The 40,599-nt window shown below is 73.3% G+C and carries 42 protein-coding genes, 1 pseudogene and 1 riboswitch; of the genes and pseudogenes, 19 read left to right on the plus strand and 24 right to left on the minus strand.

The genetic code is table 11. The annotated features are described in order from the left end of the window. On the minus strand, window positions 1–355 hold a 355-nt coding region (locus TR48_RS19375; protein WP_042369209.1), incomplete at its 3' end, for an SAV_6107 family HEPN domain-containing protein. 113 nt (window positions 356–468) lie between these two features. Next, window positions 469–774, minus strand: a complete 306-nt coding sequence (locus TR48_RS19380) for a DUF6504 family protein (RefSeq protein ID WP_042369211.1) — start codon at window positions 772–774, stop codon at window positions 469–471. A 187-nt stretch (window positions 775–961) separates the two neighbouring features. Here TR48_RS19380 and TR48_RS19385 point away from each other — a divergent pair, with 187 nt between their 5' ends. After that, a complete protein-coding gene (locus tag TR48_RS19385) occupies window positions 962–2,527 on the plus strand; it encodes a hypothetical protein (RefSeq protein ID WP_042369014.1) in 1,566 nt (521 codons plus the stop codon). Window positions 2,528–2,579: 52 nt separating this feature from the next. On the opposite strand, the gene TR48_RS19390 is transcribed toward TR48_RS19385, so the two are convergent. Both TR48_RS19390 and yczE read right to left on the minus strand, forming a co-directional pair. Beyond that, window positions 2,580–3,272, minus strand: coding sequence for a class I SAM-dependent methyltransferase (locus tag TR48_RS19390; protein WP_042369016.1), 693 nt, complete (start codon window positions 3,270–3,272; stop codon window positions 2,580–2,582). Next, a complete protein-coding gene (gene yczE / locus TR48_RS19395; protein WP_063771017.1) occupies window positions 3,175–3,849 on the minus strand; it encodes a membrane protein YczE in 675 nt (224 codons plus the stop codon). Before yczE ends, TR48_RS19390 begins: the two co-directional genes overlap by 98 nt. Before the next feature lie 126 nt (window positions 3,850–3,975). Between yczE and yczR the strand changes: the two genes are divergently transcribed. Both yczR and TR48_RS19405 read left to right on the plus strand, forming a co-directional pair. Then, complete coding sequence (gene yczR, locus TR48_RS19400; protein WP_042369019.1) at window positions 3,976–5,457, plus strand: MocR-like transcription factor YczR; 1,482 nt, start codon at window positions 3,976–3,978, stop codon at window positions 5,455–5,457. A gap of 434 nt (window positions 5,458–5,891) precedes the next feature. Beyond that, on the plus strand, window positions 5,892–6,497 hold the full coding sequence (locus TR48_RS19405; RefSeq protein WP_042369022.1) for a DUF4126 domain-containing protein: 606 nt from the start codon (window positions 5,892–5,894) through the stop codon (window positions 6,495–6,497). A gap of 15 nt (window positions 6,498–6,512) precedes the next feature. Here TR48_RS19405 and TR48_RS19410 read toward each other — a convergent pair whose 3' ends face one another. Next, window positions 6,513–8,009: an MFS transporter gene (locus TR48_RS19410; RefSeq protein WP_084729567.1), complete on the minus strand. Its 1,497-nt coding sequence runs from the start codon at window positions 8,007–8,009 to the stop codon at window positions 6,513–6,515. A 125-nt stretch (window positions 8,010–8,134) separates the two neighbouring features. On the opposite strand from TR48_RS19410, the gene TR48_RS19415 reads away from it, so the two are divergent. Next, a complete protein-coding gene (locus tag TR48_RS19415; RefSeq protein WP_042369026.1) occupies window positions 8,135–8,707 on the plus strand; it encodes a TetR/AcrR family transcriptional regulator in 573 nt (190 codons plus the stop codon). Here TR48_RS19415 and TR48_RS19420 read toward each other — a convergent pair. Next, complete coding sequence (locus TR48_RS19420; RefSeq protein ID WP_042369028.1) at window positions 8,694–8,912, minus strand: hypothetical protein; 219 nt, start codon at window positions 8,910–8,912, stop codon at window positions 8,694–8,696. The genes TR48_RS19415 and TR48_RS19420 overlap by 14 nt on opposite strands. A 56-nt stretch (window positions 8,913–8,968) precedes the next feature. Between TR48_RS19420 and TR48_RS19425 the strand changes: the two genes are divergently transcribed. Beyond that, window positions 8,969–10,393: a phytoene desaturase family protein gene (locus TR48_RS19425; RefSeq protein WP_042369030.1), complete on the plus strand. Its 1,425-nt coding sequence runs from the start codon at window positions 8,969–8,971 to the stop codon at window positions 10,391–10,393. Window positions 10,394–10,412: 19 nt separating this feature from the next. On the opposite strand, the gene TR48_RS39005 is transcribed toward TR48_RS19425, so the two are convergent. Beyond that, window positions 10,413–11,222, minus strand: a complete 810-nt coding sequence (locus TR48_RS39005) for a hypothetical protein (protein WP_152628051.1) — start codon at window positions 11,220–11,222, stop codon at window positions 10,413–10,415. A gap of 57 nt (window positions 11,223–11,279) precedes the next feature. Then, entirely contained in the window at window positions 11,280–12,197 is a 918-nt protein-coding gene (gene metF, locus TR48_RS19435) for a methylenetetrahydrofolate reductase [NAD(P)H] (protein WP_042369031.1), read from the minus strand. 168 nt (window positions 12,198–12,365) lie between these two features. Here metF and TR48_RS19440 point away from each other — a divergent pair, with 168 nt between their 5' ends. Then, on the plus strand, window positions 12,366–13,496 hold the full coding sequence (locus tag TR48_RS19440; RefSeq protein ID WP_042369033.1) for a polyprenyl synthetase family protein: 1,131 nt from the start codon (window positions 12,366–12,368) through the stop codon (window positions 13,494–13,496). An 85-nt stretch (window positions 13,497–13,581) separates the two neighbouring features. On the opposite strand, the gene thiE is transcribed toward TR48_RS19440, so the two are convergent. From thiE to TR48_RS19465, 5 genes are all read right to left on the minus strand, one after another. After that, entirely contained in the window at window positions 13,582–14,229 is a 648-nt protein-coding gene (thiE, locus tag TR48_RS19445; protein ID WP_042369036.1) for a thiamine phosphate synthase, read from the minus strand. After that, a complete protein-coding gene (locus TR48_RS19450) occupies window positions 14,226–14,591 on the minus strand; it encodes an Rv2175c family DNA-binding protein (RefSeq protein ID WP_042369038.1) in 366 nt (121 codons plus the stop codon). Before TR48_RS19450 ends, thiE begins: the two co-directional genes overlap by 4 nt. 80 nt (window positions 14,592–14,671) lie before the next feature. Then, window positions 14,672–15,070 carry a RidA family protein gene (locus tag TR48_RS19455; RefSeq protein WP_042369047.1) on the minus strand — a complete coding sequence of 133 codons (399 nt, stop codon included), beginning with the start codon at window positions 15,068–15,070 and terminating at the stop codon, window positions 14,672–14,674. Next, window positions 15,067–15,831: an SDR family NAD(P)-dependent oxidoreductase gene (locus TR48_RS19460; RefSeq protein ID WP_042369048.1), complete on the minus strand. Its 765-nt coding sequence runs from the start codon at window positions 15,829–15,831 to the stop codon at window positions 15,067–15,069. Before TR48_RS19460 ends, TR48_RS19455 begins: the two co-directional genes overlap by 4 nt. Then, window positions 15,828–17,015, minus strand: a complete 1,188-nt coding sequence (locus TR48_RS19465) for an acyl-CoA dehydrogenase family protein (protein ID WP_042369050.1) — start codon at window positions 17,013–17,015, stop codon at window positions 15,828–15,830. The genes TR48_RS19460 and TR48_RS19465 overlap by 4 nt, the downstream gene beginning before the upstream one ends. Before the next feature lie 153 nt (window positions 17,016–17,168). Between TR48_RS19465 and TR48_RS19470 the strand changes: the two genes are divergently transcribed. Both TR48_RS19470 and TR48_RS19475 read left to right on the plus strand, forming a co-directional pair. Continuing rightward, on the plus strand, window positions 17,169–18,785 hold the full coding sequence (locus tag TR48_RS19470; protein ID WP_042369052.1) for an AMP-binding protein: 1,617 nt from the start codon (window positions 17,169–17,171) through the stop codon (window positions 18,783–18,785). 23 nt (window positions 18,786–18,808) lie between these two features. Beyond that, the gene (locus tag TR48_RS19475) at window positions 18,809–19,657 is read left to right on the plus strand and encodes a PaaX family transcriptional regulator (RefSeq protein ID WP_042369054.1); all 849 of its coding nucleotides are present in this window, start codon (window positions 18,809–18,811) and stop codon (window positions 19,655–19,657) included. Window positions 19,658–19,844: 187 nt separating this feature from the next. On the opposite strand, the gene TR48_RS19480 is transcribed toward TR48_RS19475, so the two are convergent. Next, a complete protein-coding gene (locus TR48_RS19480) occupies window positions 19,845–22,097 on the minus strand; it encodes a bifunctional salicylyl-CoA 5-hydroxylase/oxidoreductase (protein WP_042369056.1) in 2,253 nt (750 codons plus the stop codon). Window positions 22,098–22,201: 104 nt separating this feature from the next. Next, window positions 22,202–23,032 carry an enoyl-CoA hydratase family protein gene (locus tag TR48_RS19485; RefSeq protein ID WP_042369058.1) on the minus strand — a complete coding sequence of 277 codons (831 nt, stop codon included), beginning with the start codon at window positions 23,030–23,032 and terminating at the stop codon, window positions 22,202–22,204. Between the two features lie 129 nt (window positions 23,033–23,161). Between TR48_RS19485 and TR48_RS19490 the strand changes: the two genes are divergently transcribed. Then, on the plus strand, window positions 23,162–23,347 hold the full coding sequence (locus TR48_RS19490; RefSeq protein WP_042369059.1) for a hypothetical protein: 186 nt from the start codon (window positions 23,162–23,164) through the stop codon (window positions 23,345–23,347). A 107-nt stretch (window positions 23,348–23,454) separates the two neighbouring features. On the opposite strand, the gene TR48_RS19495 is transcribed toward TR48_RS19490, so the two are convergent. Beyond that, complete coding sequence (locus TR48_RS19495) at window positions 23,455–24,636, minus strand: NAD(P)/FAD-dependent oxidoreductase (protein ID WP_236652226.1); 1,182 nt, start codon at window positions 24,634–24,636, stop codon at window positions 23,455–23,457. A 40-nt stretch (window positions 24,637–24,676) separates the two neighbouring features. Further along, window positions 24,677–24,788, plus strand: a riboswitch (TPP riboswitch). Between TR48_RS19495 and thiO the strand changes: the two genes are divergently transcribed. The 5 genes from thiO (at window position 24,782) to TR48_RS19520 (ending at window position 29,695) form a co-directional block, all read left to right on the plus strand. Then, window positions 24,782–25,978, plus strand: a complete 1,197-nt coding sequence (gene thiO / locus TR48_RS19500; RefSeq protein WP_042369063.1) for a glycine oxidase ThiO — start codon at window positions 24,782–24,784, stop codon at window positions 25,976–25,978. Its footprint overlaps the riboswitch before it by 7 nt. Beyond that, window positions 25,975–26,193: a sulfur carrier protein ThiS gene (gene thiS, locus TR48_RS19505; RefSeq protein ID WP_042369065.1), complete on the plus strand. Its 219-nt coding sequence runs from the start codon at window positions 25,975–25,977 to the stop codon at window positions 26,191–26,193. The genes thiO and thiS overlap by 4 nt, the downstream gene beginning before the upstream one ends. 5 nt (window positions 26,194–26,198) lie before the next feature. After that, complete coding sequence (locus TR48_RS19510; RefSeq protein WP_042369067.1) at window positions 26,199–26,993, plus strand: thiazole synthase; 795 nt, start codon at window positions 26,199–26,201, stop codon at window positions 26,991–26,993. Window positions 26,994–27,134: 141 nt separating this feature from the next. Continuing rightward, window positions 27,135–29,093, plus strand: a complete 1,959-nt coding sequence (pknB, locus tag TR48_RS19515) for a Stk1 family PASTA domain-containing Ser/Thr kinase (RefSeq protein WP_042369069.1) — start codon at window positions 27,135–27,137, stop codon at window positions 29,091–29,093. Beyond that, window positions 29,093–29,695, plus strand: a complete 603-nt coding sequence (locus tag TR48_RS19520; protein ID WP_042369070.1) for a GNAT family N-acetyltransferase — start codon at window positions 29,093–29,095, stop codon at window positions 29,693–29,695. Before pknB ends, TR48_RS19520 begins: the two co-directional genes overlap by 1 nt. Here TR48_RS19520 and TR48_RS19525 read toward each other — a convergent pair. Together TR48_RS19525 and TR48_RS19530 are read right to left on the minus strand one after the other, a co-directional pair. Beyond that, window positions 29,665–30,216 (minus strand): GNAT family N-acetyltransferase, encoded by a 552-nt coding sequence (locus tag TR48_RS19525; protein ID WP_042369072.1) that lies wholly within the window; start codon window positions 30,214–30,216, stop codon window positions 29,665–29,667. The two genes, TR48_RS19520 and TR48_RS19525, sit on opposite strands and share 31 nt — an antisense overlap. Before the next feature lie 71 nt (window positions 30,217–30,287). After that, window positions 30,288–30,923 carry a sulfite oxidase-like oxidoreductase gene (locus TR48_RS19530; RefSeq protein ID WP_042369074.1) on the minus strand — a complete coding sequence of 212 codons (636 nt, stop codon included), beginning with the start codon at window positions 30,921–30,923 and terminating at the stop codon, window positions 30,288–30,290. Window positions 30,924–31,056: 133 nt separating this feature from the next. Here TR48_RS19530 and bfr point away from each other — a divergent pair, with 133 nt between their 5' ends. Then, a complete protein-coding gene (bfr, locus tag TR48_RS19535) occupies window positions 31,057–31,536 on the plus strand; it encodes a bacterioferritin (protein WP_042369075.1) in 480 nt (159 codons plus the stop codon). A gap of 4 nt (window positions 31,537–31,540) precedes the next feature. Here the strand turns inward: bfr and TR48_RS19540 are convergent, their stop codons facing one another. Both TR48_RS19540 and TR48_RS19545 read right to left on the minus strand, forming a co-directional pair. Continuing rightward, window positions 31,541–31,786, minus strand: coding sequence for a (2Fe-2S)-binding protein (locus TR48_RS19540; RefSeq protein WP_042369078.1), 246 nt, complete (start codon window positions 31,784–31,786; stop codon window positions 31,541–31,543). Window positions 31,787–31,913: 127 nt separating this feature from the next. Beyond that, the gene (locus TR48_RS19545) at window positions 31,914–33,257 is read right to left on the minus strand and encodes a class II 3-deoxy-7-phosphoheptulonate synthase (protein WP_042369080.1); all 1,344 of its coding nucleotides are present in this window, start codon (window positions 33,255–33,257) and stop codon (window positions 31,914–31,916) included. 282 nt (window positions 33,258–33,539) lie between these two features. Between TR48_RS19545 and TR48_RS19550 the strand changes: the two genes are divergently transcribed. Beyond that, on the plus strand, window positions 33,540–35,477 hold the full coding sequence (locus tag TR48_RS19550) for an anthranilate synthase family protein (protein WP_042369082.1): 1,938 nt from the start codon (window positions 33,540–33,542) through the stop codon (window positions 35,475–35,477). Between the two features lie 12 nt (window positions 35,478–35,489). Here TR48_RS19550 and TR48_RS19555 read toward each other — a convergent pair whose 3' ends face one another. Then, on the minus strand, window positions 35,490–35,963 hold the full coding sequence (locus TR48_RS19555) for a MarR family winged helix-turn-helix transcriptional regulator (protein ID WP_042369084.1): 474 nt from the start codon (window positions 35,961–35,963) through the stop codon (window positions 35,490–35,492). 111 nt (window positions 35,964–36,074) lie between these two features. Here TR48_RS19555 and TR48_RS19560 point away from each other — a divergent pair, with 111 nt between their 5' ends. Then, entirely contained in the window at window positions 36,075–36,587 is a 513-nt protein-coding gene (locus TR48_RS19560) for a YceI family protein (RefSeq protein WP_042369086.1), read from the plus strand. A gap of 13 nt (window positions 36,588–36,600) precedes the next feature. On the opposite strand, the gene TR48_RS19565 is transcribed toward TR48_RS19560, so the two are convergent. From TR48_RS19565 to TR48_RS19575, 3 genes are all read right to left on the minus strand, one after another. After that, window positions 36,601–37,275, minus strand: coding sequence for a response regulator (locus tag TR48_RS19565; protein WP_042369088.1), 675 nt, complete (start codon window positions 37,273–37,275; stop codon window positions 36,601–36,603). 61 nt (window positions 37,276–37,336) lie between these two features. After that, window positions 37,337–38,590, minus strand: coding sequence for a MacS family sensor histidine kinase (gene macS, locus TR48_RS19570; protein ID WP_042369090.1), 1,254 nt, complete (start codon window positions 38,588–38,590; stop codon window positions 37,337–37,339). 8 nt (window positions 38,591–38,598) lie between these two features. Continuing rightward, window positions 38,599–39,366, minus strand: coding sequence for a lysophospholipid acyltransferase family protein (locus tag TR48_RS19575; protein ID WP_042369092.1), 768 nt, complete (start codon window positions 39,364–39,366; stop codon window positions 38,599–38,601). 191 nt (window positions 39,367–39,557) lie between these two features. Between TR48_RS19575 and TR48_RS19580 the strand changes: the two genes are divergently transcribed. After that, window positions 39,558–40,319 carry an alpha/beta hydrolase gene (locus TR48_RS19580; protein ID WP_042369094.1) on the plus strand — a complete coding sequence of 254 codons (762 nt, stop codon included), beginning with the start codon at window positions 39,558–39,560 and terminating at the stop codon, window positions 40,317–40,319. A 5-nt stretch (window positions 40,320–40,324) separates the two neighbouring features. Further along, window positions 40,325–40,599: pseudogene (locus tag TR48_RS43385) on the plus strand (hypothetical protein); the annotation flags it as partial.

The following is a 40,599-nucleotide window of genomic DNA, read 5'->3' on the forward strand; positions in this document are numbered from 1 at the left end:
GGGGGCTGGCGCCGGGGCGATCCCCCGCCTCGGCCGCCGCCCGCTTGGGCGCTCCGGCCGCGTAGTAGACCGCCCACTCCGCGAGCTCGGGGGCGACCTCGGGCAGGACCTCCCAGGCGCTGCGGATCCGCTTGCGCCCCCGCGCGCTCTGCTCCGGCCGCCCGCGCAGCGCGAGCACCGCGGCGGAGGCGCGCAGCGCCGCCAGATGAGCGGCCGCGTACCGCTCCAGCGGGCCCTCCAGCTCGCGCGCCTCGGCCAACCCGCGCTGCGCCTGCGCCAGCAGGTCCACCGCGGCGGGCGGCGCCCCGGCGCGCCGCAGCACCGGGTGGACGTCCCCCGCCGGGCGGTAGGGCATGCCCGATCCGCCCACGGCACTCGGCAGCGGCAGCTGCAACACCTGGGCCTGCGGCTTGTCTGTGGTCTCCCTCATGACGTACGCCCTCCCGTTCCGATCACCGGTCACCGAAGTCAGTCAGTCGTTCGAGTGAGGGTCCAGCGGTCGGCGCCGCGGTCGAAGGTGAGGTCGTAGACGCCGGGGGCGAAGCAGCGGCCGGGGCTGGCCTCGACCCGCCACACCTCCCGCTCCGTCCGGTCCAGCGCCTGCCCGGCGATCCGCGTCGCGTGGGCGGAGCGGACCTCCTCCCACCAGGCGCCGCTCTCCTTCCAGTGCCCGAGCACCTCGCGCACCGCGTACACCTTGTCGTGCCAGAGGAAGTGGGTGGGCAAGCCCGTGCCGCCACGCACCTCGATCAGGTCCGCACGCCTCCTGCTCATCGCGTCCTCCTCCTTGCGACCTCGTTCGAACTTTCGTTCGAACATCTCCAGAGTAACCCGACCGGCCCCTCGTTCGCCATGCTCCTCGGCACCACTGACAATCGGCCCCGTCGCCGGCTTCGGCGCCTGCTAGGATCGGCCGCCCTCCGAACGGAGGGCGTGTCGAATCAGGGGGGTCGAACACTCCGTGCGCCGTCTCAGCAGAACACTCGTCGCCGCGGCCGTCGTCGCGCCGCTCACCGCCACCGCGCTGAGCAGCCCCGCGTCCGCCGCCGGCAGCTCCCTCACCGTGACCACCATCGGGCGCGAGGGCGCCAAGGTGGCCGCCACCGGCCAGCTGGAGAACCTGTCCACCTGGCAGACGTTCACCTTCACCAGCGGCCGGGCCGTGTCCCTGCCCGCCGGCCGCTATGCCGTGGTCGTCGACATCTGGAACCAGAAGGACCAGACCGACACCCTCGGCGCCCGGATCGTCACCGTCTCCGGCGCCGCGAGCACGGTGATCGACGCGCGCGCCGGCCACCCGCTCGCCGTCTCCCTCGACCACCCGCCCGCCGGCTCCTGGCACCGCGACGACGCCCGTCTCTGCGTGGCCGACTCGCCGGCGACCGCCGAGGCGGTGAACGACGCGGGCAAGGTCTACGTGATCCCCACCGCCTCATCCTCGCTGCAGTTCGCCTACGACTCGCAGTGGAGCCCGCAGCAGATGGGGCCGGGCGGGACGGCGGCGGGTGACGTCTACGCCGTCAGCGGCATGACGACCGGGGTCCCGGCCGGCCCGACCTACCGCTACCAGCGCTCGACGCTGGCGAACATCGCCGTCCAGGGCCGGAAGGGCCCGAACGGCTCCGACACCGCGATGTTCATGCTCCAGCCCCAGAGCACCACCACCGACTGCCAGACCGACCTGGCCGGCCCGACCGTCTACGAGACCACCCCGTACTCGGTCACCGCGCACGTCAACGCCGCGAACTGGGGCGTGCGTTCGGACGAGTCCGCGGCCGCGGGGGACATCGGCTCCTTCGAGAGCAAGCGGCGGGTGGCTGCGGGCGGCTCCTACGTGCAGATCTTCGACCGGGCCACCTGGGGTCCGATCGGCAGCCAGCCCTCGACCTGGTACGGCCGGCTCGACTTCGGGCCGCAGATGTTCGCCGACCCGTCCACCCCGGGCGAGGAGGCCGCCGCCAAGTACAGCGGCTCCCTGTACAAGGGCGGCACGCTGGTCTCAGCCCACAGCTGGACCGACATGGGCCCGAACCCGGGCAGCTGGGAGCCGCACGTCGGCTCGGCCGGCTGGTACACGCTGAACCTCACCGCCCAGCGCTACTACCCCGGTTACACCTTCCCGGCCGGCATGCTCTCCACCGCGTCCACGGTGAGCGAGCACTACTACATCAACCCGGCCGCCAACGCCTACGCCCCGGCGTACCTGACGACCTTCGTCCCGGCCGGTCTGAACATGCGCGACCAGGCGGCACCGAGCAGCAGCACAGACGTCGCCCTCTGGCTCGACCACCAGGGCGGCGACCAGAGCATCGCCGACCACCGCGGCACCGTCCGCTCGGTGCAGGCGTGGGCCTCCTCCGACGGCGGGGTCACCTGGCACGCCGTCCAGGTCCGGCATGTCGGCGGCAACTGGACCGCCGTCGTACCCGACCCCGCCTCCGGCGCGGTCTCGCTGCGCTCCACGGTGACCGACACCGACGGCAGCAGCGCGACCACCACGGTCTACCGCGCCTACGGGATTGGCTGACCTGCTCCCGTCACTCGGGGAGGGCCGCACTCACGGCTCTCCCCGCAGCGCGTCACGACGGCAGCGCCCTGGCCCAGACGTGGTCCGGGGTGAGGTAGGCGTCGAGCTCCAGACCAGCCTCCGCGAGGGCGCGTTCGAATGCGGCGTCCGGGAGGTGGCGGGTGCGGAAGAACTGGGTCCACTGCGCGTCCGGGAACCAGTAGTCGACCCGGTTGGCGCGCAGGCCCGGCTCGATCTCCTCGGAGGAGGTGATCGCCATCCGGCCGACGCCGTCGCGCATCCCCTGCTCGCGCGGGACCCTGTCGTAGAAGCCCTCCCCCTCGCGCTGGACCAGCACCACCCCGTCCGCGGCGACGTGCCGCCGGCAGGTGCCCAGCAGGCCGGCGCGGACGCCCAGGTCGCCGGTGTTGACCAGGAAGGAGCCGAGCAGCACCACGTCGAAGCGCTCGTCGAGCTCCAGTTCCTCGATCGAGGAGAGCACCGTCCGCGCGCCGCGCACGCGCTCCAGCATCTCCGGGCTCTCGTCCACGGCGGTGACCGCGAAGCCGCGCTCCACCAGCGGATGCGTCACCCGGCCGACGCCGCAGCCCAGTTCGAGGATGCTCGCACCAGGCCGCGGCGCCGCCGCGGCGACGACGTCCGGCTCGTCACCCACCGGCAGTCTCGTGTACAGCTCCACCGCGCACCCGTCCGGCGTGATCGCGCCCGGTCCCGTCCCGCTGTGCCCCACTCGCGTCGTTCGCATGAGGAACAGTCAACATCGGCAGGAAGAACTGCACCAGGGGGCCGATCGCCAGCGCGTACGCGACCGTCCCGACGCCGACCTGACCGCCCATCAGCCAGCCGACCACCAGCACGGTGAGCTCGATCATCGTGCGGATCAGGCGCAGCGAACCGCCGGTGCGGCGGGCGAAGCCGGTCATCAGCCCGTCGCGCGGGCCGGGGCCGAAGCGGGCGCCGATGTAGAGGCCGCCCGCGAGGCCGTTGAGCACGATGCCGCCGGCCAGCATCGCCGCCCGCGCGGGCAAGCCGTGCAGGGCGGGCAGCAGCGACAGACCCGCGTCGACCGTGAGGCCGATGACGAAGACGTTGCTGATCGTGCCGAGCCCCGGCCTCTGCCGCAGCGGGATCCACAGCAGCAGCACCGCCGCACCGATGATCATCGAGACGGTGCCGTAGGAGAGCGGGAGGTGCCGGTCCAGCCCCTGGTTGAGCACGTCCCACGGGGCGAGGCCGAGCGAGGCCCGGAGCATCATCGCCATGCTGAGACCGTAGAGCGCGAGTCCCAGATAGAGCTGGACGAGACGGCGTGCGAGGACCACGGTGGCCCCTTCCTCCCTGAGCGTTGCCGGCCGGCGGCTCTTGCCATGCGGCGATCTTTGGCCTCACTCTGGAGGAGATTGGACTGCTCTTCCATAGCCAATTCGCGAGAAGTGGACTGACAGAGGATGCCACCCTCCCCCCGTGCCGCCGTCGGCGTCGCCCAGCTCGACCGCGCCCTCGGCGACTGGCAGCGCTCCGGCGCGGGCCCCGCCTACCGCACGCTCGCGGGCGGGCTGCGCACCCTCGTGCTGGACGGCCGGGTGCCGGTGGAGACGCGGCTGCCCGCCGAGCGGGAGCTGTCCGCGGCACTCGGCGTCAGCCGGACCACGGTGGCCGCCGCCTACGAGCTGCTGCGCACCGAGGGCTTCCTCTCCAGCCGCCGCGGCGCGGGCAGTTGGACGGCGCTGCCGACCGGGCGGGCGATGCCCGTGGCCGGGATCTCGCCGCACGCGGCGGCCTCCGGCGACGTGATCGACCTCGGCATCGCGGCCATGTCGGCCCCCGAACCGTGGCTGAGCCGGGCGATGGCCGCCGCCGTCGCCGAGCTGCCCGCCTGGACCTCGACCCACGGCGACTTCCCGGCCGGGCTCACCGTGCTGCGGCAGGCCGTCGCCGACCGCTACACCGCGCGCGGCCTGCCGACCGGCCCCGAACAGATCATGATCACCACCGGCGCGTCCGGCGCGTTCTCCCTGGTGATGCGTCAGGCCCTGGGGCCCGCCGAGCGGGCGGCCGTCGAGTCCCCGAGCTTCGCCAACGCGCTGCAGGCCCTGCGCTACGCGGGCGGCCGGGCCGTGCCGGTGCCGCTGCTGGACGACGGCTGGGACCTGGAGGCCTGGGCACGGACCCTGCGCGACGCCGCGCCGCGCCTGGCCTACCTGATCCCCGACTTCCACAACCCCACCGGCCTGCTCATGTCCGAGGACGAGCGCCGAGCCCTGGTCGCCGCCGCCCGCTCCACGGGCACGCTGCTCGTCAGCGACGAGACCACCGTCGACCTGTGCCTGGACCCGGAGCTGGCCGCGCGCATGCCGCGCCCGCTCGCCGCCTTCGACCACGGCGGCACGGTGGTCACCCTGGGTTCGGCGGGCAAGACCTTCTGGGGCGGCCTGCGGATCGGCTGGATCCGGGCCACCCCGGAGCTGATCCGCCGCCTGGCCGGGGACCGGGCCAGCCTCGACGTCTCCTCGCCGGTGCTCGAACAGCTGGCGGTCCGTCATCTGCTCGCCCCCGAGACGCTGCCGGAGGTCCTCGCCCACCAGCGCGACCGCGTCCGCACCCAGCGCGACGCGCTGGTGGAGGCGGTCCGGGAGCTCCTGCCCGGGTGGACTTTCCGAATCCCGCAGGGCGGCCTCTCACTGTGGGTGCGCACCGCGGCCGGCGTCTCCGGCAGCGCGCTGGCCACCACGGCGGAGCGCCACGGCGTCTGGGTCGGCTCCGGGCCGCGCTTCGGCGTCGACGGGGTCCTGGAGCGCTTCGTTCGGCTCCCGTTCGCGCAACCGCCGGAGGTCACCCGCGAGGCGGTCCGCCGGCTGGCCGCCGCGGCGGCGTCGTTGACCGGCGCCCCGCCGGTGCCGACCCCGGCGCCCGAGGTCACCCTGCTCTGAACCCGACCGCCCCCGAGCGGAAGCGGGGCGGACGGCCGGAGGGCGGAAAGCGGAGCGGCGCCCGCCCACCGGCGAGCCCCCACTCGCCGGCGTGCGAACGCCGCTCCTTCCCCCGTTACCCTCCCCTTGCTCCCCCGGGCCCCGTACTCCCCCGTACGTGCTCCCCACAGGTCCGGCACCTGCTCCGCCGCCCCGTGTCGGCGGTGCAGTGCCGGCCCCCGAGTGGGCCGGCGCCTTGCCGCGCCGTCCCTCCCGGTGCCCACTACTTTGCCGTCGTCGCAGGTCGGGAACCATCCGCCCGGGTACTCAACCCGTTCGGACCAGCAACTGAGTACGCGTACCTAGGGATCTTGGGACAATCTCCCTCGGCCCGCTGCGCGCCCGCGCGTAGGCTGTGGTCCGCTCGACGACACAACACACCCGGGGGATTCCACGTGAGCCTGCTTCCGCTCGTCTTCACCAGCGGCTGGGCCAGCGGCGTCAACGCCTACGCGGTCGTACTGCTGATGGGCCTGCTGGGCCGCTACGACGCAGTCGCCGCCGTGCCGCCGGCGCTGGAGCGGACCGACGTGCTGATCGTCGCCGGGGTGCTCTTCGTGATCGAGGCCGTCGCCGACAAGATCCCCTATGTGGACTCGCTGTGGGACCTCGTCCACACCGTGATCCGCCCGATCGCGGGCGCCGTCGTCGCCGCGCTGCTGGCCGGCCACGCCCACAGCTCGCTGCCGACGCTGGCCGCCGCCGCGATCGGCGGCGGCACCGCGCTGGTCAGCCACCTGATCAAGGCGAGCCTGCGCATGGGCGTGAACACCTCCCCCGAGCCGTTCAGCAACATCGTGATCAGCCTCGTCGAGGACCTCGGCGTCGCGGGCCTGGTCACGCTGGCGCTCTTCCACCCCGTACCCGCTGCGATCACCGCCGGGTGCCTGCTGGTGGGCGGCGTGGCGCTGGTGCTGTTCACGCTCTCCCGCATCCGCCGTTTCTGGCAGCGCCGCAAGGAGCGCCGCGCCGCCCGCGTCCTGCGCACCGCCCAGGCCTGAGACGGGCCCAAGGACCTACGCGCGGGCCGTCGGACGCTCGGGGCGCGGGGGCCGGACGAACAGGGCGAGCACCAGGAAGGCTCCGGCCGCCAGACCCAGCGAGCAGGTCATCGCCGACGAGACGCCGTGCGCGAGGGTCGCGTGCAGGCCCGCCGCGCCGGGCAGCCGGGAGGGGTGGCTGGTGGCGTGCGTGAACGCGGTGATCCCGACGGCCGTCCCGAGCGAACCGCCCGCCTGCTGCATCGTCTGCAGCGTGCCGGAGGCCGCGCCGGACTCCTCCGGCCGCACGGAGCTGAGGATCGTCAGGCTGAGCGGCACCATGGTGAACCCGGCGCCGAGCCCGAAGAGCAGCAGCGAGGGCATCACGCCGCTCAGGTACGCGGTGTGCGCGTTGACCCGGGTCAGCAGCGCCATGCCGCTGATCAGCAGCACCGGCGCGGTCACCAGGAAGGGACGCGTCCCCCACCTGGGCACCAGGCGCGGGGCCAGCCGGGCTCCGACGAAGATCGGCACGGCCAGCGGCAGGAAGCCGAAGCCCGCCTTCATCGGCGACATGCCGAGCCCGGTCTGCAGGTACTGCGTGACGAAGAAGAACATCCCGAACATCGCGGCCGCGAGCAGCGCCATCGCCGCGTAGCCGCCGGCGCGCACCTTGTCCCTCAGCAGCGACAGCGGCAGCAGCGGCTGCGCGACGCGCCGCTCGACCAGCACGAAGACCGTCAGCAGGACCGCGGCGGCGGCGAAGCAGACCAGGGTCACCGTGTCGGACCAGCCGACCGTCGCGGCCCGGATGAAGCCGTAGACGAGCGAGACCATGCCGCCGGTCGCGGTCGCCGCGCCGACCAGGTCCAGCCGCCCGGGGCGCCGCTCCGGCTCCTCGACGACGCGCGGCGCGAGCACCGTGACGAGCACGCCGAACGGCACGTTGATGAACATGACCCAGCGCCAGGAGAGCCAGGAGGTCAGCAGTCCGCCGACGATGAGGCCGACGGTGGCCCCGCTGGCCGACATCGCGGAGAAGAGCCCGATCGCGCGGGCCCGCTCGACCGGGTCGCGGAAGGTGCTGACGATCAGCGCGAGTGTGCTGGGCGCGGCGACGGCCGCGCCGACGCCCTGTGCGACGCGGGCGACGAGCAGCTCGGTGGGGTTCGTCGCCAGGCCCCCGGCCAGCGAGGCGAGGGTGAACAGCGCGATGCCCCAGGCCAGCAGGCGACGCCGCCCGAAGATGTCGCCCGCCCGCCCGCCGAGCAGCAGCAGGCCGCCGAAGGTCAGCGAGTAGATGTTCATGACCCAGCTGAGCCCGGCCGAGGAGAAGCCGAGCGCGTGCTGTATGCCCGGCAGCGCGATGGTGACGACGGTCGCGTCGAGGATCACCATCAGCTGGCAGGCCAGGATCACCGCGAGCGCGAGCTGGCGGCGTCGGGGGTTCGGTGGTGGAGCGCCACCTGGTGTGTGGGACGCCGGTGTCTCGAGCCGGTGTGGAGCAGAGGAGGTGAGAGTGTTCTCGGACATGGCTCCGCCCTGGAGTGCATGGAGAATGGATGAGAAGATAGGCAGGGAACGCAAACGGAGATATCCTCCGGTTCCAGGGACAACAATACGGAGACTGTCTCCGCTTAGCAAGGGGATATGGCGTCATGACGGCCGAGACGCAGGGACGGCCCATGCGGGCCGACGCGCGCCGCAACTACGAGAAGCTCGTCGCCGTCGCGACCGAGTCCTTTCTCGCCCACGGCCCCGACGCCTCCCTGGACGACATCGCCAAGCGCGCGGGCGTCGGCCCCGGAACCCTCTACCGGCACTTTCCCAACCGTGAGGCGCTGCTCGACGCGGTCTGCGTGCGCTGGGCCGACTCCGTCGCCGCCGACGCGGCCCCCCTGCTGGAGGCGGCGGACCCGACCGCGGCGCTGAACGACTGGCTGGTGCGTCTCGTCGACCACGTCAGCGCGTTCAAGGGCCTCGCCTCGGCGCTGCTGCTCAGCACCGACCGCAAGCACGACACCGCCTGGGTGCTGCACCACACCTCGGAGGAGCTGGTCGAGCGCGCCAAGGCGGCCGGCGGCATCCGCGCCGACGTCACCACCTCCGAGCTGATGCAGCTGACCAGCGGCATCAGCTACGCCTGCGGTCACTCCAAGCAGGCGGGCAAGCCCACCAGCACGCCGGAGCGGCTGATCGGGCTGATCATGGACGGTGTCAGGACCCGCTGACGTCCTCGTCGCCGGGCATTGGCATGCCCGGCGCGGCCGACGTGCCCGGCCGACGCGACAGCGCGGCGACGGCGGCGGCCAGCGCGAGCGTCGCCTCCACCTGAGCGACCTGGACGTGGTACTCACGGTTGCCGCTCAGGCTGGAGGTCCGCGACTCCGCCAGGGCCCGGAACGCCAACTGCTCGTGGTGCTCGAAGTCCGCCATGCGCCGATCATAAGGCCGCACGGAGAGCGTCCCACCAGCGCCTACGATGGGTGCCCATGGCAAGGATCGTGGTCATCGGCGCAGGAATGGGCGGGCTCGCCGCCGCGGCACGGCTGGCGACGGTCGGCCACAAGGTGACCCTCTGCGAGGCCGCGCCGACCCACGGCGGGATGCTCGGACGCCACGAGCGCGACGGCTTCCGCTTCGACACCGGCCCGACGCTGCTCACCCTCCCGGCCGTCTACCGCGACCTGATGCTGAAGACCGGTCGCACCCGGCTGGAGGACGAGGTGGAGCTGCGCCCGGTCGACCCGGGCAGCGAGCACCTGCTGCCGGACGGAACCCGCCTGGCCCTCGCCAACGCCTCCCTCGCCCGCGTGGCGGCCGCCCTGGACGCGGCCCTCGGCACGGGGGCGGGCGAGCGCTGGACCGCGATGCTGGAGCGCGGCCGGGGCGTCTGGGAGGCCACCCGCCGCCCGCTGCTCGAGGAGCCGCTCCCCGACGACCCGTCAGCCCTGCACCGCGACCCGTACGTTCCCGCCCGGCGCGGGCTCCTCGCCCGTCCGCCGCGCACCCTCGCCGACGTCGGCCGCCGCGAGCTGCGCGACGCGCGCCTGACCGCCCTGCTGGACGAGTACGCGCTGCGCTTCGGCCTCGACCCCGAACGTGCGCCCGCCTCGCTGACCTCGCTGCCCTATATGGAGCAGAGCTTCGGCGTCTGGTACGTCACCGGCGGCCTGCGCGCCCTCGCCGACGCGGTGCTGCGCCGCTGCGAGGCCCGCCGCGTCGACCTCCGCTTCGGCACGCGCGTGGAGCAGGTCCTGGGCGAGGACCGGGTGACCGGCGTGCGGCTCGCGGACGGGAGCGTCCTCGACGCCGACGTCGTCGTCGACGACCGCGCCCCCGCCTCGGTCGCGGGCGCCCCCGGGCGGTTCACCCTGCTGCTCGCGCTGCGCGGCGCCCGCCCGCGGAGCGCCGCGCACCGGACCGTCGTGCACGCGCCCGACCGCGCCGAGGAGCTCGAAGCCCTCTTCGGCCCCGCCCCGGGCGTGTGCGCGCGCCCGACCCTGCAACTGCTCCGCCCCGACGACGCGACCCTCGCCCCGGCCGGGCACGAGGCGGCGGTCGTCACGGTCACCGTGCCGCCGCAGGGGCCCGTCGACTGGACCGACGCCGCCCTGACGGCCGCCCACGCCGACGCCGTGCTGGCCCATGTCACCCGGGCGGTTCCGGAGTTGGGCGAGCGGGTGCTGTGGACCCAGGCCCGCACCCCCGCCGACACGGCCGCCGAGACCGGCGCGCCCGGCGGCTCCGTGCCGCCGCCCTCGCTCGCGGGCGCGGGCGGCGCGTTCCTCGCCCCGCCCAACGCGGGTGCGCCGATTGGCCTGTTCCGCGTCGGCGGCGGCGCCCACCCGGGCGGCGGGCTGGCCCGCGTCGGGATGTCGGCGGCGGTCTCCGCCCAACTGGTCGGGACCCCGTAGCGCTCCGACGCTGCGGCGGTCAGCCCTGCGGGGCGTGGTACTGCGGGTCCTGCGTGTAGTACGGCGTCTGCCCGTAGTCGTAGCCCTCGTAGTACTGGGCGTACTCGGAGCCGTACTGGGCCTGAGGAGGCTGGGCCTGGGCCTGGGGCTCGGCCTGGGGCTGCTGCTCGTAGGACTCGTAGGCGGCGTACTGCTGCTGGTACTGCGGGTACTCCTGGTACTGCTGCTGCGCGTAGGACTCCTGGTACTGCCCCTGTGCGTAGGACTCCTGGTAGGGCACCTGCTGCTCGGCGGTGTAGCCGTAGTACGCCGCCTCCTGCTGCCGCCCTTCCGTCGACGGGTAGTAGACGCTGTCGGCCGCGGCGTACTCGTCGGCCTGGAAGACCGCCGCCGCCTCCGCGGCCTCGACCGACGGATCGAGCTGGGGATCGAGCTGCGGATCGAGAACGGGCTCCACCGTCGGCTCCACCGGCGCGGGCTCCGCCGCCGGTCCCGACCTGCCCCGGCGCGAGCGGCCCTTGGGCTCGGGGGCGGACGGCTCGCCGCCGAAGAGCCTTCCGACCAGCGGCACGCTCTCCGGGGCCATCAGGGACCAGTACGTCGCACCGTCGGAACGCTTCACCGCCCGGGTGGCCAGCGCCTGACCCGCGCCGAAGGCGACCACGCCCAGGCCGATCAGCGGCAGCGACCGCTGCGCCACTCCGGCGACCAGCACCAGGAACCCCACCAGCGCAAGCCCGCGCCAGTGCAGCGGCGCACGGCGCTGCAGCAGCAACTCACCGAGCAGCCACAGGGCGACCACCGCGAACGCGGCGTACAGGAGCGTCACCTCGGGCACCACCTCTCGAACGGTGGAGCACACCGTACCGGGTGGAAGTGACCGCTTTCAGCTCTGCGGGGTAAGACCGAGGTTCTGGTAGATCTCCGTCGTCACCGTGGAGAAGTTCATCGTCATGAAGTGCAGCCCCGGCGTGCCCTCGTCGAGCAGGCGGCGGCACATCTCGGTCGCGTACTCGATGCCGATCGCGCGCACCGCCGCCGCGTCGTCCTCGTGGGCGAGCATCCGCTCGCGCAGCTGCGGCGGGAACCAGGCCGTGGACAGCGTCGGGATGCGGTGCAGCGAGCGGACGCTGGTCACCGGCATGATCTCCGGGATGATCGGCACCTCGCACCCCGCCTCCGCGACGCGGTCGCGGAAGCGCAGGTAGAAGTCGACGTCGAAGAACATCTGGGTGATCGCGTAGTCCGCGCCCGCCCTGATCTTGTGCACGAAGTGCCGGATGTCCTCGTCCCAGTCCGTGGACCGCGGGTGCCGCTCCGGGAAGGCCGCGACGCCGACGCAGAAGTCCCCGGACTCCTTGATCAGCTCGACCAGCTCCGAGGCGTAGTCCACGCCGTGCTCGTGCCGCACCCACTCGCCCAGCGGGTCGCCCGGCGGGTCGCCGCGCAGGGCCAGCACGTTGCGCACGCCCTGGTCGGCGTAGCAGCCGAGGATGTTGCGCAGCTCGGCCACGGTGTGGTCCACCGCCGTCAGGTGCGCGACGGGTGTGAGAGTCGTCTCGGAGGCGATCCGGCCGGTGATGTTGATCGTCCGGCCCCGGGTCGAGCCGCCGGCGCCGTAGGTGACGCAGACGAACGTCGGCGACAGCGCCTCCAGCCGCCGGATCGCCTTCCACAGCCCGGCCTCGGCCTCGGGCGAGCGCGGCGGCATGAACTCGAAGGAGTACGACTTGGCCCCGGACGCAAGGAGGTCCCGGATCGATACGGCACGGTCCGGGCGGGTGCTGGGAGTTCCGAGAGCCATAGCCGAAGGTTATCCGCGATCCGGACGGTCGATGAAACACCTGTCCGCTCCTTGGGACGCGTCGCTGAGACCAGCCGGGTCACCGCGTGGCCTCGCGGGGCCGCCCCGTCCTCGGGCGTCCCACCCGTCGCGTTACGCTGTTGGTCCCCGTACCAGTCGGAGTCACCGGTGTCGCTCGCTCAGTCCGCCCCCGCGCCCGTCGTCGGCAACCCCGTCGACGCGGAGTGGTTGCGCCAGCGGGTCGACGCCGCCCTCGACACCTTCCTGACGGGCCAGGAGCGCACGCTGCTGGCGATCTCGCCCCAGCTCGCCCCGCTGTGCGGCACGGTACGGGACTTCCTGCTCAGTGGACCGACAGGCGGCAAGAGGCTGCGGGCGGCGTTCTGCTACTGGGGTTGGCGCGGGGCAGGCGGGGCGGCCGAGGAGCGCGGGGCGGTGGCCGCGGCGGCGGCGCTGGAACTGCTCCAGGCCAGCGCGCTCGTCCACGACGACCTGATGGACCGCAGCGACACCCGCCGGGGCCTGCCCTCCGTCCACCGCCGCTTCGAGTCGCTGCACCGCCGCGCGGGCTGGCGCGGCGACGCCGCGCAGTTCGGGGGCGCGAGCGCGGTCCTGGTCGGCGACCTGCTGCTGGTGTGGTGCGACTCGCTCTTCGCCGAGTCCGGCCTGCCGCGCGAGGCCGTCCGGCGCGCCAAGCCGCTGCTGGACCTGATGCGCACCGAGGTGATGGCGGGTCAGTACCTCGACATGCTGGAGCCCGCGGTCAACTGGCCCGCGGGCGACGCCGGCGCGGTGGACCGCGCGCGGACGGTGATCGAGTACAAGTCCGCGAAGTACACCGTGCAACGACCGCTCCAGCTCGGCGGTCTGCTCGCGGACGCCTCGGCGGACCTGACCGAGGCCTACGGCGCCTTCGGCCTGCCGCTCGGGGAGGCCTTCCAGCTCCGCGACGACCTGCTCGGCGTCTACGGCGACCCCGCCGTCACCGGCAAGCCGGCCGGGGACGACCTGCGCGAGGGCAAGCGGACCCTGCTGCTCGCCGAGACCCTCGCATCCTGCTCGACCGCCGACGCCCGCCTGCTGGACGACATGCTCGGCTCCCCCGAGCTCGACGCGGACGGCGTCGAGCGGCTGCGCAGCGTGATCACACGCAGCGGCGCGCCCCGGCGGATCGAGGAGCGCATCGCGGCGCTGCGCGAGGAGGCTCTCGCCGTCCTCGCGGCGGCCCCGATCCGCGAGCAGGTGGCTCGTGAGACCCTGACCCGTCTCGCCGACGCGGCGACCGCGCGACGCCACTGACGGCCGACGCGCGGCACGGAACCGCGCGTCCGTGCGGCTCCGTGCCCTCAACCGCGTCTCAGTCGCCTGAGTCGCGACAGCCGCGTCAGTCGCGTTCGCGGACCCTGCGCGCCAGCGACTGCGCCGCCGCGAACGGGTCCTTCGCCTGCGTCAGCGCGCGGACGACGACGACGCGCCGCGCGCCGGCGTCCAGCACCGTGTCCAAGTTCGACTCGTCGATGCCGCCGATCGCGAACCACGGCCGGTCCGTCGTCTGCTTCGCCGCGTACTCCACCAGCCCCAGGCCCGGGGCGTGGCGTCCCGGCTTCGTCGGGGTGGGCCAGACGGGGCCGGTGCAGAAGTAGTCGACGCCGGGCTCGGTCAGGGCCGCGTCCACCTCCGCCTCGGCGTGACAGCTGCGGCCGATGACCACGTCGTCGCCGAGGATGGCGCGGGCGACCGGCACGGGCAGGTCGTCCTGGCCGAGGTGGAGCACGTCGGGGCGGGCGCCGTAGGCGACGTCCGCGCGGTCGTTGACCGACAGCAGGCGGCCGTGGCGGCGGCACGCGTCGGCGAAGACCTCGAGCGCGTCGAGCTCCTGCTTCGCCTCCAGGCCCTTGTCGCGGAGCTGGACGATGTCGACGCCGCCGGCCAGGACCGCGTCGAGGAACTCGGCGAGGTCGCCCTGCTCGCGACGGGCGTCGGTGCAGAGGTAGAGCCGGGCGGCCGCGAGAGCGCTGCGCGCGCCGCTCACAGGGCCATCGCCTGGGCGCGGCGCTTGACCTCCGTGCCGCGGTTCTCGTTCAGGGCCTGGGCGGGGGTGCCGGGGAGGCTCGGGTCATCGGTGAAGAGCCACGCCAGGGCCTCCTCCTTGGTGAACCCGGAGTCCTTGAGGACGGTCAGGGTGCCGACGACGCCCTTGACGGGCCCGTCCGGGCCGACGAAGGCGGTGGGGACCATCAGGACCTTGTTCTCGCCGCGGCGCACGGCCAGCAGCGGACCGTCGGTGACCATGTTGCGGACCTTGGTGACCTCGACACCCCACTTCTCGGCGATGTCGGGGAGGTACATCCAGTCCGGAATCAGGGCGTCGATCTTGGGATCAATCTCACTCACGTCAACAGACTGCCACTTCCGAGGGCGGATGCGCACACCGTGTCACTGCTCCGGCTCACCCGCCCGGCGCTCCGTCACGCTCAGTCGAGCACGGCGATGCCCTCCAGCTCGACCAGCGCCGGCTCGTCCCAGAGCCGTACCACGCCGATCAGGGCCATCGCCGGATAGTCGCGCCCCGCCCGGGCGCGCCAGACCCGGCCGATGTCGGCCGCGTGGGCGCGGTAGTCCTCCGGGTCGGTGGCGTAGACGGTGAGCCTGGCCAGCTGCGCGGGCGCGCCGCCCGCCGCGGCCAGCGCCTCCAGCAGGTTGCCCAGCGCCCGGTCGAACTGCTCGACGATGTCCGCGCCGACGACCATGCCCTTCTCGTCGAGCGCGGTCTGCCCGGCCAGGAAGACCAGCGTGCCGCCGGTCGCGGTGACGGCGTGGCTGAAGCCGCTGGGCTCCGCCAGCCCCGGCGGGTTGATCCGACGCAGCGTCATGACTGGACTCCTCCTCCGTCGACGGTGATCCCCTGACCGTTCAGGGCCTCGTTCTCCAGCAGCAGCCGCACCACGGCCGCCACCTCCTGCGGGCGGATCAGCCGCCCGATCGGCTGCATCCGTGCCAGCGCCTCGCGCGCCCGCTCCTCGCTGCGACCGGTCCGCGCGGCGATCGCGGCGACCGTCGCGTCGGTCATCGGGGTGTCCACGTACCCGGGGCACACGGCGTTCACCGTCACCCCGCTGCCGGCCAGCTCGGCGGCGGCCGAGCGGACCAGGCCGAGGACGCCGTGCTTGGCTGCGGTGTACGCGGCGACGTAGGGCGCGCCCGTCTTCGCCGCGACCGAGGCGACCACGACGATCCGCCCCCATCCGGCCGCCCGCATCGGCGGGAGGGCACGCCGCAGGCAGCGGAACGGCGCGGTGAGGTTCAGCGCCAGCTGCTGGTCCCACAGCTCGTCGCTCGTCTCCGTCAGCTTCGCGGAGGCGCCCGCCCCGGCGGCGGCGACCAGCACCTCGGCCGGACCCCATGCGGCCTCGACGCGCCCGAACAGCTCCTCCGCCGCGCCGGGGGCGGTCAGGTCGACGGGGACGGTCAGCGCCTCCCCCGGCAGGCTCTTCGCGGTGCGCTCCAGCTCCTGCGCGTCGCGGGCGGCGAGCGCGACCCGGTGCCCGGCCGCGGACAGGTCGGCGGCGACGGCCGCGCCGATCCCCCGGCTGCCGCCGGTCACCACGCACACGCGGCCCACCTCGCGGCTCATCGGTACAGCTCCCGGGCGATGATGCTCAGCTGCACCTCGGACGCGCCCTCGTAGACGCGCGGCGCCCGCACCTCCCGGTAGAGCCGCTCCAGCAGGTGCCCGCGCTGGAGCGCCCGCGCGCCGTGGAGCTGGACGGCGGAGTCGACGACGTACTGGGCCGCCTCCGTGGCGAAGAGCTTGGCCATGGCCGCGCGGCCGGTCGGCCCGTGCAGGCCCGCCTCGCCCGTCCCCCCGTTCGCGTCGTACGCGGCGGCCGCGGCGTAGACGAGCAGGCGGGCGGCCTCGGTGCGGGTGGCCATCTCGGCCAGGCGGTGGCCGACCGACTGCAGCTCGCGCAGTGGTCCGCCGAAGGCCTCACGGGCGGCGGCGTGCGCGACGGCCGCGTCGAGCGCGGCCTGGGCCATCCCGACGGCGAAGGCGCCGACGCTCGGCCGGAACAGGTCCAGGGTGCGCATGGCCACCCGGAACCCGCCGCCGACCTCGCCGAGCACGTCCTCCCGGCCGACGGGGACGCCGTCGAAGCGCAGCCGCCCGATCGGGTGCGGGGAGATCATGTCGAGCGGCTCGCCGGTCAGGCCCGGCCGGTCGGCCGGGACCAGGAAGGCCGTCACCCCGCGCGCGCCCGCCTCGGGGCCGGTCCGGGCGAAGACGGTGTAGAGATCGGCCTCGGGGGCGTTGGAGATCCAGCACTTCTCCCCGTCGAGCCGCCAGCCGCGCGCGGCTCCGGCGGCCCCGCCCGTCCCGAGGTCCGGTGTGGCCTCTAGCGCCAGTGCCGCCGCGTCCGAGCCCGCGCCGGGCTCGGAGAGCGCGAAGGCCGCGACGGCCCGCCCGGAGGCGACCTCGGGCAGCCAGCGCGCCAGCTGCGCCTCGCTGCCGCTCTGCACCACGGGGTAGAAGCCGAGCCCCTGGAGCGCGAGCGCCGTCTCCGCCTCCGTGCTGACCTGGGCCAGCGACTCGCGCAGCAGGCACAGGTCGAGCGCGGCGGCCGAGCGGCCGGCGCCGGGGAAGAGCCGCGCGAGCAGCCCGAGCCGGCCCATCTCCTCCAGCAGCGGCCGGTTCACCCGCTCCCCGAGGGCTGGGTCGTCCTTGTGGGCGAGCGGCAGCAGCCGCTCAGCCGCCTGCTCGCGGACCTGGGCGCAGAACCGTCGCTGCTCCTCGTCCAGCGCGAACGCCGTCGTCGCCATCGCGCGCTCCCTCCTCACGCTTCCCTCTCCCGCGTCCCCGTGTCCGGGCTGCTCCCCCATTCATATCGCGGATGGTTGACTGTCGTCACCAACGCGCTAGCCTGCTTTACGGATCCACCGGTCCCTGCCCAGGTCGAGGGGGTACCACCCGCCATGCACCTGCTCCCCTCCGCCCACGTCGACAGCTTCGCGCGCGACCATCTGCCGCCCGCGCCGACGTGGCCGGAACTCCGCTTCGACCTGCCCGAGCTGCACTATCCGGACCGGCTCAACTGCGGCGCGGAACTCCTCGACGCGACGATCGCCCGCCTCGGCGCGGACCGCCCGTGCCTGCGTCTGGAGGACGGCTCGGTCTGGTCCTACGCCCGGCTGCGCGCCCAGACCGACCGGATAGCCCGGGTGCTCGTCGAGGACCTCGGCGTCCTCCCCGGCAACCGGGTGCTGCTGCGCGGCGCCACCACGCCGTGGCTGGTCGCCTGCTGGCTGGCGGTCATGAAGGCGGGCGCGGTGGCCGTCACCGTGCTGGCCGCGCAGCGGCGCACCGAGCTGGCCACCATGATCGGGATCGCCCGGGTCGGCCACGCCCTCTGCGACGCCCGGGCGTTGGAGGAGCTCCAGGCCGTCGACGCACCCGGCCTGCGTGTCGTCCCCTACGGCGGCGACAGCGACGACGACCTGCTCACCCTCGCGGCCGCCAGGTCCGACGCGCCCTTCCCGGCCGTCGACACCTCCGCCGACGACGTCGCCCTGATCGCCTTCACCTCCGGCACCACCGGACGGCCCAAGGGCTGCATGCACTTCCACCGCGACGTGCTGGCCATCGCCGACACCTTCTCCGCCCACGTGCTGCGGCCCACCCCCGACGACGTCTTCACCGGCACCCCGCCGCTGGGCTTCACCTTCGGGCTCGGCGGGCTGGTGGTCTTCCCGCTGCGCGTCGGCGCCTCCGCGCTGCTGCTGGAGCAGCCCTCGCCCGCCTCGCTCCCCGCCGCGATCGAGCGCCACCGCGTCAGCGTGCTGTTCACCGCGCCGACGGCGTACCGGGTGCTGCTGGACCAGGCCGGCGAGGCGGACCTCTCCTCGCTGCGCCGCTGCGTCTCCGCCGGGGAGAACCTGCCCGCCGCCACCTGGGAGGCCTTCCACGCCCGCACCGGCCTGCCGCTGATCAACGGCATCGGCTCGACGGAGCTGCTGCACATCTTCGTCTCCGCCGCCGACGCGGACGCCCGCCCCGGCGTCACCGGCTTCCCCGTCCCCGGCTTCCGGGCGCGCGTCATAGACCCTGCCACCGGCGAGGACGTCCCCGACGGCACGCCCGGCCTGCTCGCCGTCCAGGGCCCGACCGGCTGTCGCTACCTGGACGACCCGCGCCAGGGCGACTACGTCCGGGGCGGCTGGAACCTCACCGGCGACACCTATGTCCGCGATCCCGACGGACGCTTCCGCTACCAGGCCCGCGCCGACGACATGATCATCTCCGCCGGCTACAACATCGCCGGCCCCGAGGTCGAGGAGGCCCTGCTGCGCCATCCCGAGGTCCGCGAGGCCGCGGTCATCGGCGTCCCGGACGCGACCCGGGGCCAGGTGGTGAAGGCGTTCGTGGTGCTGTCCGAGGGCGTCCCCGCGGACGAGGGGACGGCGAAGGCGTTGCAGGACTTCGTGAAATCGACCATCAGCGCCTACAAGTACCCCCGGCAGGTGGAGTTCCGCGAGTCGCTGCCGCGCACGCCCACCGGCAAGCTGCAGCGGTTCCGGCTGCGCCACGAGTAGGCGGCGATCTTTAGAGTGACCGTATGACCACCGAGGCCCTCGAAGAAGACCAGTCCGCGCGCGAGCACACCCCGGGCTCGCTGCTCGTCACCTTCTTCGGCGCGCACGGTCGCGATCTCGGCGGCTGGATCGCCGTCGGCGACCTGATCCGCCTGCTCGCGGCGGTCGGCGTGGACGCCCAGCCGGTACGGTCGGCCGTCTCCCGGCTGAAGCGGCGCGGCTTCCTGGTCCCCGAGGCGTTGGGCGGCGTCGCCGGCTACACGCTCTCCGAGCCGGCCCGCGAGCTCCTCGCGGACGGCGACCGCCGCATCTACGCCCACCGCGCACCCCGCCTCGCCGACGGCTGGGTGCTCGCCCTGTTCTCCGTACCGGAGAGCGAGCGCCACAAGCGCCACGTGCTGCGCAGCAGGCTCGCCCGCCTGGGCTTCGGCACGGCCGCGCCCGGCGTGTGGATCGCCCCCGCGCACCTCTACGAGGAGACGCGGCACGTCCTCACCCGTCTCGAACTCGCCGCGTACACCGACCTCTTCCGCGCCGAGCACCTGGCCTTCGACGCGACGGCGGAGTCCGTCCGGCGCTGGTGGGACCTCCCCGCGCTGGCCCGCTGCCACGAGGAGTTCCTCGAGGTCCACGAGCCCGTCCTGACCCGGTGGAACCGCGCGCGAGGCACGGTCTCCCTGCCGGACGCCTTCGCCGACCACCTCCGCGCGGTCGACAGCTGGCGCCGCCTCCCCTACCTCGACCCCGGCCTGCCCCCTGAGCTCCTCCCTGCCTCCTGGCCCGGCGGCCGCGCGGCGCGCGTCTTCCAGGAGCTGGACGCCCGCCTGGGCGCTGCCGCGCGGGACTTCGTCAAGCACACGGTGCAGGGTTAGTTGCAGCACGCTGGGGGCGCGGGGAACTGCGTGAGAAGCCCGCCCGAGGCGGAGGACCCTGCTCACACGGGATCTGACCGCCCTGGGTGGCTTGTCGCGCCCAGGCTGAGGGCACCTCCCGGCCGAAGCTGGGGGAGGAGCCCCACATCGGCAGCGCCTCGCGCCCCTGGATGGTGCAACCGGGGCCCTATTGCCTCCGACCGGTCTGCGGGCGCCTGCTGCCCGCCCGGTACTGGATCGGCCACTCCGCTCCCGGCCCCGACCAGGACTGCTCCGCTGCCGCGTGGAGCGTCCAGGCCGGGTCGTAGAGGTGGGGGCGGCCGAGGGCGACGAGGTCCGCGCGGCCCGCCAGGAGGAGGGAGTTGACGTCGTCCCAGGACGAGACCGCGCCGACCGCGATGACCGGGACGCGCACGCGGTTGCGGATCGCGTCCGCGTAGGGCGTCTGGTAGGAGCGGCCGAAGGCGGGCTGCTCAAAGGCGACCACCTGGCCCGTGGAGACGTCGATCGCGTCCGCGCCGTGCGCGGCGAACGCCGCGGCGATGACGACGGCCTCCTCCGTGTCGTTGCCGCCCTCCGCCCAGTCCGTGGCGGAGACGCGGACCGTCATCGGGCGGTCCGCCGGCCACACCTTCCGGACCGCGTCGAAGACCTCCAGCGGCCAGCGCAGCCGCGCCTCCAGCGGCCCGCCGTACTCGTCCTCGCGACGGTTCGTCAGCGGGGAGAGGAAGGAGGAGAGCAGGTAGCCGTGGGCGCAGTGCAGCTCCAGCAGGTCGAAGCCGGCCTCCGCGCCGCGCCGGGCCGACTCCGCGAACTGCCGCTTCAGTGCCGCCAGCTGCTCGTGCGTCAGCTCGGCCGGAACCTGGCCCGCGCCCGGGCGGTACGCCAGCGGGGAGGGGCCCACCAGCGGCCAGGCCTGCTCGGGCGCGAGCGGCTCGTCCATGCCCTCCCACATCAGCTTCGTCGCTCCCTTGCGGCCGGAGTGGCCGAGCTGGAGGCCGATCGCCGCGCCGCTGCGCTCGTGGACGAAGTCGGTGATCCGCGCCCACGCGGCCTGCTGCTCGTCACTCCACAGCCCGGTGCAGCCCAGCGTGATGCGGCCCTCGGGCGCGACGCAGACCATCTCCGTCATCACCAGCCCCGCGCCGCCGAGCGCGCGTGAGCCGAGGTGCACCAGGTGGAAGTCGTTCGGCAGGCCGTCCTGCGCGGAGTACATGTCCATCGGGGAGACGACGACGCGGTTGCGCAGCGTCAGTCCGCGCAGGCGGAAGGGGGTGAACATCGGCGGCGTGCCCGCCTCCGCGACCGCCTCGTTGAAGCGCGCCTCGGCGTCCGCGACATAGCCCGGGTCGCGCAGCCGCAGGTTGTCGTGGGTGATCCGGCGACTGCGGGTGAGCAGGTTGAAGGCGAGCTGCCAGCCGGGTTGGTCGAGGTACTGCTCCAGGTTCTCGAACCACTCCAGGCTCGCCTGGGCCGCGCGCTGGGTCGAGGCGACGACGGGCCGGCGCTCCTCCTCGTACGCGGCGAGCGCCTCCGGGACCGAGGCCGACCCGCGCAGCGCGCCGGCCAGGGCCACCGCGTCCTCCATCGCGAGCTTGGTGCCGGAGCCGATGGAGAAGTGCGCGGTGTGGGCGGCGTCGCCGAGCAGCACCGTGTTGCCGTCGGACCAGGTGGCGTTGCGGACGGTGGTGAACGCGATCCAGCGCGAGTCGTTGCCGCGCAGCGCGTGCCCGCGCAGGGCGTCGGCGAAGAGCTTCTCGCAGGCGGCGACGGACTCGTGCTCGTCCAGCCGGTCGAGCCCGGCACGACGCCAGACGTCCTCGCGCATCTCCACGATCACGGTGCTGCCCGCGTCCGAGTACGGGTAGCCGTGCAGCTGCATCACACCGTGCTCGGTGCGCAGCACGTGGAACTGGAAGGCGTCGAAGACCAGGTCGGTGCCGAGCCAGATGTAGCGGCAGTGCCGCTCGTCCAGCTGCGGGCGGTAGACCTCGGCCGCGGCGGCGCGGGTGCGCGAGCGGACGCCGTCGGCGGCGACCACGAGGTCGTGCGTGCGGGCCAGCTCGGCTGCGGGAGGGGCCTCCTCCTGGAACCGGAGCCGGACGCCGACGGCGCGGCAGCGCTCCTGGAGCAGCCCGAGCAGGCGCTGCCTGCTGGTCGCCGCGAAGCCGTGCCCGCCGGAGGTGAACACCTGGCCGCTGGGCAGGTGCACATCGATGTCGTCCCAGCGGGCGAAGCCCGCCGCGAGCTCGCCGTACAGCTCCGGATCGGCGTCCTCGATCCCGCCGAGCGTCTCGTCGGAGAGCACGACGCCGAAGCCGAAGGTGTCCCCGGGCGCGTTGCGCTCCCAGACGGTGACCTCGTGATCCGGCTGTTGCCGCTTGACCAGCGCGGCGAAGTACAACCCGCCCGGCCCGCCGCCGATGACCGCGATCCGCACGACCGCCTCCCTCCTCGACCGACCCGCTGTAGCGCTTCCGTGCCCATCGTAACCAAGGCGCTATGCCATGTCACCGGCCTCCCGCCGCCCGGTCACCGGCCCGGTCACCGGCCCTGCCACTTCGGCGGGCGCTTTCCGGTGAAGGCGGCGTGGAACTCGGCGTAGTCGGCGCTCTTCATCAGCAGCGCCTGCGTCATCGCCTCCAGCTCGACGGAGGCCGCCAGGCTCATGTCCAGCTCCTGCGTCAGCAGGGCCTTGGTCTGCGCGAGCGCGAAGGCCGGCCCCTCCGCGAGCCGCTGTGCGAGCGCGCCGGCCTTCGCGTCCAGCTCCTCGTCCTCGACCAACTCGCTGACCAGCCCGTACCGGTCGGCGGTGACGGCGTCGACGGTGTCGCCCAGCATCAGCAGCTTGGTGGCGTGCCCGAGCCCGACCAGACGCGGCAGCAGGTACGCGGCGCCCATGTCCGCCCCCGCCAGCCCGACCTTGGTGAACAGGAACGCGAAGCGCGCGGACCGGGCCACCACCCGGAAGTCCGCGGCCAGCGCGAGCACGGACCCCGCCCCGGCGGCGATGCCGTGGATCGCCGCGACGATCGGGATCGGGCACTCCCGCATCGCCCGGACGACCTGCCCCGTCATCCGCGTGAAGTCGAGCAGCTGGTCCGGCCGCATCTCCAGGGTCGCGCCGATGATCTCGTTGACGTCCCCGCCGGAGCAGAAGCCGCGACCCTCGCCGCGGAGCAGCACCGCGCGGGTGTCCCCGCGCTGCGGCAGCTCCGCGAGGAGATCGCGCAGGTCGGCATAGGACTCGAAGGTGAGGGCGTTCAGCTTGTCCGGCCGGTCGAGGGTGACCGTCAGCACGCCCGCGTCGTCGCGGGTCAGCCGGAAGTGCCGCCACTCCTCGGTGAACGGCACGGATCCACGGAACGGACTCATCGCGGCGACCTCCCCTTTTCCCTACTGGCGTCACGAACACGATATGCGCATCCACCGACACCTGGGAACGGCCGCAGCGAGGGGTGTCGTGCATACTGCAGGGTGAAGTCGGACACGAAGGAGCTGGGCATGCGTTACGCGCTGATCGCCGTGGTCGTCGCAGCGACCTGCGTGCTGGAGTGGGTCGCCTCGCCCACGGTCATCGCCGCGCTGGCGGTCGTCATCCCGACGCTGATGCTCGCGCCGGTGGCGGTCCTGGCGGCACGCCCTCTGGGCGACGAGGACGCGGCGCCGGGCAATCGACGCGTGGCGTAACCCTTCAGGGGCGCGAGGAACTGCGCGACAAGCCACCCCCGCAGACAGGGCACCGAACGCGCAGGGCCATCCGTACAGGGTCGTTTCTCGCGCAGTTCCCCGCGCACCTAGACGGTTGCAGCCTTGAGCGCCGTCGTCGGGTCCGCCGCCTTTGCGGGATCGATCTGCTTCCCCGCCTCGATCAGCTTGCGGCCCTGCGCGAGATCGCGGGGCTTGTCCACGGTCACCACCGCCTCGAGGCGGTCGTCGCGGAGCCAGAGGACGGTGTCCTCGCCGCGCGCGAGGCGGCGCGCGGACTGGTCGACGACACCGGCGACCTGCACCATGTGGCCGAACTGCTCGGACCAGAAGTACGGAACCGGGTCGTAGACCACCTCGCCGCCCAGGATGTTCGCCGCCACGACCCGCGCGCCCTGGAGGGCGTTGTCCCAGTGGTGCACGGCCAGCCGGCGGCCGTACCGCGCCGACGGGAAGGACGCGCAGTCGCCCACCGCGTGCACGTCGTCGCGCCCGGCGCGCAGCCGCGCGTCCGCGGCGACCGCGCCGCGGTCGTCCAGGGGGATGCCCGAGCCCGCGAGCCACGCGTTGTCGGGGCGGGCGCCGATACCGACGACGACCGCGTCCGCGGCGAGCTCCCGGCCGTCGGTCAGGTGCACCGCGTGCGCGCCGATCTCGCTGACCGCCGAGGTGGTGAGCAGCTCGACGCCGGCCCGCGCGTACCACGCCCGCGTGCGCTCGCCGAACTCCGCGGGCAGGGCGCCCGCCAGGGGCGCGTTCGCGGCCTCCACCACGGTGACCTCGCAGCCCAGCTGCCGGGCCACCGTCGCCGCCTCCGCGCCGATCCAACCGGCGCCGACGACGACGAGCCGGAGGCCGGGCCGCAGCGCCGCCCGCAGGGCCAGCGCGTCGTCCTGGGTGCGCAGCAGGAACGCGGAGTCGGGCTGGCCGGGCAGGGAGACCGGGGCGGCGCCGGTCGCGAGCACCAGCTGGGTGTAGGACAGGTCGCCGCCGTCGGTCTTGACCGTCCGGGCGTCGGCGTCCAGCGAGAGGGCGCGGCGGCCGAGCGCCAGCTCGATGCCCAGTTCGTCGAAGTCGATCTCGAAGCGGGAGTGCTCCGCGCGTCCCAGCAGGACGTCCTTGGAGAGCGGCGGGCGGTCGTAGGGCGGATGCGGCTCCGCGCCCAGCAGCACCAGGGAACCGTCGTAGCCCTGCTGCCGCAGCGCCACCGCTGTCTGCACCCCCGCCATCCCGGCGCCGACGACCACGACCCGGACCATCTCAACAGCCATTCGGCCACTGTATAGAGTGGGTCGAGAAGTAGCTCGACCTACGTGCGAACGCGGGAGCCCGGAGCACCGGGCTGAGAGGGAGGCTGGGGCGCCTCCGACCGTCCGAACCTGATCCGGGTCATTCCGGCGAAGGGAGTGCAGAACCATGGCGTCCACCGATGCCCGCGGGCCGGGTGCCGCAGGGCCCGACGTCCTCGTCGTGGGCGGCGGGATCATCGGCCTGGCGGTGGCCTGGCGGACCGCGCAGCGCGGGATGCGCGTGACCGTGCTCGACCCCGACCCCGGACGCGGCGCGAACCACGTCGCCGCCGGGATGCTGGCGCCGGTGACGGAGCTCCAGTATGGGGAGGAGCCGCTGCTGCGCCTGGGGATCGCGTCGAACGAGCGCTACGCCGACTTCGTCGCCGAGCTGACCGAGGCGAGCGGCCAGGACGTCGGCTACCGCCGCTGCGGCACGCTCGCCGTCGCGCTCGACGCCGACGACCGGGCCGAGCTGCGCGAGGTGCACGCGTTCCAGCGCCGCCTGGGCCTCGAGACCGAGTGGCTGAACGGCCGCGAGTGCCGCCGGCTGGAGCCGATGCTGGCCCCGGACGTGCGCGGCGGGACGCTGGTGGGCGGCGACCACCAGGTCGACCCCCGTCGCCTCGGCGCCGCCCTGGTCGAGGCCTGCCGGCGCGGCGGCGTGACGCTGCACCGCTCCCGCGCCGCCGAGCTGCTGACCGAGCACGGGCGGGCCGTCGGCGTCCTCGCCGAGGACGGCGCGACGCTGCGCGCGGACGCGACCGTGGTGGCCGCCGGGAGCTGGAGCGGCGTCCTGCCGGGGCTGTCGCCCGAGGCGCGCCCTCCCGTCCGGCCGGTCAAGGGGCAGGTGCTGCGGCTGCGGATGGAGACCGTGCGCGGCCCCCTGCCGACGCCGTTCCTCTCCCGCAACCTGCGCGCGGTGGTGCGCGGCTGCCACCTCTACCTGGTCCCGCGCGAGAACGGCGAGCTGGTGGTCGGCGCGACCATGGAGGAGCAGGGCTTCGACACCACCGTGACCGCGGGCGGCGTCTACGAACTGCTGCGCGACGCCCGCGAGCTGCTGCCCGGGATCACCGAGCTGCCGCTGGTCGAGACGAACGCGGGCCTGCGTCCCGGCACGCCGGACAACGCGCCGCTGCTCGGGCCGACCGACCTGCCCGGCCTGGTCGCCGCGACCGGCCACCACCGCAACGGCGTGCTGCTCACGCCGGTGACCGGCGACGCGATCGCCGACTTCCTGACCACCGGCCGGCTGCCGTCCGAGGCGGCGCCGTTCACCCCGTCACGATTCGCCCCCCAGCATCCGGAGTTCGCCCGATGACCGCCGCCGCCACGATCCGACTCACCGTCAACGGCGAGGCCCGCTCGCTGCCCGGCGGGGTGACGCTCGCCGAGGTGGTCACCGGGCTGTCGGCCGCGCCGAGCGGCGTCGCGGCCGCCGTGAACGAGGCCGTGGTCCCGCGCAGCCAGTGGGACGCGACCGTGCTCGCCGACGCCGACCGCGTTGAGATCCTCACCGCCGTGCAGGGAGGCTGACCGCCATGGCTGACGATCTGCTCACCATCGCTGACCGCACCTTCTCCTCCCGGCTGATCATGGGGACCGGCGGCGCGCCCAGTCTGGAGGTGCTGGAGCAGGCGCTGCGCACCTCGGGCACGGAGCTGACCACCGTCGCCATGCGGCGGATCAACCCGGCCGCACGCGGCTCGGTGCTGGAGGTGCTGCAGCGCTGCGGCATCGGCGTGCTTCCCAACACCGCCGGCTGCTTCACCGCCGGGGAGGCCGTGCTGACGGCCCGGCTGAGCCGGGAGGCGCTCGGCACGAACTGGGTCAAGCTCGAGGTCATCGCGGACGAGCGCACCCTGCTGCCCGACCCGATCGAGCTGCTGGACGCCGCCGAGACCCTCGTCGACGACGGCTTCGTGGTGCTGCCCTACACCAACGACGACCCGGTGCTCGCCCGCAAGCTGGAGGACGTGGGCTGCGCCGCCGTCATGCCGCTGGGCTCGCCGATCGGCTCGGGGCTCGGCATCCGCAACCCGCACAACTTCCAGCTGATCGTCGAACGGGCGAACGTCCCGGTGATCCTCGACGCCGGCGCGGGCACCGCCTCGGACGTGGCACTGGCGATGGAGCTGGGGTGCGCGGCGGTGATGCTCGCCACCGCCGTCACCCGGGCGCAGGAACCGGCACTGATGGCGGAGGCCATGCGCAAGGCGGTCGAGGCCGGACGCCTCGCCCACCGGGCGGGCCGCATCCCCAAGCGCTTCCACGCGGAGGCGTCCTCCCCGATGGAGGGCCGCGCCTCGTTCGACCCCGAGGCTCCGGCGTTCTGACCTGCCCCAGGCGCTGACCTGCCCCACGTGCTGACCTGCCTGCCTTCCGACCGGCCTGCGGTGTTCCTGAAGTCGTTACACTTCTGCGACGGATGGCGCCGCCGAACAGGCGGAGGTTCCGCCTCCCCCTAGACTCCTCACGTGGACGTCACGCTGCAGGACCCCCTCATCGGGCGCGTGCTCGACGGCCGGTACCGGGTCGAGCAGCGCGTCGCCGTCGGCGGCATGGCCACGGTCTACCGGGGCGTGGACACCCGGCTGGACCGGGTCGTCGCTCTCAAGGTGATGCACCCCGGCTTCGCCGCGGACCCCGAGTTCGTCGAGCGCTTCATCCGTGAGGCCAAGGCCGTCGCCAAGCTCTCGCACCCGAACGTGGTCGGCGTCTTCGACCAGGGCGAGGACCACGCGGCCGTGCCGCCCGCGGTCTTCCTGGCCATGGAGTACGTGCCCGGCTGGACCCTGCGCGACCTGATGCGCGACCGGGGCGCGCTGAGCCCGCGGACCGCCCTGGACATTCTGGAGCCGGTGCTGGCGGCACTCGGCGCCGCGCACCGGGCCGGGCTGGTGCACCGGGACGTGAAGCCGGAGAACGTGCTGCTGACCGGGGACGGCCGGGTCAAGGTCGCCGACTTCGGTCTGGTCCGGGCCGTCGACGGTCAGACCGCGGCCACCACCCAGCAGGTGATGGGCACCGTCTCCTACCTCGCGCCCGAGCAGATCGAGCGCGGCGCGGTCGATCCGCGCACCGACGTGTACGCCTGCGGCGTGCTGCTGTACGAGATGCTGACCGGCGCGAAGCCGCACACCGGCGAGAGCCCGATGCAGGTCATCTACCAGCACCTGAGCACCGACGTGCCGCCGCCCTCGCAGCGCGTGCCCGGCCTGCCGCAGCAGCTGGACGCCATAACGCTGGCCGCGACCTCCCGCGACCCCGCCCGACGCCCCGCCGACGCCGTCGACCTGCTGGCGCGGCTGCAGCGGATCCGTCACGAGCTGACCCCGGCGCAGCTGGACGCGGAGCCTCCCGCGGCGACGTCCTCGGCCGTAGGCTCGCCCACGACGATGCTCCCGCCGTTCGCGGGCCCCGCCGCGGCCGCGCCACCCGTGGAGCGGACCTCGATCATGGATCCGGCGATGCTGCCGGAGCTGCCCGCCGACTTCGTCATGCCGCGCCACGAGGCGCCGGAGCCGCCGCCGGTCGCCCGGCGCCGCCGCCGCGGCCGACCGCGCTGGGCGGTGCCCACAGGGCTGGTCCTGGTCGTCGCGCTGCTGGTGTCGGGGCTGACCTGGGCGCTCAACGGCGGCCTCTACACCGGCGTCCCGGCCGTGCTGGGCGAGCCGCAGCAGACAGCGGTCGCGGCGCTCACGCACGCGGGCTTCGCGGTCCAGGTCAAGCAGGACTTCTCGCCGACCGTCCCCAAGGGGTCGGTCATCGGCACCGACCCCTCACCCGGCGCGCACGTCCGCAAGGACACCACGGTGACCGTCGACGTCTCGAAGGGCCCGCAGCGCCCGACCGTGCCGACGGTGACCGGCAAGTCGGTGAACGACGCGATCAGCGCGCTGCAGCAGGCCGGGCTCGGCATCGGCGCGCAGCGCCAGCAGGGCGACCCGACGGTCCCGGCGGGCTCGGTCATCGGCACCGATCCGGCCGCGGGCGCGCAGGTGGCGGCGAACACCCCGGTCGCCCTGATCGTCAGTTCCGGCCCGCAGCCGGTCGACCTGCCCGACGTGACCGGCGAGAGCGTCGACCAGGCCACCTCGGACCTGCAGTCGGCGGGCTTCCAGGTGAAGGTCGACCCGAACCAGGTCTTCTCCGACCAGGACCCGGGCGCCGTCGCCGCGATGAGCCCGCCGCCGGGGACGTCGCAGCAGGGCGTCACCGTGACGCTGACCGTCTCCAAGGGCCAGCAGCAGGTGACCGTCCCGGACGTGACCGGCCTCGGCGAGAAGGACGCTCAGAAGAAGCTCAAGCAGGCCGGGTTCAAGGTCCGCACCCTCGGCTTCTCGCTGTTCGGCGGCGCGACGGTGCACAGCCAGACGCCGGGCGGCAACGGCCGGGCCCCGCTCGGCAGCACCGTCACCATCTGGGTCTACTGATGGCGCTCACGACCGTCACCGTCTGGCATCTGGAGCAGGGGTCCCCGTCCGCGCTCCCGGCCGAGCCGGTCCCGGCCCCGGCCGGGGTCGACCTCGCCGTGGTGCGGGCCGAGCTGATCGGTCCCGAGTTCGCGCGGTTCCTCTACACCGCCGTCGGCGGGGTCTGGCACTGGACCGACCGCCTGGCGTGGAGCCACGCCGACTGGGAGAAGTGGCTCTCCGTCCCGGGCACCGAGACCTGGGTGGCCTGGGTCTCCGGCACGCCCGCCGGCTACGTCCAGCTCGCGCCGCGCGGGGAGGGCGTGGTCGAGGTGGTCTACTTCGGCCTCCTGCCCGCGTTCATCGGCCGCGGCCTCGGCGGCCACCTGCTCGACCTGGGCCTGCGCCGAGCCTGGGACCTGGCGGAGCGTCACCCCTCGCTGCCCGCGACCCGCAGGGTGATCGTGGAGACCTGCTCCCTGGACGGCCCCGCCGCCCTGCGCAACTACCGCTCGCGCGGCTTCGAGCTCGCCCGCACCGAGACGGTGCACAAGCCCGTAGGCGAGGCCCCCGGCCCGTGGCCGGGTTCGGGCTACGGCCACCGCGCTCCCTCGACGGTCTGACGGTCGATCTGCCAGACCACCGTCTCGCGCTCCGGACCGTACCGGTGCTCCGCCTCGGTGAAGCCGAGACGCTTCGGGACCGCGCCGCTGGCGTGGTTGCGGGCGTCGTGATGGATCTCCACATGCGTCGTCCCCGGCAGCGCGAACGCCTGCCGGGTGAGCGCGGCGGCGGCCATGGTGACCAGGCCGCGGCCGCTTCCGTCGGCGTGGATCCAGTAGCCGATCTCCCAGCCGCCCTGGCCGATCCGCGCCATCATCGAGCAGGACCCGAGCACCGGCGCGTCGACGGCGCCCTCGCGGATCGCGTAGTTGTAGGCGGCCCCGGAGGCCCACTCCACGTCCGCCTGCGCGAGGTAGCCGGCGCTGTTCTCCCGCGAGTGCGTGTGCGCCCAGGGCATCCACGGCTTCAGCCGCGGGAGCGAGTCGTCGATGAGCACCGTCAGCTCGTCGAGCTGGTCGGCGCGCCAGCGGGTCAGGACGACGCGGTCGTGACGGAGGGTCTCTTCGGCGATGTGGTCCATGTCGGGATACTTCCGGACCCGTCGCCGCGGGGCAATCGGATAACGGGAATCCCCTACAGGAGCGGCCGCGATCACGCCTCCGGGCCGTCGCCCGGGGCCTCCTGGTAGGTGTACCGCTGCTCGCGCCAGGGGTCCCCGAGGTTGTGGTAGCCGCGCTCCTCCCAGAACCCGCGGCGGTCGGCGGTCATGTACTCCACCGCGCGGACCCACTTGGGGCCCTTCCAGGCGTAGAGGTGGGGGACGACCAGGCGGACCGGGAAGCCGTGCTCGACGGTGAGCGGGTCGTCGTCGCGGTGGGTCGCGAGGATCGAGGTGGGGGCGGCGAAGTCGGCGAGGCGGAGGTTGGAGCTGAAGCCGTACTCGGCCCAGACCATGACGTGGGTGACCTCGGGCGCGGGCGGGACCAGGCCCAGGACGGTGGCCGTGGAGACGCCGCCCCAGCGGTTGCCCAGCATGCTGAAGCGGGTCACGCAGTGGAAGTCGCCGGTGACCTCGGTGCGCGGCAGCGCGGTGAACTCCTCGAAGGTCCAGCTGTGCTTGTCGCCGTCGGCGGTCGCGCCGAAGACCTGGAGCTCCCAGGTGGCCGGCTTGAAACGGGGGATCGGCCCGTAGTGCAGGACCGGCCAGCCGCGCTGGAGGCGCTGGCCGGGGGGCAGTGACGGCTGGGTCTCCGAAGCTGCCGCCTGCTGGTTTTCGGACTGACCCATGGCTCAATGGTGACAGATGCCGGGGGCCGTGAACGCCAGAGGTCACGTGAGTGTGCCCTTGCTGGATTCGGGGCGTCCAGGATGGAACGATGCCTCGAAAGCGGATGAATCGGCAGAGAAAGGGCGCGGTCCCATGCAGGGCGACCCCGAGGTCATCGAGTTCCTGAACGAGCAGCTGACGGCCGAACTGACCGCCATCAACCAGTACTTCCTGCACGCCAAGATGCAGGAGAACTTCGGCTGGACGAAGCTTGCGAAGTTCACCCGCGCGGAGTCCTTCGACGAGATGAAGCACGCCGAGGTGCTCACCGACCGGATCCTCTTCCTCGAGGGCCTGCCGAACTACCAGCGCCTGTTCCACCTGCGCATCGGGCAGACGGTCAAGGAGATGTTCGAGGCGGACCGCCAGATCGAGGTCGAGGCCATCGACCGGCTGCGGCGCGGGATCGTGGTCATGCGCGCCAAGGGGGACGTCACCTCGGCCAACATCTTCGAGTCGATCCTCGCCGACGAGGAGCACCACATCGACTACCTCGACACCCAGCTGGAGCTGGTGGAGAAGCTCGGCGAGCCGCTCTACCTGGCGCAGCTGATCGAGCAGCCGGAGAGCTAGGGGCTCAGGCGGCCCGGGCGGCCTCGGCTGCCTCGGCGCTCACCGGGAGGCCGAGCCTGGCGGCGAGCCGGGAGGTCGGGCAGGGACGGGCGCCCTCGTGGCCCAGCAGCGCCTGGATGCGGCGGACGCAGGAACCGCAGTCGGTGCCGGCCTTGCAGCCCTTGGCGACCTGGCGGGGGGTCTTCGCGCCCTCGCTGATCTCCTGACGGACCCGCTCCTCGGTGACCGCGTGGCACACGCACACGTACATCCAGGGCCTCCACGTCGAGCAGGTAACTGAGCTAAGGCTTACCTTACTCAATCGCTCCCCAAAGCGGAAAGGCCCCTCCGGTCGAAACCGGAGGGGCCTTCGTCACACTCGGGTCACACCCGCCGGATCAGCGCAGCATCTCCGCGACGAGGAACGCCAGGTCCAGGGACTGGCTGCGGTTGAGGCGCGGGTCGCAGGCCGTCTCGTAGCGCTGGTGCAGGTCGTCGACGAAGACCTCGTCGCCGCCGCCCACGCACTCGGTCACGTCGTCGCCGGTCAGCTCGACGTGGATGCCACCGGGGTGGGTGCCCAGCGCCCGGTGCACCTCGAAGAAGCCCTTGACCTCGTCGAGGACGTCGTCGAAGTTGCGGGTCTTGTGGCCGCTGGAGGCCTCGAAGGTGTTGCCGTGCATCGGGTCGCAGATCCAGGCGACCTGCGCGCCGGACGCGGTGACCTTCTCCACCAGGTTCGGCAGCAGATCGCGGACCTTGCCCGCGCCCATCCGGGTGATGAAGGACAGCCGGCCCGGCTCACGGTCCGGGTCCAGCCGGTCGATCAGCGTCAGCGCGTCGTCCACCGAGGTGGTCGGGCCGAGCTTCACCCCGAGCGGGTTGCGGATCTTCGACGCGAACTCGATGTGCGCGTGGTCCAGCTGCCGGGTGCGCTCGCCGATCCACACCATGTGGCCGGAGACGTCGTACAGCTGGCCGGTGCGCGAGTCGGTGCGGGTCAGCGCCGTCTCGTAGTCCAGCACCAGCGCCTCGTGCGAGGAGAAGAACTCGACCGTCTTGAACTCCTCCGGGTCCACCCCGCAGGCGTTCATGAAGGCCAGCGCGTTGTCGATCTCCTTGGCCAGGCGCTCGTAGCGCTGGCCGGAGGGCGAGTTGCGTACGAAGTCCTGGTTCCACGCGTGCACCTGGCGCAGGTCGGCGTAGCCACCGGTGGTGAACGCGCGGACCAGGTTCAACGTGGACGAGGACGCGTGGTACATCCGCTTGAGGCGCTCCGGGTCCGGGATGCGGGACTCGGGCGTGAAGTCGAAGCCGTTGACGGAGTCGCCGCGGTAGACGGGCAAGGTCACCCCGTCGCGGGTCTCGGTCGACTTCGAGCGCGGCTTGGAGTACTGGCCGGCGATCCGGCCGACCTTGACCACCGGCACGGACGCGGCGTAGGTCAGCACGACGGCCATCTGCAGCAGCGTCTTGAGCTTGTTGCGGATGTGGTCCGCGGAGACGGCGTCGAAGGCCTCGGCGCAGTCGCCGCCCTGCAGGAGGAACGCCTCACCGCGCGCGACCGCCCCCAGGCGGGCGCGCAGCTGGTCGCACTCGCCGGCGAAGACGAGCGGCGGATACGAGGCGAGCTCCGCAAGAACCTTGCGCAGAGCCTCGGAATCCGGCCAGTCGGGCTGCTGCGCCGCGGGAAGGGACAGCCAGGAGAAGTCCTGGGCGGTGGTGTCAGCGTTCACGGTCACGCTGCAAGGCTACGTGGTCACGGAAACGAATTGGGCATCACGCCCGATGGGTGAGACACGTGGTGGACGGGCCGCCTCCGCCGCCGGCTTCCGCTACGCTGCTGTCTGTGAACGCGCAGTACACCTACTCCTGGTGGTGGACCGTCCCCGAGGCGGCCCACTAGCTCGCGTACCCACGCAGACCTCAGCGGCCGCCCCTCGGGGCGGCCGTTTCGCGTCTCACGCGGCCTCCCCGAGAGCGGTCGGACCGACCCGGCTCCCGATCCCTCAGGAAGGCCCACCGTGAACGACGCGCCCGACGTGCCCGCCCTCGTCGCCCGGCTCACCGAAGCCGGAGAGCCCTTCGCCCTGCTGCACCGCCGCACGCCGCGCCTGGCCCCGGACACCGTGGAGCTGCTGATCGGCGAGGTCGGCACGTACGCGACGCTCGCCGAGCTGCCGCTGCCGCACGGCGCTCCGGCCTCCGGCCGGCCCGAGCACGACCTGCTGGCCCTGGTCCCCTACCGGCAGATCCGCGAACGCGGCTTCGAGGCCCGCGACGACGGCACCCCGCTGCGCGCCCTGCGCGTCCGCGAGTCGTACCGCCTGCCGCTGGCCCGGCTGCGCGCCGCGCTGCCGCAGCGGCCGGTCGCCCTGCGCGACGGCGCCTTCGACGTGGACGACGACGCCTACGCGGAGATCGTGCGACGCGTGATCGAGGACGAGATCGGCCGGGGCGAGGGCGCCAACTTCGTGATCCGCCGTGACTTCACCGCGACGCTGGCGGACTTCTCCCCCGCCCTCGCACTCACGCTCTTTCGCCGTCTGCTGGAGCAGGAGCGCGGCGCGTACTGGACCTTCCTGGTGCACACGGGCACGAACGTACTGGTGGGCGCGAGCCCCGAGGTCCACGTGCGGCAGACCGGCGGGACGGTGGTGATGAACCCGATCTCCGGCACCTACCGCTATCCGTCCGGCGGTCCGACGCTCGACTCGCTGCTGGCCTTCCTCAACGACCCGAAGGAGCTGGAGGAGCTCACCATGGTCGTGGACGAGGAGCTGAAGATGATGTGCCAGGTCGGCGACCTGGGCGGCCAGGTCCTCGGCCCGCGCCTGAAGGAGATGGCGCATCTCGCCCACACCGAGTACGAGCTGCGCGGCCGCACCTCGCTGGACGTGCGCGAGGTGCTGCGCGAGACCATGTTCGCGGCGACCGTGACCGGCAGCCCCGTCGAGAACGCGACCAGGGTCATCTCCCGCTACGAGCCCACCGGCCGCGGCTACTACTCCGGCGCGCTGGCCCTGGTCGGCCGCACCGCGGGCGGCGCTCAGACGCTCGACTCCCCCATCCTGATCCGCACGGCCGACATCGACCCCGCCACCGGCCGCCTCGCCGTCCGCGTCGGCGCGACGCTGGTGCGCCACTCCGATCCCGCGTCCGAAGTCGCCGAGACCCACGCCAAGGCGGCCGGGGTGCTGGCCGCGATCGGCGCGGTCCCGGCGCGGCCGCCGCGCGGCGGCGCCGCACCCGTGCTCGCGGAGAACCACCGGGTCCAGGCGGCACTGGACGCCCGCCGCAAGAACCTCTCCCCGTTCTGGCTGCGGATGCAGACGCCGGTGACGGGGGCGGCCGGGGCCGGCGAGGGCCTGCACTGCCTGGTGGTCGACTGCGAGGACACCTTCACCTCGATGCTCGCCCACCTGCTGCGGTCGCTCGGCCACCGGGTGACCGTACGGCGCTGGGACGCGCCGGGCCTGGCCGAGGCCGTCGCCGCGCACGAGGGCCCGCTGGTGCTCGGCCCCGGCCCCGGCGACCCGGCGGCGGACGGCCCGAAGATGACCGCGATGCGCGCACTGGTCGCCTCGCTGCTGGCCGTCGGCCGCCCGGCCGGGTTCCTCGCGGTCTGCCTGAGCCACCAACTGCTGAGCCAGGCACTCGGACTGCCGCTGCATCGGAAGGCCACGCCGTACCAGGGGGCGCAGGAGCGGGTCGCCGTGTTCGGGCGGGAGCGGACCGTCGGCTTCTACAACACGTTCACCGCGCGCGCCGACGACGCCGCCGCGGCGCGGCTCGCCGCCCGCGGGATCGAGGTCAGCCGTGAAGCGGAGACGGGCGACGTCCACGCGCTGCGCGGGCCCGGCTTCGCGGGCCTCCAGTTCCACCCCGAGTCCGTGCTGACGCTCGACGGGCTGGCGATCGTGCGGGAGGCGCTGGCCGAGCTGGTGCCGCAGACCGCGTAGGCGCACACCCGCTCAGGGACGGCAGAGCCGCTCGGGGTTCGGGTCCAGTGCGCGCATGCAGCCCGCCGTCTTCGAGAAGGCGTCCGCGCCGACCCGGTCGACCACCCGCTCCCGCAGCGCGCCGGCGAGGGCCAGCGCCGCGTCCATGGCGACGCGCCGGCCCTTGTCCGTGAGCGAGGCGAGGACCACGCGGCGGTCCGCCGCACTCGGCTGACGGAGGATCAGCTCCGCCTCCGTCAGCCGGTCGGCGACCTTCGTCGTGCCGGCGGTGGTGAAGTTCAACGTCGCGGCCAGCTGGTTCATCGGCGCGGCCTGGTCCGGCGAGGTCAGCAGGAACCAGAGCACCTGGAACTCCGAGGGTGCGATGCCCGCCTTCGCGTCGACGTCGGAGAGCAGCTGGTCGGTGAGGCGACGGAAGCCCGCCTGCAGCGTGTTCCACTGCTCCAGCAGCTCAAGGTCCGCCGCGCCCGGACAGTTCTCGGCCATCCCCCGACCTCTCCTACGAATCGACCCGCTCTTGCCCAGGGTAGCAATGCGCGTTAACGTCTAACTAGCTACTTAATATCCAGCTAGCTATCCAGCGAGAGGCTCCCCGCCATGTCCACTTCCCTGCCCGCCGGGCGCTACCGGCTCGACCCCAGCACCTCCGAGGTACGCATCCAGCACCGGACGATGTGGGGTCTGGTCACCGTCAAGGGCCGCTTCACCGAGGTGAAGGGCGCCGGGGAGGTCCCCGCCGACGGCGGGCCCGCGACGGGGTCGCTGACGCTGGCCGCCGCCTCGCTGGACACCGGCCACACCAAGCGCGACAGTCACCTGCGCTCCGCGGACTTCTTCGACGCCGAGCGCTTCCCCGAGCTGGTCTTCACCGCGACCGGGGCCGAGCCGCAGGGCGACGGCTCCGTCGCGCTGACCGGCGAGCTGACCGTCCGCGGCGTCACCGAGCCTCTGACGCTCACCGGGACGGTCACCGGCCGCACCGCCGAGTCCGTCACCGTCGCCGTGGACACCACCATCGACCGCGACCGCTTCGGCCTCGGCTGGAACCGGCTGGGCATGATGAGGGGCCTGACGGAGGTCGCCGTCAGCGCCACCTTCACGCGGGACTAGGCCGTCGCGTGGATCAGGCCCGCTCGTCCTCGTCGAGGCCGGCGGCGATGGCGTAGCGGACCAGTTCCACCCGGTTGTGGAGCTGGAGCTTGCCGAGGGTGTTCTGCACGTGGTTCTGCACCGTGCGCGGGGAGAGCACCAGGCGGTCGGCGATCGCCTTGTAGGGCAGGCCCTTGGCCACCAGGCGCAGCACCTCCGTCTCCCGGTCGGTCAGCCGGGGCGCGTCACCGCGGTCCTGGCCCGCCGGGGCGGGCTCGGCCGCGAGGCGGCGGAACTCGCCGAGGACCAGCCCGGCCAGACCAGGGGTGAACACGGCGTCGCCCGCGGCCGTGCGGCGCACGGCGTCGATCAGCTCCTCGCGGCTGGCGGACTTCACCAGGTATCCGGTGGCGCCGGACTTGACCGCCTCAAGGACGTCGCCGTGCTCGCCGCTGGCGGAGAGCACGAGCACGCGCGGCGCGGCCTCCCCCGCCATCAGCTGGCGGCAGACCTCGACGCCCGGCTTGTCCGGCAGGTTGAGGTCGAGCACGACCACGCCCGGCGAGACCGCCCGCCCGCGCTGCACCGCCTCGCGGGCGTCGCCCGCGGTGGCCACGACCTCGAAGCCGGCGTCCGCCAGGTCCCGTGCCACGGCCTCACGCCACATCGGGTGGTCGTCGACCACCATCACCCGTATCGCCTCGCCCATCGCTTCCCCTCCCGCTGACGCCTGTCGACGGCCCTGACCGCCGACGGCCCTACCGACGGCTCTACTGACGGCTCTGCTGACGCTGCTTCGGCACCCGCAGCTCCACCTCGGTGCCCTGACCGGCCGCCGAGTAGATCTCCGCGCTGCCGCCGAGATCGCGCAGCCGGCCGCGGATCGACTGCGAGACGCCGAGCCGGCCCTCGCGCTCCGCCTCGACCAGCCGCGCCGGGTCGAAGCCCGGGCCCTCGTCGCGCACGCTCACGATCACGGCGTCCGGCTCGTCCTCGACCAGGATCCACGCCCTGGCCTGCTCGCCCACGTGCCGCCGGACGTTGTCCAGCGCTGCGCCGACCGCAGCCGCCAGCTCCGTCGCCGCCTGCGCGGGCAGCAGCACCGCCGTTCCCGGCTGTGCCAGGCTGATCTGCGGATCCGACAGCGGCGCGAGCAGGGCGCGGAGGTCCTGCGGCGTGCTCGGGTCGACGGTCGCCTCGGCGACGCGCCCGGCACGGGCGGGGGCGGGGACCTCCGAGGCGGCCGGGCCGAGGCCGCTCGCGACCAGGCGGCGCAGCGCCGCCTCCTGCTCACCGGCCAGGGCCGCGATCTCGGCGGCCTCCCCGCCGAGCTCCAGGCCGCGCCGCTTCACCAGCGACAGGACCTGCAGCACGCCGTCGTGGATGTCCCGGGCCAGCCGCTCGCGCTCGCGCGTCGCGGCCTGGATCTCCAGGGCGCGGGCGAGCGTCTCCTCACTCTTGCGGGCCAGGTCGATGACGAAGCCGATGGCCACCCCGGCGAGCAGCAGCAGCACGATGTTGTGCAGGTTCGACGAGTCGAGCTTGCCCACCTCGCCGGGCCTGCCGGCCTCGATCACGTTCGCGACGCCGACCACGACACCCGCGAAGGCCGCCGGCAGCCAGCCCCCGTAGGCGGCGAAGCCGAGCACGGAGCTCGCCGCGCGGATCGTCGGCAGCGTGACGTCGCCGCCGCTCACCCAGTGCGGGCCGTCGAAGGCACGGGTCAGCAGGATGCCGAGCACCACCAGGGAGAGGTCCACGACCAGCCAGCGGCGGCCGCAGTGCTCCTTGGACCAGAAGACCTTGACCGTGCCGAGCGTCCACGCCGAGAGCACGCCCATGTAGATCCAGGCGCCGAGCTGGTTGGTGTAGTGCTGCTCGTGCTGGGCGTAACGGCCGATCGCGTAGAGCAGCGTCAGCACGCGGAACGCGCTGATCGCGATCCACAGCGGCTGCTCGACGGAGAACGAACCCCCGCCGACGGCGACAGCCGCGACCCTCGGTTTCCCCCCGACGTCCCCCACGTCCCCTCCTACTGCCCCTGCTGGTCCCGGGTGCCCTGCGCACCCTGCTTGGCCTGCTGCTTCTCCAACTGCTTCTCCTGCTTCCTGGCCTCCTGCATCGCCCGCTTGGCGGCCGTGGCGTAGACGTCCACGTACTCCTGGCCGGACAGACGCATGATCTCGTACATCACCTCGTCGGTGACCGAGCGCAGGATGAAGCGGTCGTTCTCCATGCCGTGGTAACGGGAGAAGTCCATCGGACGGCCGATCCGGATGCCGGGCCGCACGCCGAGCTTCGGCAGCACCTTCCCCGGAGGCTGGAGCTTCTCGGTGTCGATCATGGCGACCGGGATCACCGGCGCGCCGGTGGCCAGGGCGATGCGGGCCACGCCGCCGACCTTGCCGCGGTAGAGGCGACCGTCGGGGGAGCGGGTGCCCTCGGGGTAGACGCCGAAGAGCTCGCCACGCTCGATGACCTCGATGCCGCTGCGGATCGCGGCCTCACCGGCCCCGCGCACGCCGGACCGGTCGACGGGGAGCTGCCCGACGCCCTTGAAGAAGGCCGCCGTCAACTTGCCCTTGATACCCGTCCCGGTGAAGTACTCGGACTTGGCGATGAAGGTGACCCGGCGCCTCGGGATCAGCGCGGGCAGGAAGAACGAGTCGGAGAAGGAGAGGTGGTTGCTGGCCAGAATGGCCGGACCCTCCTCGGGGATGTTCTCCATCCCATCGACCCACGGACGGAAGAAGATCTTCAGCAGCGGGGCGACGATCAACTTCATCAGCCGGTAGAACAACCCTGACCTCCATACTCACCTGACCAACGAGAACCTTAGTCCGGTTCCCGCCAGTCTCCCTCCACCCGGAGGCGGCAGGAAGGCGGCGGGGAATACGGAAGCTGTACGCGCGCGTTGCCGACGTGCGACGATGGCGCCTACTGGCGCACCCGATTCGCCCCCACTTGGCCCACCCTCGGGAAGGACCTGTCATGCCGCTGCTGCCCGGCGCCGAACCGTACCGCCATCGCGGCGGGCCGGTGGGAATCCTGGTCTGCCACGGCTTCACCGGTTCGCCGAGGTCGATGCGCCCCTGGGCCGAGCGTGCCGCCGCCGAGGGCTACAGCGTCTCCCTCCCGCTGCTGCCGGGTCACGGCACGCACTGGAAGGACCTCAACACCACCCGCTGGCAGGACTGGTACGCGACGGTCGAGCGCGAGTACCTCGAGCTGGCGGAGGAGTGCGACCAGGTCTTCGTCTTCGGCCTGTCCATGGGCGGGCTGCTCTCCCTGCACCTGGCGGCACGGCAGGGCGCCGGAGTCAGCGGCCTGGTGCTGGTGAACCCGCTGGTCAAGATGCCCGGACAGGCGCACGTCGCACTGCCGGTCGTCCGCCACCTGGTGCCGAGCTTCCCCGGGATCGCCAGCGACATCGCCAAGCCCGGCGTCGACGAGGGCGGCTACACCCGCACCCCGCTGCACGCCGCGCACTCGATGAAGCAGCTGACCCGGATCGTCCAGTCCGAACTGCCGTCGGTGACCCAGCCACTGCTGCTCTTCCGCAGCCCCAAGGACAACGTGGTCAGCCCCGACAGCGGCCGCACGCTGCTGGCGCACGTCGGCTCCAAGGACCTCGAGGAGCGCCTGCTGGATCGCAGCCTCCACGTGGCGACGCTCGACTACGACGCGGAGCTGATCTTCGACGGGAGCATGCACTTCGTCCAGCGCCTGACCGTTCCCGTGACGAAGGGCTGAGCGCGATGGCCGAGCCGGAGGGTGCGGAGCGTCCGGAACGTTCCGGCCGTTCCGACGACGAGCTGTTCGCGGAGCTGGTGGCCGGCTTCGACGAGCCCGTCGCCGAGTCCGACCGCAGCTGGCCGGAGGCGGAGGACGTCTCCGCCTCCGACATGGGCCTGGGCGCACCGCAGGCGCGCCCGCGCCCGCCCGTGATCCGACCGCTCCCGATGGTCCGGGCGGTCCCGCCGGTCGACCCGCGCGCCTGGACGGCCGCGGAGGATCCCGACGACGAGCACTA

Source organism: Streptacidiphilus neutrinimicus (assembly GCF_000787815.1).
GTDB classification, from domain to species: Bacteria; Actinomycetota; Actinomycetes; order Streptomycetales; family Streptomycetaceae; genus Streptacidiphilus; species Streptacidiphilus neutrinimicus.

Coding starts and splice junctions, on each gene's coding strand:
- TR48_RS19380 (WP_042369211.1), bottom strand. CDS start 774: ATGAGCAGGAGGCGTGCGGACCTGATCGAGGTGCGTGGCGGCACGGGC.
- TR48_RS19390 (WP_042369016.1), bottom strand. CDS start 3,272: ATGCGAACGACGCGAGTGGGGCACAGCGGGACGGGACCGGGCGCGATC.
- yczR (WP_042369019.1), top strand. CDS start 3,976: ATGCCACCCTCCCCCCGTGCCGCCGTCGGCGTCGCCCAGCTCGACCGC.
- TR48_RS19410 (WP_084729567.1), bottom strand. CDS start 8,009: ATGTCCGAGAACACTCTCACCTCCTCTGCTCCACACCGGCTCGAGACA.
- TR48_RS19415 (WP_042369026.1), top strand. CDS start 8,135: ATGACGGCCGAGACGCAGGGACGGCCCATGCGGGCCGACGCGCGCCGC.
- TR48_RS19420 (WP_042369028.1), bottom strand. CDS start 8,912: ATGGCGGACTTCGAGCACCACGAGCAGTTGGCGTTCCGGGCCCTGGCG.
- TR48_RS19425 (WP_042369030.1), top strand. CDS start 8,969: ATGGCAAGGATCGTGGTCATCGGCGCAGGAATGGGCGGGCTCGCCGCC.
- metF (WP_042369031.1), bottom strand. CDS start 12,197: ATGGCTCTCGGAACTCCCAGCACCCGCCCGGACCGTGCCGTATCGATC.
- TR48_RS19455 (WP_042369047.1), bottom strand. CDS start 15,070: ATGACGCTGCGTCGGATCAACCCGCCGGGGCTGGCGGAGCCCAGCGGC.
- TR48_RS19460 (WP_042369048.1), bottom strand. CDS start 15,831: ATGAGCCGCGAGGTGGGCCGCGTGTGCGTGGTGACCGGCGGCAGCCGG.
- TR48_RS19465 (WP_042369050.1), bottom strand. CDS start 17,015: ATGGCGACGACGGCGTTCGCGCTGGACGAGGAGCAGCGACGGTTCTGC.
- TR48_RS19470 (WP_042369052.1), top strand. CDS start 17,169: ATGCACCTGCTCCCCTCCGCCCACGTCGACAGCTTCGCGCGCGACCAT.
- TR48_RS19475 (WP_042369054.1), top strand. CDS start 18,809: ATGACCACCGAGGCCCTCGAAGAAGACCAGTCCGCGCGCGAGCACACC.
- TR48_RS19485 (WP_042369058.1), bottom strand. CDS start 23,032: ATGAGTCCGTTCCGTGGATCCGTGCCGTTCACCGAGGAGTGGCGGCAC.
- TR48_RS19490 (WP_042369059.1), top strand. CDS start 23,162: ATGCGTTACGCGCTGATCGCCGTGGTCGTCGCAGCGACCTGCGTGCTG.
- TR48_RS19495 (WP_236652226.1), bottom strand. CDS start 24,636: ATGGCTGTTGAGATGGTCCGGGTCGTGGTCGTCGGCGCCGGGATGGCG.
- thiO (WP_042369063.1), top strand. CDS start 24,782: ATGGCGTCCACCGATGCCCGCGGGCCGGGTGCCGCAGGGCCCGACGTC.
- thiS (WP_042369065.1), top strand. CDS start 25,975: ATGACCGCCGCCGCCACGATCCGACTCACCGTCAACGGCGAGGCCCGC.
- TR48_RS19510 (WP_042369067.1), top strand. CDS start 26,199: ATGGCTGACGATCTGCTCACCATCGCTGACCGCACCTTCTCCTCCCGG.
- TR48_RS19520 (WP_042369070.1), top strand. CDS start 29,093: ATGGCGCTCACGACCGTCACCGTCTGGCATCTGGAGCAGGGGTCCCCG.
- TR48_RS19525 (WP_042369072.1), bottom strand. CDS start 30,216: ATGGACCACATCGCCGAAGAGACCCTCCGTCACGACCGCGTCGTCCTG.
- TR48_RS19530 (WP_042369074.1), bottom strand. CDS start 30,923: ATGGGTCAGTCCGAAAACCAGCAGGCGGCAGCTTCGGAGACCCAGCCG.
- bfr (WP_042369075.1), top strand. CDS start 31,057: ATGCAGGGCGACCCCGAGGTCATCGAGTTCCTGAACGAGCAGCTGACG.
- TR48_RS19540 (WP_042369078.1), bottom strand. CDS start 31,786: ATGTACGTGTGCGTGTGCCACGCGGTCACCGAGGAGCGGGTCCGTCAG.
- TR48_RS19555 (WP_042369084.1), bottom strand. CDS start 35,963: ATGGCCGAGAACTGTCCGGGCGCGGCGGACCTTGAGCTGCTGGAGCAG.
- TR48_RS19560 (WP_042369086.1), top strand. CDS start 36,075: ATGTCCACTTCCCTGCCCGCCGGGCGCTACCGGCTCGACCCCAGCACC.
- TR48_RS19565 (WP_042369088.1), bottom strand. CDS start 37,275: ATGGGCGAGGCGATACGGGTGATGGTGGTCGACGACCACCCGATGTGG.
- TR48_RS19580 (WP_042369094.1), top strand. CDS start 39,558: ATGCCGCTGCTGCCCGGCGCCGAACCGTACCGCCATCGCGGCGGGCCG.